Below are 56858 nucleotides of genomic sequence, written 5' to 3' on the forward strand. Positions count from 1 at the left end.
GCGATTTTCGGCGCGACTACTTGACGATCTTGGTGATCTGCCCGGCCCCCACTGTCCGGCCGCCCTCGCGGATGGCGAATTTCAATCCCACTTCCATGGCGATCGGCTGGATGAGCTTCACCGACATGTGGACGTTGTCGCCCGGAAGCACCATCTCGACGCTCTCGGGGAGCGTCACCACCCCGGTCACATCCGTGGTCCGGAAGTAGAACTGCGGGCGATAGTTGTTGAAGAACGGGGTGTGCCTGCCGCCCTCCTCCTTGGAGAGGATGTACGCCTGGCCCTCGAACTCGGTGTGCGGAGTGACCGACCCGGGCTTGATGACGCACTGGCCGCGTTCCACATCCTCGCGACGGATACCGCGCAGCAGGAGGCCCACGTTCTCGCCGGCCTGGCCCTCGTCGAGCAGTTTGCGGAACATTTCGATGCCGGTGACCGTGGTCTTGGTGGTCTTCGGGCGGATACCTACTATCTCCACCTCCGCATTGACCTTGAGGATGCCGCGTTCGATGCGCCCGGTCACCACGGTGCCGCGGCCGGTGATGGTGAAGACGTCCTCGATCGGCATGAGGAAGGGCTTCTCCACCTCGCGGGCGGGGGTGTCGATCCAGGAGTCGACGGCGTCGAGGAGTTCGACGATGCCGGAACCCCAGTCGCCGGAGGGGTTCTCCAGGGCCTTGAAGGCGGAGATGCGGACCACCGGGCTGTTGTCACCGTCGAACTCGTACTCGGTGAGGAGTTCCTGCACCTCGAGTTCGACCAGTTCGAGGATCTCCTCGTCGTCGACCATGTCGCACTTGTTCAGGGCCACCACGATTTTGGGGACGCCCACCTGCCGCGCCAGGATCACGTGCTCCTTGGTCTGGGGCATGGGGCCGTCGGTGGCGGCCACGACCAGGATCGCGCCGTCCATCTGGGCGGCACCGGTGATCATGTTCTTGATGTAGTCGGCGTGGCCGGGGCAGTCGACGTGGGCGTAGTGGCGGTTCTCGGTCTGGTACTCGACATGCGCGATGGAGATGGTGATGCCGCGTTGGCGTTCCTCGGGGGCCTTGTCGATGGCCTCGAACGGCGTGAACGGATTCAGGTCCGGATGCTGTTCGTGTAGTACCCGGGTAATCGCCGCGGTGAGAGTGGTTTTGCCGTGGTCGATATGACCGATGGTGCCGACATTCACGTGCGGCTTCGTCCGCTGGAACTTCGCCTTCGCCACTGCGATCCTCCTGTGCGCCCGTGGGATCCGAAGTGGGCACCGGAGGGTGGGGACACCGCTGGACAATGCCCGACTACGGTGTCGTTTCCAGCGTATGGGCCGGATCGGGCGAAAGGTCGGGAATGGGCTGATCGGACGTCGAGCGGGATTGACGTGCGGTTTCCTACAATCCGGGGATGTCGTTGCGGTGGCCGTTCAGCGGCCGGGGTGCGGAACTGACGCGGATCCGGCGGGTGCTGGCGGGCGGCGGGAGCGTAGTGCTCGCGGGCGGGGCGGGTGTCGGGAAGAGCCGAATCGCGGCCGAGGCCGCACCGGGGGGCCGTGCGGGTGCGCGCCAATGCGACCGCGAAAGCATTGCCGCTCGGGGCATTCGGGACATTGCTGCCCGCCGAGGCGGTGACCGACAATCTGCTCGGCTGGGCGGGGCAGGCCGTGCGGGAGGCCGTGCGCGGGGTGCTGATCGTCGATGACGCGCATCAGCTGGATGCGGTGTCCGCGGCGCTGGTTCGGCAATTGGTGGACGGCGGGCAGCAGGTGCTGGTGACGGTTCGGACCGGGGAGAGCTGTCCCGACCCGATCACCTCACTGTGGCGAGACGGGCCGGGCGAGCGGATCGAACTCGGCGCACTGCCCGATGACGAGGTGGCCGCGGTGCTCGCGGGGGTGCTGGGCGGGCCGGTCGAGAATGCGGGGCGGTTGACGGCGCTCAGTCGCGGGAATGTGCTGTATCTGCGGGAATTGGTGAACGAGGCGGTCGAGCGCGGCACGCTGACCGAGCACGGCGGGGTGTGGCGGTGGCATGGGGCGGTGCCGCTGTCCCGGCAGTTGAGCGAGCTGATCTCCGGGCGAATCGGCGAGCTGACAGCGGCGTAGTCCGAGGTGCTGGAGTTGGTCGCGCTGGGCGAACCGCTCGAACTCGGGAAATTGCTGACAGTGTCGGCGGTGGACGCGGTCGAGCAGATCGAGGAACGCGGGCTGGTCGTGATCGCGGATGAAGAGGCTCGACCACAATCGGGACGTCGCACCATGATTCGACTGGCCCATCCGCTCTACGGTGAGACCGTGCGTGCGGAGCTACCCCGCCTGCGGGGTACGCGACGCTATCGACAGCTCGCCGAAATGCACGAGACCGGGAGCCACGCTCGGGCGGATGAGCTTCGAATCGCTTTGTGGCGGTTGGAGAGTGGATCGTACTCCGCGCCCGAGCCGCTGCTGGCGGCGTTGCGGCTGGCGTGGGCGGGGCACGACTATCCGCTGGCCGAACGGTTCGGGTGGGCCGCCGTGGAAGCCGGGGCGGGGCCGGAGGCGGCGGTGCTGCTCGCGCCGGTGCTCGGGTACGGCGGGAAGATGCGGCAGGCCGAAGCGCTGCTCGAAAAGGTGTGGGAGCAGCCGTGTGATGAGCGGACGCGGACGCTGCTCATCTCGACGCGGTTGAACATCATGGCGACGCTGGGCGGGCGGAGGAGGCCATCGCGCTGGTCGAAGCGGCCGAGCTGCTGCTGACCGCACCGGAGAACCGGCAGGAACTCATGTTCTGGCAGTCGTCGATCCACTTCGCGCTGGGGCATTTCGACAAGGCGCTCACCGTGCTGGACGCGATCACCGCTGCCCCGGTGAGCATTCCGATCCTGGCGCAGGCACTCGGGCAGCGGGCGTGGACGCTCACCTTCATGGGGCGGGCGGTGGAGGCGCTCGCCGATGTGGAGGTGGCGTTGGATTGCCGGGAGCAGTGGCAGGACGCGGTGCCGGTGTTCGTGCGGGCCTTGCAGGGCATCAAACAGATCGCCGCAATCTTCGCCGGTGAGCTCGGAATCGCGGGTGACGCAGTGGAATTGGGCGAGACCACCACGGGCGACGGCAGCGACTGGGCGGTGTCGGAGGCCGAGAACGCGCATGCGCGCGGCGGGCTGGAACGGCAGCGCGGGCGGATGCGGACGGCGGCGCGACTACTCGCAACCCCCTCCCCCGGCGTCGCATTGAGCGATATGCAGGCGCATCGGTGGGCGGAGCTGGCCACCGCGGCGGCGCTGGCCGGGGATGTGGCGACGGCCGAGGAGGCGCTCGCGAAAGGTGCGGAGACCGGGCTCGAGGTCGCACTGCTCTTCGGGGTGGATCTGGCGCGACCGTGGGTTGCTGTGGCGCGGGGGGAATTCGCGCGGGCGGCCGAACTGGCGCTCGCCAACATGGACCGAATGCGGTTGGCGGGGGCCATATCCCAAGCGGTGGTGGCCGGGCACGACGCGGTGCGACTGGGCTGCGCGACCGCGGTCGCCGACGGGCTCGTCGAGCTGGCCGCCGAATGCCAGGGCGAGTTCGCTTCCGTCGCAGCGGATCACGCGCGGGCGGCGAGCGCCGTGGACGGTCCGGGACTGAATGCGGTGTCGGAACGGTTCGAGCGACTCGGGTATCTGCTGCTCGCCGCCGATGCCGCCGCCAGGCCGCGAACGCGTTCGAGAGTGCGGGGCGCTCGGCGTCGGCACGCTCGGCCGCAGCACGGGCCGAGCTGCTGGCCGAGGCGTGTGAAGGCGTGACGACACCGGCACTGGCCCGCCTCGACGCACCACAGCTCACGCCGCGTGAACTCGAGATCGCGCGGCTCGCGGGCGACGGGCTGGCCAACCGGGAGATCGCGGAACGACTGGTGCTGTCGGTCCGCACGGTCGAGAACACCCTGCATACCGTCTATCAGAAGCTGGGCGTCTCGAACCGCGCCGAGCTCGGCACGCTACTGCGCTCCGGCACCTCGGCTCCGGGTGGCGGAACCTCGCGGTAGCGATGTCCGGGCGCGACGCGGTGCACCCGCTCGGTGCCGACGGCGAGACTCAGGATGTGCGGCTGCCCGGTGGGTCAGTGGCCGTGATTGTCGGCGACGACGCCGCTGAGTTCGTTCGGGGCCGCGTCCAGGGTCACCGAGTTCGTCACCTTGCCGGCGGCCAGGTCGACACGGTGGATCTGTTTGGTGACGGGGTCGCTGACGTAGACCTCCGCGCCGCGGACGAAGATCGCCGGACGTGCTTCCTGCCACTTCAGGGGTTCTTCCCAGGCGGCGGTGACGGGGAAGCTGCGGGTTACCGTGCCCGCCACGGGGTCGATGACGTGGATTTTGCCGTCGGTGCCGAGGACGAGGGCTTCGCCCTGGGGGCCGCGAGCCAGCGAGCGGAAGGTGTAGCTGGTGCCGAGCTGGACCAGGCGCAGGCTGCCGTCTCGGGTGTCGATGAGCGAAACCTGGGTGGGGCGTTCGAGTTCGGCGTTCTTGTCCTGCTTGTAGTCGCCGAGCGCGATCGGGGACAGGGGGCTGCCTGCCTGGTTTCCGATGCGGCCGTACGGGGTCGGGCTGGTGACCTTGGTGATGACGCCGTTGCGGTAGATGAGAGCGCCGGTCTGGCAGCCGATGACGACGGCCTCACCGGCGGTGGTGGATTCGCCGTGGACGCCGGGGCAGTCCTCGTTGCGGGCGATCTCCTTGCGGTCCTTGTCGAGGACGGCCATGCCGACCCGCTTCTCCTCGGTGCCGAGGGTGACGACCAGTTCGCCCGTCGAAAGCTGCACCGCCACACCGTGATGCGGGGCGGCAGCCTGGTACACCTCGGCCTTCGGCTTGCCGTTCGCCAGATCGTGCGGGTCGAAGATGGTGACCTCGCCGGTGCCGTCGGTGAACAGGACGGTGCGGTCGGCGTGGCGGACCACGTGACCGGGCTTGGCGCCGGGGAATTCGATGTCGGTCAGGGTCGCGCCGGTGGCGTCGAGGACGCGGAACCCGTCCTTGGTGGAGACCATGACGTGGCTGTCGTCGCCTGCCGGGTTGACGCGGTTGTAGCCGTCGAGCTTCAGATCGCTTGCGACCTTCAGGGTTTCGCCGTCGAGCAGGTAGATGCCCCCGTCGTAGGTGACGGCGAGCGGGTCGTTGATCTTCGGGGCCGGATCGGACTTCTCCGAACCGCAGCCGCTCAGGGCGACCGCCGAGGCCAGCAGACCGGTCAGGGCCGCCGCGGTGGCGGGACGAAAACGCATGGGGTTACTCCTCATCGGGCAGGGTGGGGTGGATCAAGGCTTGGTCAGGCCGGAGACGATGGCGTCGGTGTTGGCGCGCATCATTTCCAGGTAGGTGGCCGCTCCCCCGCCGGGCGCGGTGAGGGATTCGGTGTGCAGGGCGACGACTTGGACGTTCACGCCCGCTTGCGTGGCGAGGACCCGGGCGAGGCGGTCGGGCTGGGACGAGTCGGCGAAGATCGCGCGGACACCCGCGGTGCGCACGGCGGTGGCGAGATCCGCGAGATCGGAGGCGCTCGGCGAGGCGAGGGCCGTACCGCTGGGGATCACCGCGCCGATGACCTCGAAGCCGAAACGCTGGGCTAGATAGCCGAATACGTGATGGTTGGTGACCAGGCGGCGGCTCTCGGCGGGGAGGGCGGCGAAGCGATCGGTCATCCATGCGTCGAGGGTGGCGACCTCGGCGAGATAGCGGTCGGTGTTGGCGCGCACCGCATTCGCGTCGATTCCATCGAGTTCGAGCAGCCGGGCGCTGAGCACCTCGACCGCGCGGCGGACCCGGGCCGGGTCGGTCCAGAAGTGCGGGTCGGGACGGTCGGTGGCCCGGTAGTTCAGCGGGTCGACCCGCTCACCGACGGAAAGTGTTGCGACGCCGGACTGTTCGGCGGCGGAGACGTGGCGCTGGACGCCCTCCTCCAGGCCCAGGCCGTTGTGGACCAGCAGGGCCGCGTGTTCGATACGGGCGGCCTGCTGCGCCGAGATGGCGAACTGGTGCGGGTCCGCACCGGCGGGCATGAGCACCATGACCGAGGCGGCGTCGCCGACCAGGGACTGGGTGATGTCGCCGAGAATATTGGTGGTCACGACGATTTCGAGACGGTCGGAGTCGGCGTTCGAACAGGCCGGGAGCAGCGCCAGTACGGCGAGGGCGCAGCCGGCGACGACGGCCGTCAATAGTTTTGTGCGGTGCGGCTCCCGGCGTAGGACAGCGGCGCGGCGTCGGAACAGTCTCATCGGCCGGTCTCCACCATGTAGTCGGGTGCGATGTCGAGTGGGAAGGTGCGGGCGCGGCGGAGGTTGTCGCGGTAGTCGATCTCGTACACGGATTTCGCCTGCGGGTCGTTGAGGTAGGCACGGCTCGAATCGATGTCGATGACCGGACGGGACGCACCGGAGACCGGAGCGGAAAGCAGTTGGGCGCGAGCGGTTTCGGCTCCCGTGCCGGGGTCGTAGGCGTGCATGATGCCGTCGGCGGTGAGGGTCAGCACGGAACTGCCCTCGCCCGCGGTATTCGCCGCGACCACCGGGCCGACCTCGAACAGACGCCACATACCCGAGCGGATGTCGAGCAGCCAGACACCGCGGTCACCGGCGTGGGCGACCAGGGTGGTGCTACCGGGGCGGTGGGTGAAGGCGGTCGGGCGGTCGGCGGCGGAAACCTGGCCGGGGTAGGCGATTTTCGTGGCGGCGAAGGCGCCCTCGTCGGCGGAGACGACCAGAACGCCGTCCGCGCAGCCGAATACGATGCCGCGCCGGGTGACCGCTGATCCGCGTGGTTCGGCGCAGGGCTCGGTGAGTGGTGTCACCGTCGCGCCGTCCCGTGACCGCACCTCCGCTCGGCCGGAGGGATGCACGGCGACCAGGTGTTCGGCGAACGGAACAGCCAGACCTTCAACTATGCGCTGCTGGGCAACCGATCCCGTGTCCAGCGCTTTCCGATCCAGGAGTGTGGTGCCGGAGTCGGAGATGATCGCCGCCACCGCCGGATCGCTGTGCACCGCCCGGATTTCGCCGCGGTCTAGCGCGCCGATCTCCCTGATGGCGGTCGTGTAGTAGTGCATGTGGTCGCCGTGATCGACGGTCCAGGCGCCGCCGTCGACGATGCGGGCGGCGTTCGGGGTGGAGAGAAACGCGAAGCGATCATCGGCTGCCACGCCGGTTACTCCGGCCGCCCGGCCCGCTTCGGTGATCTGCTCGGTGGTCAGATCGATCACGCGGGTCGCACCGGAGACGTCTGCCACCACCAAACGTGTTTGCGGGGAGTCGGTTTCCTCCGCGCCCGCCACGTAGCCGTGCGGGACGTCGGCGGGGGCCGTGTCGTCGACGGGCCTGGTGCATCCGAGCAGGGAGCCGAACGAGATCAGCAGGGCCAGCGCCGCAACGGTATTCGGCGTTCCCGGGGCGCGACGGCGCAGCGAGCCGAGGAGACCGGGGCGACGCAGCGCCGAACGCAGTGCCGCCGCGAGCGCGGAGACGAAGAACAGGCCGACCGCGACCGCCGCGATGGTCGCACCCGCCGCCGTTCCGGCATGCCAGGAGATGAGCAGGCCGGTGACGGTGGCGATTCCGCCGAACAGCGCGGCCAGGGCCATGATCACCGGGATCCGGTCGGCCCAGTAGGTGGCGGCGGCGGGCGGGGCGATGAGTAGCCCGAAGACCAGCAGTGTGCCCACCACGTGGAAGGACGCCACGATCGCGAGTGTCAGCAGTGCGAGCAGTGCGGCGTGTGCCAGGCGTGGGCGCAGGCCCAAGGTGTGGGCGGTGCGCGGGTCGAAGGCCAGGGCCACGAACGACCGATGGCCGAGGACGGCGACCACCAGTGAAATGCCCAGCGCGACGGCCAGATAGACCAGGTCCTGGTGACGAATGGCCAGAACGTCACCGAAGAGCATGCCGGTGACATCGACTGCGAAGGATTGCGAGCGGGACACGATGATCACGCCCAGCGCGAGCATGCCCGCGAACAGCAGGCCGATGGCGGTGTCGGCGGCGAAGCGGGAGCTGCGGCCCATAGCGGTGACGCCCGCTGCCATGGCTCCGGCGCTGAAAGCCGCTCCCAGCAGCAGGTTTCCGCCGAGCAGCGAGGCGATGGCGACGCCGGGCAGCAGGCCGTGCGCCATGGCCTCGCCCAGAAATGCCATGCCGCGCACCACAACCCAGGTGCCGGCGAGGGCGCACACACCGGAGACCAGCAGGCCGCCCCAGAGCGCTCGTTGCACGAAGGACACTTCGAAGGGGGCGATCAGGAACTCCACGAGAGGGCACCCTAATATGAAAATGATTTTCAGTACAAGTTAGGTGAGATAGTGAACAACGCAGAGACAGCCGCGGTGCGGATCGAGAAGCTGTGCGCCGGATACCGCTCGCGGACCGTGCTGGACCAGGTGACGGCCGATATTCCGGCCGGGCGGGTGACCGCGGTGGTCGGGCCGAACGGATCCGGGAAATCCACCCTGCTGGGAGTGTTGGCGGGGGTGATCACGCCGCTGGCCGGTGCGGTCATCCATGCGAGCAGCAGTCGCCCGGCGCTGGTGGTGCAGCAGAGCGCGGTGCCCGCGACGCTGCCGATCACCGTCCGCGAGACCGTGGCCATGGGACGGTGGGCGCATCGCGGACCGTGGCGGCGGCTCACTCGCCGCGATCATGACCTCGTCGGCGAATGCCTCGACCGCATGGGGATCGGCGATCTCGCCGCACGACGACTGACCGATCTCTCCGGCGGCCAACGTCAGCGTGCGCTGCTCGCCCGCGCGCTGGCGCAGGAGGCGGAGTTGCTCCTGCTGGACGAGCCCACGACCGGTCTGGATATCGATGCGCAGCAACAGATCTCGCGCACCCTGCGGGACGTCGCGGCCGGCGGGGTCGCGGTCGTGCATTCGACCCACGACCGGGCCGAAGCGCTGCGCGCCGATCACTGCCTGCTACTCGGCGATGGACGGCTCGCCGACGCCGGGGTGCCGCGTGAGGTGCTGCCGGTCGCGGCGTAGCCGGGTCAGCGGCTCCAGGCCAGTTTGATTCTGGTGGTGGCCAGGAAGTCCGCCGTCAATTCGCGCAGGGCGAGGAATTGGCCTCCGGTGCCGTACTTTTGGCGCAGGCCGCCGAAGTCGGCGTATTCGGCCGCCGCCGCGATCTGGTTCGATTCGGGGATGCGGGTGGGGAAGAGCCTGGGCAGGGAGTGGTTGCGGGAGAGGGCTTCCAGGACCTGGCGGTGCACCGCGGAGGAGCGGCGGTATTTGGTGACCACCACGCCGAGTTCCTCGATGGGGGCTCCCCAGTCGGCGGCGAGGTGGCGGATGTGGTGCTGGACGGACGGAATGCCGTAGGTGGACATGAAATCCGGGATGGTGGGGATGAGATAGCCGTCGGCTATGCGCAATCCGTTCTGGGTGATGGTGCCGAGGTTGGGCGGGCAGTCGATGAGGACGAAGTCGTAGCCGCCGAGCACATCCGCCAGTGAGGCCGCGAGGACCGTGGTGGGGTCGTTGCCGCGCAGGTGCGGCAGATCATCCTGTTGCGCAATGAGCTTCGGGGAGGACGGTAAGAGGTCGACCGAGGTGACGACCGACATCGGGGAGACCTGCTGCTGCACCAGGCGGGCGGCATTGCCGGGGCGACGCCCGGCCAGGGCGTCGGCGAAGACCGCGGCCAGGGTGGCGTCGGCGGAATCCAGTTCCGCCCTGCGTTTTTCGCCGACCATCATGGTGGTGAGATTGGTTTGCGGGTCCAGGTCCACGACCAGGACGCGTTTGCCGAATTCGACGGAGAGGATCTCGGCCAGGGCGGCGGTGGTGGTCGTCTTGCCCACGCCGCCCTTGAGGTTGAAGATCGCCACCACGTAGGGCCGGGCCTGACCGCGCACCGGGTGTTTCTCCCAGATCCGTTGCGGCCGCTCGAATTGCAGGATCCGGGACGACTTCGCGGGCCAGTCCCAGCCGAATCCCCGCTCCCCCTCGTCCCCCACGGGCGTCCGAGCATCGGGCACCACGTCGCCACGCAACTCCACCAGCTCGTAACCCTCCATCGCCTCGACCGCCGTGGCGGTCCGAGTCAGCCTAGTGATCGGCGCCCGTGGCGGAGGGCTTCGACACGACGTGTCTCAGTTCTCGGGACGGAGATCACGGCATCGCCGCAGGCACTCCGGCAATCGGGACATTTCGCATTCGACGCGCCGAACCCCGACCCGATTCGACACGCCCAGTAACGTGGGGCCCATGACAGCTGTTGCAGATCGTTCGCTCGGGCCGGAACTGGTACGCACCGAGAGCATCGGCGAGGCCGATGTGCTCGTCATCGGACTCACGTCGTCCGACGACGGTCCCGTCATCGCGCCCGCGGACGCCTTCGGCGATGTGCTGGACGCCGACACCCGGGCGGCGCTGCTGACCGCCCTGCGCGCGGTCGGAGCCAAGGGCAAGCCCGAGGAGCTCACCCGGGTTCCGGCGCCGGCCGGACTGGGCGTGGACAGTGTGCTCGCGGTCGGCCTCGGCCCGGCCGAGAAAGTGGACGCCGAGCAGATCCGCAAGTCGGCCGGTGTGGCCGGGCGGGCGCTGGCCGGGACCGCGACAGCGGTCACCACGCTGTCCGGGCTCGATCTGGGCGCGGCGGCCGAGGGGTTCTACCTCGGGGCCTACCAGTTCACCGCGTTCAAGTCGGTGAAGTCCGCGCCGAAGCCGGGTGACCAGCCGGTCGCTCGCGTCGAATTCCTGGTTCCCGACGCGGGATTCGGTGAAGAAGCCCTGTTCCGCGCCCAGGCCGTGGCCGAAGCCGTCGCCACCGCACGGGATTTCGTGAACACTCCCCCGAACGCGCTGTTCCCGGCCGAATTCGCCAACCGCGCAGCCGAATTGGCCAAGGCCGCCGGACTGCACGTGGAGATCCTCGACGAAACCGAGCTGGAGGCCAAGGGCTTCGGCGGCATCCTCGGCGTCGGCAAGGGCTCCTCGCGGCCGCCGCGGCTGATCCGCATCACCTACGCGGGCGGCGACAAGAAGGTCGCGCTCATCGGCAAGGGCATCACCTTCGACACCGGCGGCATCTCCATCAAGCCGGCCGCGAACATGGAGAACATGACCTCCGATATGGGCGGCGCGGCGGCGGTCATCGCCACCACGCTGCTGGCGGCGCGGCTGAGCCTGCCCCTCACCGTGGTCGCGACCGTGCCGATGGCCGAGAACATGCCGTCCGCGACCGCGCAGCGTCCGGGCGACGTGCTGGTGCAGTACGGCGGCACCACCGTCGAGGTGATCAATACCGATGCCGAGGGCCGGCTGATCCTGGCCGACGCCATCGTGCGCGCGAGCGAGGACGAGCCGGACTACCTGATCGACGTGGCCACCCTCACCGGCGCGCAGATGGTGGCGCTGGGCACCCGCACCCCGGGCGTGATGGGCACCGACGCCTTCCGGGATCGGGTGGCGCGCATCTCCCAGGGCGTCGGCGAGAACGCCTGGGCCATGCCGCTTCCCGCGGAACTGCGCGGCGACCTCAACTCCAAGATCGCCGATCTGGCGAATGTCGCACCGCACCGCTGGGGCGGCATGCTGTCGGCCGGGCTGTTCCTCAAGGAGTTCGTGCCGGAGTCGGTCGAGTGGGCGCACCTGGATGTCGCCGGCCCCGCCTACAACACCGGCGGGCCGTTCGGCTACATCGGCAAGGGCGGCACCGGCGTCCCGGTCCGCACCCTCATCGCCACCCTCGAGGACATCGCCGCGGAGTAGGCGGCAGCACAGTTCGCGGTAATGCTCGTTCGGCATGGCCGAAAATCGCTGGCGCAGAATATATTCTGCGCCGGCATCGCTCGGCGCGGGAACTACTCCTCGGGTGCGGCGGGGAGGCCCACGACGAAGAGGATGCGGTCGTGGTATTCGACCGAATCGACCTGGAAGAGTTCGAGATCGATGTGGCGGTGCTCGCCGGAATCCGGGTCGCGGAGTTCCATGCGCGGGGTCTGGCGGCCGAATCCGGCGTCGCCGTTCGCCCAGATGCGACGGAAATCGGGATAGCGGCTCAGCTCCTCGAGTGTCTCGGACCACCATTTGGCATTGTCGGAACGGCCGATGAATCCGCGCACGAGTGAGACGGTCAGGTAGGCCTCGCGTTCCCATTCCACGAGAGCCTGTTTCGATCGTTCGTCGGCAAATATCCAGCGCAGCACGCTGCCGTTGTCGAGGATGCCGGTGAAGGTGCGACCGTAGGCGGCATTGCAGGCCAGCACATTCGAGCGCGTGTCGAGATATGCGGCGGGATTCGGCTCGTGCCGGACCAGGCTCTGGCGCATCCCCGGCGAGAGGGTGGCGCGCAGATCCTCGACGGTGGGCATGTCGATCTCGCTCAGCCCGGCCAGGTCGTAGAGGTGGCGGCGGTCCGCGTCGGAGACCAGCTCCTTCTCGTCCAGACAGCTGAGCAGCGCCTCCACCACGGTGCGGGTGGGTTTGCGGTCACGGTCGTCGAGTTCCAGGTGCGCGACGTAGCTGGCGCTCAGATGCGCGGAGCGGGCCAGCCGCTCGCGGGAAATGGCGCGCGCGTCACGCAGCCGCCGCAGCACCGATCCGAAGGTGGGTAGCGGTAGCGCGTCACCCGCGGGTGAGTCGACTTTCTTATGCAATGCAGCTACCCCTCGAGCAAAACGTAAACGCAGAGAGGACCGGGGTCCATACTCCTGCCTGTATATCAGGCAAATACAAGGCAACTCCATGTTTCCGACACGCGTTTTCCGGAAACTCCATTTTCCCCACCGCCGTCGGCTTTGCCGCGCCGAGGTCCGGCGGACGGGATTCGCGCCGGTGGCGGGCTCGCGCGGCGCAGGTGAAAGCTTCAACCAGACCGCCCGGTTCGCGACGCTCGCCACAACTGACCGGCCTCACGAAACTCGGTGACATGGGACACGGGACAAGTCGGGCGTCCGTGCAGTTCGCGGCGCTCGGCGACCACTCACAGCCCCCTCGGCGGTAGCGAGAGGTCCGCTCATCGGCCGCCCTGTGACACGCCGCACGCGCGGTAGTGCAAGGATGGGTTCCGGAACAACAACCTACGGATCTCCGGGAGCCACAGAAAGTTCGGTGGCTGTACGGGTGTTCACCGCGACCCGCGGTGCGCGCCACCCCGAGACACACTGTTTAACCCGACGAGCAGTCAGAGGAGTCAACGGACATGGCCTTCTCCGTCCAGATGCCGGCTCTTGGTGAGAGCGTCACCGAGGGCACTGTGACCAGGTGGCTGAAGCAGGAAGGAGACACGGTCGAGGTCGACGAGCCGCTGCTCGAGGTCTCCACCGACAAGGTCGACACCGAAATCCCGTCTCCCGCAGCCGGTGTCCTGGTCAAGATCGTGGCGCAGGAAGACGACGTGATCGAGGTCGGTGGCGAACTCGGCGTGATCGGTGACGCGGGTGAGGCTCCGGCCCCCGCTGCCGCGCCCGCCCCGGAAGCCGCGCCCGCACCTGCCCCCGAACCCGAGCCGGCCCCCGCGCCGCAGGCTGCCGCACCGGCCGCCGCCCCCGAACCCGCGCCCGCCGGCAATGGCGGCGCCGCCTCCGGTACCCCGGTGAAGATGCCCGAACTGGGCGAATCCGTCACCGAGGGCACCGTCACCCGCTGGCTGAAGCAGGTCGGCGATCAGGTCGAGGTCGACGAGCCGCTGCTCGAGGTCTCCACCGACAAGGTCGACACCGAGATCCCGTCGCCCGTCGCGGGCACGCTGCTGGAGATCACCGCGCAGGAAGACGACGTGGTCAACGTCGGCGGCCAGCTCGGCGTCATCGGCTCCGGATCCCCGGCCGCCGCCCCGGCTCCGGCCCCCGCGCCCGCCCCGGCTCCGGCCGCACCCGCTCCGGCCCCCGCGCCCGCCCCGGCACCGGCTCCGGCCGCCGCGGCTCCCGCTCCAGCCCCGGCGCCCGCGCCCGCTCCGGCTCCCGCGCAGAAGCCCGCCCCGGTGCCCGCCGGTGCGACCCCGGCCGATGAGCCGTCCTCCAACGGTGGTCCGTACGTGACCCCGCTGGTGCGAAAGCTGGCGCAGGAGAACGGCGTCGACCTCGCGAGCCTGACCGGCTCCGGCGTCGGTGGCCGCATCCGCAAGCAGGATGTGCTGGCCGCCGCCGAGGCGAAGAAGGCTCCGGCTCCGGCAGCACATCTTCCCCAGGAAAAGGCGTCCGAATCCGGAGCGGCAGTCTCGGTTTCTGCCAGCACTCCCGCTTCGCGTCCGAGCCTGGCGCACCTGCCCGGCACGGTCCAGAAGGCCAGCCGCATCCGGCAGATCACGGCCACCAAGACCCGCGAGTCGCTGCAGACCACCGCGCAGCTCACGCAGGTCCACGAGGTCGACATGACCCGCATCGCCGCCCTGCGCGGCAAGGCCAAGGCCGCCTTCAAGCAGCGGGAGGGCGTGAACATCACGTTCCTGCCGTTCTACGCGAAGGCCGTCATCGAGGCCCTCGCGGTGCACCCGAACGTGAACGCCTCCTACAACGAGGACACCAAGGAGATCACCTACCACTCGGTGGTCAACCTGGGTATCGCGGTCGACACCGAGAACGGTCTGCTGTCGCCGGTCATCCACAACGCCAACGACCTGTCGCTGGCGGGCCTGGCCCGCGCCATCGCCGATATCGCCAACCGGGCGCGCACCGGCGGACTGAAGCCGAACGACCTGTCGGGCGGCACGTTCACCATCACGAACATCGGTTCGCAGGGCGCACTGTTCGACACCCCGATCCTGGTCCCGCCGCAGGCCGCCATGCTGGGCACCGGCGCAATCGTCAAGCGCCCCATGGTGATCAGCGATGACGGCAGCGAGTTCATCGGCATCCGCTCGATGGCCTACCTGCCGCTGACCTACGATCACCGGCTCATCGACGGCGCCGACGCCGGCCGCTTCCTCACCACCATCAAGCACCGGCTGGAAGAGGCGGCGTTCGAGGGCGACCTCGGCCTGTAGTAGCACTGTTCGCATGAAGGTTGTGGTCGCCGGTTCGTCCGGGTTGATCGGTACGGCGCTCGTCGCGGCTCTGCGCCGCGACGGGCACCGGGTCACCCGCCTGGTCCGGCGGCCCGCCCAGGCGCGCGACGAATTCCGCTGGGATCCGGTGCGCGCCGATCTGGACGAACGCGCGCTGCGCGATGCGGACGCCGTGGTGAATCTCTGCGGCGCGAGCATCGGGCGGCGGCGCTGGAACGGCAGTTACAAGCAGGAACTGCGGGACAGCCGGGTGGTTCCGACCGATGTGCTGGCCTCCGCGGTGGCCGCCGAGGGCGTGCCGATTCTGGTGAGCGCCAGCGGCGTGCACTACTACGGCGGCGACAGCGGGAATCGCGTCGTCACCGAGAGTTCGCCCGCGGGAACGGGTTTCCTGCCGAGCCTGTGCCTGGACTGGGAGGGCGCGACCCTGCCCGCCGCCGAGGCGGGAGCACGCGTGGTGCTGCTGCGCAGTGCGGTGGTGCTGGCCAAGCACGGCGGCATGTTCAGTCAGCTGTATCCGCTGTATGCCCTCGGGCTGGGCGGGCGGCTGGGCAACGGCCGCCAGTACCTGCCGTGGATCTCGCTCGACGACGAGATCGCGGCCCTCGTTTTCGCGCTCACGCACGAAAGTCTTTCCGGCCCGGTGAATCTGGCGGGCCCGGCTCCGGTCACCAACGCCGAGTTCACCCGCGCGGTCGGCCGGGCCATGCATCGGCCCACGCCACTGGTGGTGCCCGCCTTCGCATTACGCGCGGTGCTGGGCGAATTCGCGCAGGAGGGCATTCTGCACGGGCCGCGCGCGATTCCGACGAAGCTCGAGGAAGCCGGGTTCGAGTTCCAGCATCCGACCGTCGGCGCCGCGCTGGCGGCGACCCTCGGCCGCAACTGACCCGCAACTGGCCGAAACCACGGCATTTCACACAGGCGTACCGTGGTCGTAGGTCGGTCGACTAAATCCCCTGGGTAACGCCGAAGCGCTACAGATCTGAGACCTGAATGCCGACCCGATGACGTGTAAGACGCCCATAATCAGGTAACTCGGTAGTAGCCATTGCCGATAACTCCCCATTCGACCCGTGCGGGATACGGGCCATCGAGTGACAGGGGGTCACCAATGTTCAAAACAATCGCGGCCGAACTGTTCGTCGCATTCGCGCTCCTCGCGGGCGGATACACCGTGCAGACCATCGACGATCCCTATCATTGCCTGCCGCACGTGCTTGCCCCCGGTGACCTCGTGCAATGCCTGGACGAAGACTGACGCCGGGTGAGGTCCGGCTCACAACCGCATCCTGATTACCGTTGGGGGCGTGAGTGAAACTCCCTCCCCCACCGTGCTCGCCCGCGCCGAACTCCAGCTGCGCGACGCACGGGAGAGCGATCTGCCGGAGATCCTGGCGATCCACAACCACGCCATCGCCGAGACCACGGCCATCTGGGATACCGAACCGGCCGATCTGGACGAACGCAAGGCGTGGTTCGAGACCCGCACCCGCGGCGGCTACCCCATCCTGGTCGCCGAGATCGACGGCGCGGTCGCCGGGTACGCCAGCTACGCGCAGTTCCGGCCCAAGTCGGGATACCGCTTCTCCGTGGAGAATTCGGTGTACGTGGCCGAGAAGTTCCACCGCCGCGGCGTGGCCACCACCCTCATGCGCGCACTCATCGAACGCGCGCAGCGCGGCGGCGTGCACGTCATGGTCGCGGCCGTCGAATCCGGCAACACCACCTCCATCGCCCTGCACGCGAAGTTCGGCTTCGAGATCGTCGGGCGGATGCCGGAGGTCGGGCACAAGTTCGGGCGCTGGATCGATCTGACGCTGATGCAGCTCACGATCGATGATGGCGTAACGTCGCTGTCGTGAGCGAGAGCACCACCGCCGCCTCTGGCAGACCGGCCGTCACCCCGGCCCGCGGCATCTCGGCCCGCCTCGACAGCACCGAACTGCTGGTGGAGGATCTGGGCCTCATCGACTACACCGAGGCGTGGGAGAAGCAGCGCGAGATCGCGAGCGAACGCGCCGAGGGCATCGGACAGGATCGGCTGCTGCTGCTGGAGCATCCGTTCGTATTCACCGCCGGACGGCGCACCGAGGCCCAGGACCTGCCCATGGACGGCAGCCCGGTGATCGAGGTCGACCGCGGCGGCAAGATCACCTGGCACGGCCCCGGGCAGCTGGTCGGATATCCGATCATCCGGCTCGCGGAGCCCGTCGACGTGGTCGCGTACGTGCGGCGGCTCGAAGAGGCCCTGATCGACGTGTGCGCGCAGCTGGGCGTGAATGCCGGTCGCGTGGAAGGCCGTTCGGGCGTCTGGGTGCCCGCGAACGACTTCCTGCCCGAGCGCAAAGTCGCCGCTATCGGCGTGCGCGTACAGCGCGGGGTGGCCATGCACGGCATCTCGCTGAACTGCAATTCGACCCTCGACGGCTTCAACGCCATCGTGCCGTGCGGCATCCGCGACGCCGGCGTCACCACGCTGACCCGCGAACTCCGCCGCGAGGTGACCGTCGCCGAGGTGCGGCCCCTGGTCGCCGACGCCATCACCCGAGCGCTCAACGGCGAGCTCCCGGTTACCGATCACCAGATCACCCGGCCCCCGGCTGTCACCGGCAAGGTGCCCGCCACCGCGGAATGATCACGAGCGTAAGGTGACTTGAGTGACCTCCGTCGATACCCCGACACCGAACACCAATCCGGCCGGACCCAATGGCCGGAAACTGCTCCGCATCGAGGCCCGCAACGCCGAGACCCCGATCGAGCGCAAACCCAAGTGGATTCGCACCCGCGCCACCATGGGCCCCGAGTACTCCGAACTCAAGGGCCTGGTGAAACGCGAAGGGCTGCACACGGTTTGCGAAGAGGCGGGGTGTCCCAACATCTTCGAGTGCTGGGAGGACCGCGAGGCCACCTTCCTCATCGGCGGCGAGCAGTGCACGCGGCGCTGCGACTTCTGCCAGATCGACACCGGCAAACCCGCCGCACTCGACCGGGACGAGCCGCGCCGGGTGGCCGAGAGCGTGCAGGCCATGGGGCTGCGCTACTCCACCATCACCGGCGTCGCGCGCGACGATCTGGAGGACGGCGGGGCCTGGCTGTACGCCGAGACGGTGCGCGCCATCAAGCAGCTGAACCCGCACACCGGCGTGGAGCTGCTCATCCCTGATTTCAACGCCGATCCCGAACAGCTGGCCGAGGTGTTCTCCGCGCGGCCCGAGGTGCTGGCGCACAACCTGGAGACGGTGCCGCGCATCTTCAAGCGGATCCGGCCGGCGTTCCGGTACGAGCGGTCCCTCGCGGTGATCACCGCGGCGCGGGAGGCCGGGCTGGTCACCAAGTCCAACCTCATCCTCGGCATGGGCGAGACGCCCGACGAGGTCACCGCCGCCATGAAGGATCTGCACGAGGCCGGGTGCGACATCCTGACCATCACGCAGTACCTGCGGCCGTCGCCGCGGCACCATCCGGTGGATCGCTGGGTGAAGCCGGAGGAGTTCGTCGAACACTCCGACGTCGCAACCGAACTCGGCTTCGCGGGTGTCATGGCCGGGCCGCTGGTGCGCTCGTCGTACCGGGCCGGGCGGCTCTACGCGCAGGCCATGCGGCATCACGGGCGGGAGATCGCGCCCGAGATGGCGCACCTCGCCGAGGAGGGCACCGCCTCGCAGGAGGCCACCTCGGTGCTGGCGCGCTACGGCTCCTGAACCACGGTTTTCGCCCCGGCGGCGCCACCGTGAACGGCTCAATAACTCGAATCGTGGACGCGATCGGGGTCCCGGTGGGAAGGTTGAGATACCGCATCTATCGACCCCGGAGCGAGCCATATGGTCGAGCGAACGAGTGCGTCGGCAGGCGCCAACGGCAGGGCACTGACGGCCGAAAGGCCGGAGGACATACGAAATGTGGTGCTGGTAGGGCACAGCGGGTCGGGTAAGACCACGCTGGTGGAAGCCCTGGCCGTGGCCACGGGGGCGGTGATTCGCGCCGGGAGAGTCGAGGACGGCACCTCGGTGTCGGATTACGACGACATCGAGCAACGCCAGCACCGATCCGTCCAATTGTCGGTGGTGCCCATGGGGTGGGACGGCAGGAAGATCAACCTACTCGACACCCCCGGCTACGCGGATTTCGTCGGGGAATTGAGGGCCGGTCTGCGAGCAGCGGACGCGGCCCTTTTCGTACTCTCGGCCGCCGCCGGAATCGAAGGCGTGAGCGGGCCGACCCTGGCGCTGTGGGAGGAATGCGCGAGCGTCGGCATGCCGCGCGCCATTGTGCTCACCCATTTGGATACGGCGCGCGCGGATTTCGACGACATGACCGAGACATGCCGGGAGATTCTCGGCGGCGGAGTGTCGGAAAGCATTCTGCCGCTGCATCTTCCGGTGTACGCGGAGAAGGGGTCCGATGGGCATCGGCCGGTGGTCGGGCTCATCGATCTGCTCACCCAGCACGTGTACGACTACTCCGGTGGCGAGCATGTGGAGACGCCCGCCTCCGAGGAGCAGCGAGAAGTGCTGGAGGAGGCGCGGAATCGGCTCATCGAGGGGATCATCGCCGAGAGCGAGGACGAGACCCTCATGGAGCGCTACATCGGCGGGGAGGAGATCGACCTCGACACCCTGGTCGCCGACCTCGAAAAGGCGGTGGCGCGCGGCAGTTTCCATCCGGTGCTGATCGCCGCTCCCCCACCCGAGGGAGCCAAACAGGGCCTGGGGACGGTCGAGATCCTGGATCTCATCACGCGGGGATTCCCCACGCCCGCAGAGCATCCCGTCTCGGCTACCACCGCCAAGGGCAAGACCTCGGCACTGGTGTGCGATCCGAAGGCACCGTTGGCGGCGGAGATCATCCGCACCGCCTCCGACCCGTACGTGGGCCGCATGTCGTTGGTGCGGGTGTTCTCCGGGACGCTGCGCGCGGACGAGACTGTGCACGTGTGCGGGCACGGACCCACCGAGACCGTGAATCACGACTCGGATGAACGCGTCGGCGCGGTGTCCGCGCCGTTCGGGAAACAGCAGCGGCCGCTGGGGCAGGCCATCGCCGGGGATATCGTGTGCGTCACCAAACTCGCGCACGCCGAAACCGGGGATACCCTGTCCGCCAAGGATTCTCCGCTGCTCATCGAACCGTGGTCGATGCCGGATCCGCTGCTGCCCATTGCCATCAAAGCGCACAGCAAGGCCGACGAGGACAAGCTCTCGCAGGGGTTGAACCGGCTCGTCGCCGAGGATCCGACGGTGCGGCTGGAGCAGAATCCGGACACCCGGCAGCTGGTGCTGTGGTGCCTGGGCGAGGCGCATCGTGATGTGGCGCTGGAACGGCTGCGGTCCCGCTTCGGCGTGCAGGTGGACACCGTCGAGCACAAGGTGGCGCTGCGGGAGACCTTCGCGAGTTCCGCGGCCGGGCGGGGACGGCACGTGAAGCAGTCCGGTGGGCACGGGCAGTACGCCATCTGCGAGATCGAGGTCGCGCCGCTGCCCGAGGGGTCGGGTATCGAGTTCGTGGACAAGGTGGTGGGCGGAGTCGTTCCGCGGCAGTTCATTCCGTCGGTGGAGAAGGGGGTGCGGGCGCAGGCGCTGAAGGGTGTGGCGGCCGGATATCCGCTCGTGGATGTGCGGGTCACGCTGTTCGACGGCAAGGCGCACTCGGTGGACTCCTCCGACGCCGCCTTCCAGATGGCGGGCGCGCTCGCACTGCGGGAGGCCGCGGGCACGGCGCGGATCAACCTGCTGGAGCCGATATCCGAAGTGCTGGTGGTGGTTACCGACGAATACGTGGGCGCGGTGCTCGGTGATCTGTCCGGGCGGCGCGGCCGGGTGCTGGGTACGGAGCCGCTGGGCCGAGGCGGGCGCACCGCCATTCGCGCCGAGGTGCCGGAACTCGAATTGAGCCGGTACGCAGTGGATCTGCGCTCACTGGCGCACGGCGCGGCGACGTTCGCGCGAAGCTACGCGCGCCACGAGGCCATGCCCACCCAGCTGGCCGAGAACCTGCGCAAAACCTCCGGATAAACGAGAAAAGCCTGGGACTCCCCCGAAATGGCGGGAGTCCCAGGCTGTTTCGTGCGCAGCGGCGATTACTCGCAGGCGATGCCGTCGTTGTCGCGGTCCAGGGCGGGGCGGTAGCCCGGCTCGCCGCGCAGGATCGGAGCGGCACCCGCATCACGGGCGGCGGCGCAGTTCTTGTAGTAGACCTCCTCGGCCGAGGCCGACTTCGCACCCAGTACAAGGGCGGCGAGCAGAAGGGCGATGACGCCGAGGAAGGTCAGGGTCTTCTTCACTTGTGTTCTGTGTTCTTTCTCTTCGAGCACGAATTTCCCCATGGTTGTTACGACAACCGGTTCACAGCACAACACAGAAAAGCGCGCTTCACCAAACACTTGGCCGGTTATCGCCACCCCCGGTGTGGCCGCGCAGCCACGCCGGTCACGGCACGGATGTCCCCGTCGTGAGGTATGCGGTGCCCGGCCACTATCCTGGGTGGCATGGCAGCAGGTAAGGGCGGTAACCCGTCGAAGGAAGCGAAGGCCGCGGCGAAGGCGGCCCGCAAGGCGGAATCGAAGCAGCGCCGTCAGCAGCTCTGGCAGGCGTTCCAGATGCAGCGCAAGGAAGACAAGGCGCTGCTGCCGCTGATGATCGGCGCTTTCGTCGGCGTGACCGTGCTGTTCCTGGTGATCGGGTTGATCTTCGGACTGCAGTGGTTCCTGCTGCCGATCGGCCTGCTGCTGGGTGCGCTGGCCGCGTTCATCATCTTCGGACGCCGCGTGCAGAAGAACGTGTACACCAAGGCCGAGGGCCAGGCCGGCGCGGCGGCGTGGGTGCTCGACAATCTGCAGGGCAAGTGGCGGGTCACCCCGGGTGTCGCCGCGACCACCCAGCTCGATGCCGTGCACCGGGTCGTCGGGCTGCCGGGCGTGGTCCTGGTGGCCGAGGGTTCGCCGTCGCGGGTCAAGTCGCTGCTGGCGCAGGAGAAGAAGAAGGTCGCGCGACTGGTCGGCGATACGCCGATCTATGACGTGGTCATCGGCAACGAGAAGGACCAGGTGCCGCTCAAGGAGCTGCAGAAGTTCCTGACCAAGCTGCCGCGCAATATCGACACCAAGCGGATGGATCTGATCGAGGGCCGACTGTCGGCGCTCGCGACCCGCGGCGGTCCGGCGCTGCCGAAGGGTCCGCTGCCCGCCGGGGCGAAGATGCGTGGCGTGCAGCGCGCTGTGCGCCGCCGCTGAGGCATCGACTCTCGAAGGCCCGCGTCCGATTCGGACGCGGGCCTTCGTGTGTTTCGGGGTGTTTCGGCTGGTCGGTGCGGATTCGCTTGGGGGCGTGGCGATTCTGTGCAGAAAGTTCGGGCGGGCGGGAATGAACCCGGATGCTTATAACCTTCTATATGTCGATAGCCGGTTAGTCGGACCGGCGTGAACGATAGGACGAAGCAATGAGCATCACCGTGCGCCACCACACCGTGCAGATTCAGGGCCGGGACGTCTTCTACCGCGCGGCGGGCGATCCCGCGAACCCCGCACTCGTACTCCTGCACGGGTTCCCGTCCAGCTCCGCGATGTTCCGCAATCTGATCCCCGCCCTCGCCGACCGCTACCACGTGATCGCCCCCGACCACATCGGCTTCGGACAGTCGGCAATGCCCCGGGTCGGTGAATTCGAGTACACCTTCGAGAAACTCACCGAGATCACCCTGGACCTGCTCGACACCCTGGGCATCGAACGATTCGCGCTCTACATCCAGGACTACGGCGCACCCATCGGACTGCGCATCGCCTCCCGCAACCCCGCACGCGTCACCGCCCTCATCACCCAGTCCGGCAACGCGTACATGGAGGGCTTCACCCCGTTCTGGAAGCCGCTGTTCGACCACGCCGACGACCGCGCCGCCCACGAGCACGAGGTGCGCCCGCTGCTCGAGGCCGACGCCACGAAATGGCAGTACCTGCACGGTGTTCCGGCCGATCGCGTGGCGCTGATCTCCCCCGACACCTGGACCCTGGATCAGGCGTACCTGGACCGGCCCGGCAACAAGGAGATCCAGCTCGAACTGTTCGCCGACTACAAGGTCAACCTCGACGGCTACCCGGACTTCCAGAAGTACTTCGCCGAACACCAGCCGCCGACCCTGATCACCTGGGGCGAGCACGACGAGATCTTCGGGGCCGACGGAGCGCGGGCCTATCTGCGGGATCTGCCCGACGCCGAACTGCACCTACTGGACGCAGGGCACTTCGCGCTCGAATCACACGGCCACGAAATCGCCTCGTACATCCGGGATTTCCTGGAGCGCGTACTGCACTGAGCAGGGTACGCGGCGCCGGGGAGTCAGCCCCTCCCCGGCGGTCGTGTCGCGAGCACCGGGCGCAGAGCAACACCGGAGGGCGCTTGGGCAGTCTGCGCCAGGGGCGCAGGGTGGGCAAGCGCAGCACAACCCAGCACCGCGTCTCCCCCAACCCCCACCATCACACGTGCCGCCCCAGAAATCCGACCACATCCGGAGTAATAGTGCGCCAATACTCCTCGGTATGACCCCCCGGCGTAATGCGTCCGATCTCCGGCCGAGCCGAGCCGATGAACTGACGCGCACCGTCGATGAACTTGTCACGATCGCCGCACCACAGACCGATCGGCGAAGGCCCGAGTTTGTCGATATTGCGCAGCGGATCCAACCCAGCCCATTCGTCCGGATTGGAGAACGCGTTGCGTTTACTCATCTCCGGCCACGAGGTGAGCAGGCCCGGCGACACCGCGGCAATGGCATTGGCGGGGCGCCCGCGTTCGGCGCGGCGGCGTGAGTACACGAGTGCCCCGAAACCTCCCATGGATACCCCGGTACACGCGAACGGTTCACCCGCCGCGCCCCCGAGACGTCGCGCGGCCAGCCACTGCGGCACCTCGTCGAGCAGCATGCGCATCGGGTCGTCACCGCTGTAGTGCTCGTGCCAGTAGTTGTCCCCGCCGTCGACGGCGATGAATCCGAACGCGGGCACCAACCGGGTGGCGACCCCGGCCGCCAGCACGTCGGCGAGCCCGCCGACCGCGGCCTCGTGGGCATTGCCGTGCAGGCCGTGCAGCAGCAGCGACATGGGCAGGCCCTCGTGCGGGACGGTGGGCGGCAGGATGGTCACCACATTGACCTCGCGTCCGCGCGCGGCCGAGAACAGTCGTTCGGAGCGGATGGTCGAGTCGATCCCGAAGGCGGTCTTGCCGTCGAGCGGGTATCCGGCCTGCAGGGTGCGCTGCACCCCCTCGCCGCCCGCTGCGGCGTTCGCGCTCACGGCCGCGACACCGGCGGCCGCCAAGCCCAGCAGACCCGTGGACGCGAACAGCGACCGGCGGCTGAATCTCCGCGCGTCGGTTGTGTTCTCACCCATCGATCCTCCATCGGCACCACGTCAGCAATTCGCCGCGACACGGGCCGGGTGGGCGCGGGCCTGGCAGAACGCCGCCACACTACCGAGGTAAACCAACAACGGGTAACGAATTGGCTACGGATGAACTGAACCCCAGCCAAGAATCAGCGAAGAAAGACGAGGGCCGTTCCGGTGGCGCGGTCGTGCATTCCGCGGCCGTCGGCGTCGGAGAACAGCGCCGGAATCACGAACAGCAGGATGACCTGACGGCCCAGTGCGCGCACGAATCCGACGGGCGCGTCCGCGTCCACGCGACCCACACGCATGCGCAGGAAGTACTGGCCGGGCGTGAACCCGAACAGGGTCACCGAGATGACGCCGAGCGCGAACCACACCAGCAGGGTCGGCGTCGACAGCGAGCCCATTACCAGCGTGAAGCCCGACGGCGGCTGGGTGCCTTCCGGAATGGTCATCTTGGCCAGCAGCTCATCGGCATTGGGCCGCACGATCAGCGCCGCGATGCCGATGGACATGAACCAGTCGAGCATGAGCGCGATGATGCGCCGGAACATCGAGGCCAGCGCGCCCGGACCGGATTTGGGCAGGCCGAGGTCCTTGCCGGGGTAGTCACCGGGTTCGGGACTGCCGGATTCGGCGTTCGGTCCGGACAGCCAGGAGCCGGTGATGCGTGCCATGGCTTCCAGCTTAGGCGGCGCTCGCGGCCGGGTTTCGCGGCCCTCGCCGCGGGACCACTCGCCCTGCACGAGTCAGGACCACGTGATTGACTCGAGCCCCAACCGTCGGCACGCGTTGCGAACAGTTAGCGGCTCTCAGCCGGGCGCTGAAGATTCGGGGAGGCGGGACAGTCGGTGAGGATTCTCACGGCGACCGGCCCGCGACACGTAAGACCCCTATCTTTTCGGAGTCTTAGCGACCTCCCGGCGCAGGTGAATGGCAGGATATCGGTGCTGGTCGAGCGTCACTCGGTCACCGGTCAGGCCACTGGGCGAACCCGGGGGCACCGCCGAACCCCCGGCCAGCGGTACGTGTAACACTGACGAAACACAGCCTTGATTGCGGGGAAACTTCGCGTCCATACCGTCTGGTCGCGACGAACCCATGCAGTCACAACTGGCTGGGAACCGATCCGTAAGGAGTACTAAGTGGCGTTCAGCACGGCCGACGAGGTCATCAAGTACATCAAGGAGGAGGAGGTCGAATACGTCGACGTACGTTTCACCGACCTCCCCGGTGTGCAGCAGCACTTCTCGATCCCGGCGAAGGCGTTCACCGCTGATCTCGCCGAAGAGGGCCTGGCGTTCGACGGTTCGTCCGTCCGCGGCTTCCAGTCCATCGACGAGTCGGACATGCTGCTGCTGCCCGATTTCAGCACCGCTCGGATCGACCCCTTCCGTGCTGCGAAGACGCTGAACCTGAACTTCTTCGTGCACGACCCGTTCACCCGCGAGGCCTACTCCCGCGACCCGCGCAACATCGCGCGCAAGGCGGAGGAGTACCTGCGTTCGACCGGTATCGCCGACACCTGCTACTTCGGTGCCGAGGCCGAGTTCTACATCTTCGACTCGATCCGCTACGACTCGGCGATGAACGGTGCCTTCTACGAGATCGACTCGATCTCGGGCTCCTGGAACACCGGCGCCGAGTACAACGCCGACGGCACCCCGAACCGTGGCTACAAGGTGCGCAACAAGGGCGGTTACTTCCCCGTCGCGCCGTACGACCACTACGTGGATCTGCGCGACAAGATCTCGACCAACCTGCAGAACGCGGGCTTCGACCTGGAGCGCGGCCACCACGAGGTCGGCACCGCCGGTCAGGCCGAGATCAACTACCGCTTCAACACCCTGCTGGGCGCCGCTGACGACCTGCAGCTGTTCAAGTACATCGTGAAGAACACCGCGTGGCAGGAGGGTAAGACCGTTACCTTCATGCCGAAGCCGCTGTTCGGCGACAACGGCTCGGGCATGCACGCCCACCAGTCGCTGTGGAAGGACGGCAAGCCGCTGTTCCACGACGAGGCCGGTTACGCGGGCCTGTCGGATCTGGCGCGTCACTACATCGGCGGCATCCTGCACCACGCCCCGTCGCTGCTGGCGTTCACCAACCCGACCGTGAACTCCTACCACCGTCTGGTGCCGGGCTACGAGGCCCCCATCAACCTGGTGTACTCGCAGCGCAACCGCTCTGCCGCCGTGCGTATCCCGGTCACCGGTTCCAACCCGAAGGCCAAGCGCATCGAGTTCCGCGCGCCGGACTCCTCGGGCAACCCGTACCTGGCCTTCGCCGCCATGCTGATGGCCGGCATCGACGGCATCAAGAAGAAGATCGAGCCGCTGGCTCCGGTCGACAAGGACCTCTACGAGCTGCCGCCCGAGGAGGCCAAGAACATCCCGCAGGCCCCCACCTCCCTCGCGTCGGTCATCGACAAGCTCGAGGAAGACCACGACTACCTCACCGAGGGTGGCGTGTTCACCGAGGACCTGATCGAGACCTGGATCGACATCAAGCGCACCCAGGAAATCGCCCCGGTCAACCTGCGCCCGCACCCCTACGAGTTCGAGCTCTACTTCGACGTCTAAATCGTCGGAGCGGCAACGACTCCCGGAAAGCCCCCAGCCCGCACGGGCTGGGGGCTTTCCCCTTTCCTGCGGGTTTCAGTCCCGAGGTTTTTTCAGCGGGTCGCCGGATCGGCTGTGCGGTAGGGCATTCGGTAGTGGACGCCGGTGAGCTCCTCCGAGAGCTGCCACAGGCGGGTGGCGGTTTCGGTGTCCCGCTACAGGCGGCCGCGGTTCGCGTTCGCGCCGCCGGTGAGGATATTGGTGTGGGCCAGGCCGGGTGCGACGGCCATGCTGCGCAGCGGCAGGCCCCAGGCGTCGGCGCGGCGCTGTAGTTCCATCGCGAAGTAGAGGTTCGCGCGTTTGGACTGGACGTAGGCGAAAGCGGTGCGGTAGCGGCGTTCGGCATCGAGGTTGCCGACGTCGAAGCGTGCGAAGCGCTGGCCTTCGCTGCTGACGGTGACCACCCGCGGTTCCGGTGCGGCGGCGAGGTATTCGAGCAGAAGGCCGGTGAGCGCGAAGGTGCCGAGGTGATTGACGCCGAACTGGGATTCGAAACCGTCGGCGGTGCGCGCGAACGGCACCATCGCGATCCCGGCATTGTTGACCAGCAGATCGAGGCCGCCGCGATCCCACTGCCGGGCGAATTCCCGAATCGACGACAGGTCAGCCAAATCCAGTCGACGCGATTCCACCTGTGCGCCAGGGACTTCGGTGCGCAGCCGATCGAAGGCCGCTTGCGCTCGGCTGGGATTACGGCAGGCCAACACCACCTGGGCACCGGCGCGGGCGAGTTCGCGCGCGGTGATGTAGCCGATGCCGCTGTTCGCTCCGGTCACCACCGCCGTTCGGCCGTGGAGATCCATGCGGAAGTCGTGCTGGAAAGGCCGGGCATTTCGTGCCATGTCGTTCCCCTACTCGGATTCTCGGACATTCGGGTAGGCCCACCCTCGTTATCGCAACTCTGAGTAGTGCACGCGGCGACGCTGACCGGAGATCGCGGCGGCCCGGCGGCAGATCTTCGCCGATCGTTGCCGACGGGCCGAGCCGGTGGTGACGCGCGCGGTCGAGCGCGGCGAGCTGCCCGCCGGAACAGATCCTGTCCGCGTGCTGAGCACCTTGGCCGCCCCGATCCACTTCCAACTGCTCGTCACCGGCGAACCGGTCGACGAGCGGACCGCCGACCAGTCTGCGGCGGTCACGCTGGCAGCCGCCCGCGCCGGGGCGTTGACCTGACTGGAACGCATATACTGATTCGAAACACGCGAGAATTCTTGCGGTGCAGTTGAATTCGTGGAACGAAGCCAGGGTGGGTCTCGGTCAGCGGCCCGGTTGTCTCGGTCAGTAGCGGTTGTCAGGAGAAGCGGGCCTTCATTCGCGGGGTGGGCATAATGTCTCGCCCGTGAAAATTAATTCATTTGCAAGACTGAAGATTTCCCTTATTTCTGTGGCGGTGGCCGTTGTCGGGGTGCTCGGCGGCGCGGCTACCGCACCGTCGATCGCTTCGGCCGAACCCGCCGAACTCGCCGCGGGGAGCGGGGGGTTGATCACCTTCGAGGGGGCCGTCAATGTGCGGGATCTGGGTGGGTATTGGACTTATGACGGGTCCAAGACCAAGTCCGGGAAGATGATTCGGGCCGAGGCGCTGGCCAAGCTGACCGATGCGGATGTGCAGAAGCTGGCGGGGTTGAAGGTGCAGACCGTGGTGGATTTGCGGACTCAGGCCGAGGTGCAGGCGATGGGGGCGGATCGGTTGCCGAATGGGGTTCCGTTGGTGTCGCGGGCCATCGAGGACAATGGGATGTTCGGGAAGATGTATGCGGCCATTCAGTCCCGGGATCCGGTGAAGCAGCAGGAGCTGCTGGGGGACGGGAAGGCCGAGCAGATCATGCGGGATATGTACAAGAGCTTCTTCACCAGTGATTCGTTGAGCAAGTTCGGGCAGACCGTGAAGGATTTGGCGAATACCAATACGGCTACGCTCTTTCACTGCACCGCGGGGAAGGATCGGACGGGGTGGATTTCCTACATCACGCTGCGGGCGGTGGGAGTGCCGGAATCCATTGCGCGGGACGACTATTTGAAGTCGAATGATTATCGGGCGGCGGCGGACGCGGCGCTGCGGCAGCAGTTGAAGCAGGCGGGGGTGATGCAGAATCCGGATCTGCTGATTCCGCTGCAGGAGGTGCGCGATGAGTATCTGGATGTGGCGGTGCAGCTGGTGACCGAGAAGTACGGGGATTTCGGGAAGTTTCTCACGAAGGGGCTCGGTCTGGACGCGGGCACGATTCTGAAGCTGCGTAAGAATTTGGTTGGGTGACAGGTTAATTGAGGGTGTGGCGGGCTGGGTCGCGATTCGCGATCGGGCCGAGGACCGAAAGGTCCAGGGCGCGACGGAAATCGGTCCAGCCTGCCGCACGCAGATCTTCGGGGGAGGCTACGCCCAGCGCGTCGCGCAGGCCCAGGGCGGCGGAGCGGGCCAGATCGAGCAGGCCGTTCGGGGGAAGGGGCCAGGTGAGGGTGCGGCGCCAGTTCTCGATTTCATGGTGCAGTGCGGGAGCGGTCCAACCGAGATCACGCAGGCGTTGCGCGGCGGATTCCGAAATCGGTTGGGGCAGATAGTAATTGCCGGTGAGTTCGGCGGAGAGTTTGATGTCGAACTGCTGGAACTGGACGTAGCGATTACCGGTGGCGGCGATGACGAGCGTTGCGCGGGAGGGTAATTCGGCTAGACATCGGGCCAATGCCTGCACGAACGCGTCCCAGTTCATAGCTGTCTCGCTTCGACCCCGATATTCATCGCCGCCGATCATACGCCGTCCAATGTGACGGTTGCCACCGGCGCGAGATGGTGAGAGACTTCAATCGTAATCGTCTCATCCTGTCGCGACCCCGGCAGGACCGTGATCAAAGGAGATCACCATGACCGCGGCCGTCACGCAGATCGATCACACGCCCCGAGCAGCCCGCCCCGAACGCCGGCCGTTCGAACCCGGAACCCGCATGTGGGACGACACCGGCCTGATCACCTTCTCCCTCACCGCCGGCTCCGCCTTCCTGCTGCAGACCATGGAACCGAGCATCTCCGCGGTCGTCGACGAGCATTCGACCTTCCGCACCGACGCCCTCGGCCGCGCCGCCCGCAGTATCGCCTCGGTCATGATGTGGGTGTACGGCGGTGAGGAGGCCCTCGCCGAGGCCGATCGCCTGCGCACGATGCACGCCACCCTGAACACCACCGACGCGCAGGGCACCAAACATCAGGCCCTGTCGTCCGCGCCGTGGGCGTGGGTGCTGCACACCGGCGTCTTCGCCTTCGTCGAGGGCAACAAGTACTTCTCCGACAAGCCGCTCACCGAGGCCGACAAGGAGTCGTACTACCAGGAGGTCGTGCAGCTCATGCGCAATTTCCAGGTGGCGCCCAAGGAGATTCCGGCCAGCTTCGCCGAGTGGGAGCCGTGGTTCTACGACCAGGTGGACAACCATCTGCAGGTCACCGGCACCGCCTACGACTATCTGAAGGTGATCCGCAGCATCACCCCGCCCAGACAGGTTCCCGCGCCGCTGCATCCGGTGTGGCGTGCGGTGACCAGGCCGGTCGGGCGACTGCAGTACTTCTTCACCGTGGGCACGACCCCGCAGAACATTCGCGAGAAGCTGGGCCTGGAGTGGACCGCCAAGGATGAGCGCACCCTGCGCGCCCTCGGCTGGGTGATCGGCCGCACCGTGCCGATGCTGCCCGAACGCGTCCGCTATTTCCCCATCGCCTTCGAGGCCCGCCGCGTGGAACGGGACAGGCAGCGGCTGCGCAAGATCATCACCATGCGCCCGGTCTGACCCGGACGCACCCGGGAAGAGTGCCACGCGGTCACCGGATCTGCTGAACAATGCGAGGGTGACTGTCGACCTCCCGCACCGGACCGGTGACCGATGACCCGTATCGCCCCGACCCCCGCCGGCGTGGACGATGCCACCGCCGAACGCCTGGCCGCCGCACTGCGCTGCGCCACCATCTCGCGAGAGGATCCGGCGCAGCTCGACCGCACCGAATTCGACCGGCTGGCAACGCATCTGGAGCATTCCTTCCCGCTGGTGCACAAGCATCTGACCTGGGAGACGTTCGGCCACAGCAGGTTGTACCGGTGGGGCGGCACGGCCGAGGCCGGGTCGCTCCCCCACGCGGGCGCCGATCCCGGTACCCCCCTGCCGAATACCGGCGAGACCGAGGCAGTCGCCGCGATCCTGCTGGCGCATATGGATGTCGTCCCCGTCGACGACGAGACCGGGTGGACGCATCCGCCGTTCTCGGGTGCGGTGGACGGCGACTTCATCTGGGGCCGCGGCGCCATCGACGACAAGAGCCGGGTGCTGGCGATCCTGGAGGCGGTGGAATCGGCGCTGGCGGAAGGGGTTCGGCCGCGCGACACCATCTATCTGGCCTTCGGCCACGACGAGGAGGTCTTCGGCTCCGCGGGCGCGGCGCGTATGGCCGCGCGGCTGCGGGAGCGGGGTGTGCGGGCGGGGCTGCTGCTCGATGAGGGCGGGGTGATCACGTCCGGGGTGGCCGACGGTGTCGACCGCCCGGTGGCCACGATCATGGTGGGCGAGAAGGGTTTCGCCACCGTACGACTGTCGGTGGTGGACGTGGGCGGGCACTCCTCCATGCCGGGGAGGCAGACGGCGGTGGGCAGGCTGGCGCGGGCGGTGGCGCGGCTGCAGGATCATCCGTTCCCGCTGCGCCTGACGCCGGTGACGGTGGATATGGTGACCCGGCTGCGGGATGTCATGTCCGAACCGCGACGCTCCCTGCTCGGGCTGGTGAATGTGGCCGGGCCCGCCATCGCCCGGGTGCTGGCACAGCGCCCGCAGACCGAGGCGCTGGTGCGAACCACGACCGCCCCCACCATGATTCACGGCGGCGTGAAGCCGAACGTGCTGCCGCAGCGGGCCGAAGCCTTCGTGAATTTCCGTATCCTGCCCGGTGATTCGGTGGCGAGCGTGCTGGCGCACTGCCGGAAGGTGGTGCGCGACAAGCGGGTTGCCATCGAGCTGGCGGGCACGACCTCGGAGCCGACGCCGAATCCGTCGGCCGGTCCGGGCGTGGAGTTGATCTCCGAGCTGGCGCGGGAGGTGGCGCCCGGCATCGCGGTGACGGTCGGCATCGTGCCGGGCGCGACCGACTCCCGGTACTACGACGATCTGGCGGTGACCCGCTGCAATTTCGCGCCGATCACCCTGACCGGGCAGGATCTGGAGCGTATTCACGGCACCAACGAGCGCATCTCGCGGGTGAACTATGCCCGGCTGATCACCTTCAACCGCCTCCTCATCGCCCGTCTCGCCTGAATTGCACGAATAGTGCGCGACAATGGCCCGGAACCGCGACGGCCCGCACCGCGATGCCGCAGCACCCACGCGAATGGAGGACCGATGACCCGAACCGAGACCGGCGAGTTCCAGGGCGCGGGCGGCCGCATCTACTGGCAGGCCTGGCTGCCCGAGGCGGGACCGCGCGCGGTAGCGGTGATCGTGCACGGTTACGCCGAGCACTCCGGCCGCTACGCCCATGTGGCGCAGCGGCTCACCGAGGCCGGGATCGCGGCGTACGCGCTCGACCATGTCGGCCATGGCCGCTCGGCCGGGAAGAACGCGAATGTGGAGTCGCTGGACTGGGCGGCCGACAATGTGGCGGCGCTGCTGAAGCTGGCCACCGACAGGCATCCCGGACTGCCGCACTTCGTGATCGGGCACAGTATGGGCGGCCTCGTCACGGCGTATCTGGCCACGCGCGCGCCGCTGGATGTCACCGGGATCGCGCTCTCGGGTCCGGCGGTCAAGGTCGACGCCGGTAATGCGGTGCAGCGCGTCATCGCACCGTTCGTGGGCCGCTATCTGCCGACACTGCCTGTGCTGAAACTGGATTCGAGTCTGGTGAGCCGTGACCCGAAGGTGGTGCACGCCTACGACACCGATCCGCTGGTGTATCACGGCGGCGTCCCCGCCCGCACCGCCATCGAAATGCTGCGCGCGGGTGATTTCGTGCTGTCGCACCTGGAGAATCTGACCGTGCCCCTGCTGGTGCAGCACGGCAGCGCCGACGGCCTGGCCTCCCCCGTCGGCACCGATATCATCGATCAGCTCGCGGCGTCGAAGGACAAGACCGTCATCCGCTACGACGGCCTCTACCACGAGATCTACAACGAGCCCGAGCAGGACAAGACGATCACCGACCTGGTGAACTGGCTGGAGGCGCACATCCCCGCCGCCTGACCGAGGCCGCTATCGGTAGGTGCCGAAGCAGGCCGAGTCACCGTCCAGGACACCGGTTCTGAAGGCTTCGAGCCGGACGAAGCCGCTCGGCACCACCTCGCCGTTCACGTCGGCGGCCGCGAGGCCGTCGGCGAGCAGCCCGGAGACGGCCTCGTCGAGATCGTCGGAGGACAGCGAGATCTCGTTGACGCCGACACTGAGTTTGGTGCTGTACGCGCCCGCCAGGCAGGCCGCGCGCAGGCCGGCGGTGTCCGCGCCGGTCAGCGACAGCTGCCGATCCTGTTGCACCGCAAGCATGTACCGGGACACGAACAGCACGAACCCGCTGTAGTCGCCCGCCACCATGGACGACAGCAGTTCGTCCTCGTCGCCGCCGCGGGCCAGTCTGGCCAGCGACTGCACGTCGATGCCGACGGTATTGTCCGACGGGCAGTACGAAACCGGTTGTGTGGTGGTCACATTCGGGCAGCCGCGGGTGACGCCGGAGTAGTCGAAGGTGGGGTCGCGCCGCAGGGGGTAGGTGGTGACCAGCGTGGCGGCCACCTGATCGAGGGTCTGCCGGTTCACGTTCAGCTGATTGTCGTCAAGCCCGATCCGGTAGCTGGTCGGCAGCGTGCCGCGGCGTTCCTCGAGCTCGGCGCGGGTGATCCGCGCGCAGGCTTCGGTGCCGTCCTGGTAGCCGATCTGCACGGCCGTCACCCGTTCGAACGCGGTGCCGTGCTCGTCCGCCGACGCGCCCGCCACCCGGTCGCGCACGGCGATGGTCGCGCCGAGCACACTGTTCAACCCGTCGGTGGTGTTGACGGTGAAGTGCCGCGAATTCCCTTCCGCCACATGGCGCAGGAACACCCCTTCGAAGCAGTCGGCCTGCTGTTCGGCGACGACGGTGGGGGTGAGGATGCCGTTGAGCCGGGCCTGCGTCTGCAGTACGTGCCCGTACTCGTGGGCCATCACCATCACCACGGAGATGGCGCCGAACTTCTGCTCGAGTTCGGGCAGCAGCACGCCGCGGTCCCAGCCGATGGATTCGTCCAGGCTGCAGTAGGCGGCGTTGACCAGTTCGAAGGTGGTTTCCCGGCAGAACTCCACGGCCTGGCGGCGGGGTGCGGTCGCATCCCATGAGACGAAGCGGCTGGGCGGGGTGAAGCTGCCGGGAAAACTGTTGGGGTACTCGGTGGTCCAGAACTCCTGCAGGTCGGCGAGCGCGTTGACCACGAGCTGGTCGACCGCGCCGCCGTCACTGCCCTGGACCGGTAGGTCGGCGTCGGGCACGCCCGCGCGCGGACCGTTGGGTCCGGTGGCCGAGGCGGCGCCCTCGATATCGAACGGATCGTCCGCGCGATTCGAAACCGTCTCGTCGCCAGGGATTTTCACCACACCGCAGCCGGTGAGCGCCGCCCCGGCGACCAGCAGTACGGCGGCGGAGACCGCCGCCCACAGCCGCGAATTCCGCATCTCGCCCTCCCGAGTGCCGGTCCGAGACCGCCATCGGCGACGGCGAATTCACCGTGCCGCGTCTACCGAGTATCCACCTTTGCTATCGCTCAAAGGCGAAGTCGCGCAACAACGGCACGATGATCGGTTCCGGGGATGGTGAGCGCGCGTACTTCGGTCGCGTGTCCACCCGCGACCAGCACCTTGTCGATGCCGATGTACGGACCGCCCGGCTTGTCCTCGGGCCAGGTGGGCAGCGCGCCGATACCGACCAGTTCTCCCGCGTCGGCGTAGCGGCCGCGCAGCAGATCCCGGAAGTCGGCATGATCGTAGGTGGCGTTGAAATCGCCGCCCACGATCACCTTTCCGGGCTGCTGGTCGAGCAGATCGCGCACGCGCGCCATCTCCCACTTCCACTGTGCGAAGTCGGCCAGCGGCGGGACGGGATGGAACTGGAAGACGGTGAGCGCGCCCAGCTCCGGGTGAATCATGGTGGCGCGCAGGTTGAACAGGTGGAAGCCGTCGAACCTGACCCCGTCCTGCAGCGGATAGCGGCTGAAGATGCCCGAGCCCTGGCCCCCGGACGCGGGTTCCACGTAGTAGTAGGGCAGTTCCTCGGTGATGCCCGCGGCCCAGAGGCGATCGAGGGCGGGCTGGGTGAGCTCCTCCAGGGTGAGCACATCGACCCGGTCCGCGCGGACGGTGTTCAGCACGGCGGTCACATCGGCCGCACCGAACAGCAGATTCGACTGCATCACAGTCACATCCACGCCGGGCGGGGCGGTGCCGTCCGGCCACAGCATGGGCACCTGCGACCAGGCCACGACCGCACTCGCCACGAGAGCCGTTGCCGCGCTGCGCCATTGGCGGGCGATCAGGAACAGCACCAGGGCCAGGAGAGCGCCCATCATGAAGTAGGACGCGAACGACGCCGCCAGACCCAGCTCGTAGTAGGACCAGGAAATGTAGTGCAGCACAAGACCGGCCGCACCGCTGAGCAGCAGCAGCCAGCCCAGCAGCAGAGCCGTCCAGCCGAGGAATCCGCGGCGGCGCTTGCCGCCGGTGGCGGCCGGGCCGTCCGGTCGCTGTTCGACGCCGGTGCCCGGCCCGGCTGCCGAGGCGTGCGACGCGACCGCCGTCCCCGTGCCGAACTTCGCGGTGGGAGCGGCATCGCCGGGACCGCCCGCCACAGCCTGCCCGTGCTGCCCGCCCGCGCGCCCCGCCTCGCCGGAATACACCGGCGCACTGTCGAATCCCGGCGCGGCGGTGCGCACCGGCTGTCCCGCCAGTGCCCGCTGCGCCGCGACGGCGAGTTCACCGCAGGTCCGGAAACGATGCTCCGGGTGTTTGGCCAGCGCGCCCGCGATCACCGCGTCGAAACCGGCCGGGAGATTCGGGCGCAGCAGGGTGGGTTGCGGCACAGGAAGATTCAGGTGACCGTGCAGCAGCTGCCCGGCGGTCTCGCCGGGATACGGGGCCGCGCCGGTGAGCAGATGCAGCAGGGTGCCGCCGAGCGCGTAGACATCGGCGCGGCCGTCGACCCCGCCGCCGGCGTCGAACTGTTCGGGGGCGGCGTAGCGCAGGCTGGCGTAGAGCTGGCCGGTGCGGGTGGCCTCACCGACCTCGTCGAGCACCTTGGCGATGCCGAAGTCGGCCAGGAAGACCTGTTCCCCCGGCGCGCGCCCGAGCAATATGTTGGCGGGCTTCACATCTCGGTGCAGGACGCCGGAGCCGTGCGCGTGATCGAGCGCCTTGGCCACCTCGGTGACGATCTGCACCGCGCGCAGCGGCGGCATCGGCCCGCTCTGCAGCACATGCGAGAGATCGGTGCCGTCGACGTACTGCATGGCCATCCAGAGCTGGCCGTTCTCCTCGCCGCGCGCGTAGACGGCGACGATGTTCGGATGCGAGAGCCGCGCGACGGTATCGGCCTCCCGCAGAAAACGATTGCGTACGTTCTCGTCGTCGGAGACGCCGCGCCCCAATACCTTGAGGGCGATCATCCGAGGCAGATCCCGATCGTGCGCGAGATATACCTCCCCCATTCCACCCGCTCCGAGCAGCCGCTCGATTCGATAGCCGGCGAATAGCTGACCGTGCGCCAGCATACGAACCACTCCACACCTCCACAGCTCGCGGACCACCCTACTGCAACTCGGCGGCACGCCGCTGACCTGCGAACAGGCCCTCTCCCCCGGGCGCGCGCGGCAGTACGCCCGCGCGGACGGCACGCCGAAAATGAGCTGTCCCGCCGGGCCGGCGCATGGCACAGTCGGAATCCATGAGCGATTACCGACGTCTGAACCAGGCAAATTGGGATGATCGCGCGCCCGTGCACGCCGCCTCCGCCGACTACGGTTTCGACCGCTTCCGCGCCGACCCCGCACACCTCAGCGATGTGGTGCGCTTCGACCTGCCCCGGCTCGGCGATATTCGCGGGCTGCGCGGCGTCCACCTGCAATGCCATATCGGCACCGACACCCTCTCGCTGTCCCGCCTCGGCGCGCGGATGACCGGACTCGACTTCTCCCCCGCCTCGCTCACCCAGGCCCGCAAGCTCGCCGCCGACACCGGAACCGATGTCGAGTTCGTGGAATCGGATGTGTACGAGGCGGTTTCGGTGCTGGGGTCCGAACGGTTCGACCTGGTGTTCACCGGCATCGGCGCACTGTGCTGGCTGCCCGACGTGGCCCGCTGGGCGGAAACCGTTGCGGCGCTGCTGCGCCCGGGCGGGCGACTGTTCCTGCGGGAAGGGCATCCGGTGCTCTGGTCGATCGACGAATCGATCACCGATCGCCTGGTGATCGGCTACCCGTACTTCCAGACAGTCGAACCGATGGTGTGGGACGACACGCAGACCTACGTCGAGACCGACACCGCACTCACCGAAACCGTGACCCACGAATGGAATCACGGCCTCGGCGAGATCGTCGGCGCCCTGCTCGACGCGGGTCTGACCCTCACCGCACTCACCGAACACGACAGCGTGCCGTGGCAGGCCCTGCCCGGCCGCATGACCTGCGACGAGCACGGCGAATGGCGGCTCACCGACCATCCCGAACGGCTGCCCCTCACCTATACGCTGCAGGCCCGCAAGCCCTGACCACGCCATCCGGCCGCCGTCTGCGAATCACTCCCATGGGACCGAGACCGGACGGCACGGATGCGCTGCGCCGCAACGCGCACCGCATCCAGCAGGGCGCGGAGCGGGAACAGGGACGGATCTCCCACGACGGCGTGGATCCGGACTACATCCAGCGCCTGGAGCACTTCGGCGGACTGTCCCACGAGCGGATCCACGAGTGCGTGCAGGCCATGGATCCCGGAGCCATGCGGGCACTCGCCGAGCTGTGGACCGCCGTGGCCGACAACCTGTCCGGCGCGGTCACCGGACTGCACATGACCATGCAGGGCGCACTGTCGGAGAGCATGGCCGGGCGGATCGCCACCGCCGCCGAAGCCGCCACCTACGAGTTCATCCAGCAGGCGGTCGATGTCACCGAGGTGGCGCACAGTACCGGGCACCGGATCGAGGCCGCGGCGTGTGCGGCCGAGGCGCTGCGGAAAACCGTTCCGCCGCCGGTGGATTCGACCGCCGCGGAGCGGGAGGAGCAGTTCCAGCTGGCACTCGCGGCGGTGGAGGCCAACTATGTGCCGATCTACCCGGCGGCGGGGTCGCGGGTGCCCGCGTTCGCGCCGATCGAGACAGGTGGTGGCGGCGTCCCGGGGAGCGCGGGCGGGGATGCCGATCCGGCCGTGCGCTCGGCCGGATCGGGAGCTGTGTTCGTCCCGGCCGGCTCCCGCCATGAATCCCGTTCCAGTGCAGGGCAGTTGGCAGGTCTTCAGCCGGACGGCACCGGCGGCGGTAACCCGGGTGACGCCGGAACCCACGGCGACCGATCCCACAGCCGCAGCGCCGGGGACGCGGGCTACTCCGATCCGTCCGGCACCGAAACCCCCTCCCCTGCTTCGGATATCGCGACAACGGCCGCGAGCACCGATGGCGGCCGAGTCCCCGGCCTCGCTACGCCGAGCCTCTCAGGGCCACCGTCCGCCCCGGGAGTCTCCGGCCTGCCCAACTCCCCCGGCATACCTTCGCCGCACGACGCGGTCCGTGGCCTGCCCGGCTCACCGCTCACCGGCACCGCCGCCGCCCCGCCGCTCACCGGCGTGCGAGGCGGCCCCGCCACGATGGGCTGGATGCCCGGCATGTACCCGCCCGGCGCACGCGGCGGCCCCGACGAGGACTCGGCCCACCGCACCCCCGACTGGCTGCTCCGGGCCCGGGAGCGGGAGCTCCTCGGCACCCCAGCCGCCACGGTCTCCCCGGTTCTCGGGGCCGAATTCCCTTCCGCCCGACCCGAATCCGGCGGCAGACCGGCAGACGACACGCCCTCACCCGATCCGAAACGGTAAGAATGAACGGATGCGTGAAGAGGTTGTCCCGATCCTGTACGTCACCGACGCCGCCACCGCCGTCGCCTGGTACCGCCGCCTGGGTTTCACCCAGCAGTGGGAGCACCAATACGAGCCCGGCCTCCCGCTCTTCGTCGAGGTGGCCCGCGGCGACCTGCGCCTGTTCCTCTCCGAACATCAGGGCGACGCCCGCCCCGACACCCTGATCTACATGTACGTCCGCGACGTCGACGCCATAGCGGCCGAATTCGGCATCACCGTCAACGAGCAACCCTGGGCCCGCGAGGTGGAACTCGTGGACCCGTACGGGAACCGCCTGCGCATCGGCACGCCCATCGAGGAGAGCTAGCCGCCGAAGACCCGCTCCACCACGGTTTTGGCGCGGCGGGTGACGCGCATGTAGTGGTCGAGGAATTCGCTGCCGTCGTCATTGGGCCAACCGGCGACCCGGGCCACCGCGGAGAGCAGACGGCCGGGGCCGGGGAGCTGATCGGCGGGTTTGCCGCGAACCAGGACCAGAGCATTGCGGGCTTTGGTGGCGGTGAGCCAGGCGTCGCGCAGCAGTGCGGCGTCGGTGGCGTCCACGAGGCCGGATCCCTCGATGACATCGAGGGATTCGAGGGTGGAGGTGTTGTGCAGCGCCGGGATCTCGTGGGCGTGCTGGAGTTGCAGGAGCTGCACGGTCCATTCGATGTCGGCGAGCCCGCCGCGACCGAGTTTGGTGTGGGTGGCAGGGTTCGCGCCGCGCGGGAGGCGTTCGGCGTCGACGCGGGCCTTGATGCGGCGGACCTCGCGAACGCCCTCGGGAGACATGCCGCCCGACGGGTAGCGGACCGGGTCGATGGTGTGCAGGAACCGGGTGCCGAGGTCGGCGTTGCCCGCGGCGAAGCGGGCGCGCAGCAGCGCCTGCACCTCCCAGGGCTGGGCCCACTGCTGGTAGTACGCCTTGTAGGCGGCCAGGGTGCGGACCAGGGCGCCGTTGCGGCCCTCCGGGCGCAGGCCCGCGTCGACCTGCAGGGGCGGGTCGGTGCTGGGCGCGCCGAGGAGGCGCTGCACCTGTTCGGCCACGCCGATGGCCCACTTCACCGCGACCGTCTCGTCCTCGCCGGGACGCGGGTCGCAGACGAACAGGACGTCGGCGTCGGAGCCGTAGCCCAGTTCCATGCCGCCGAGGCGGCCCATGCCGATCACCGCGAAGTCGGCGGGGGCCGGTTTGCCGAGTTCCGCTTCACTGGCGCGGATCACGGCCTGCAGGGACGCCTCCAGGGTGGCCATCCACACCGAGGACAGGGCCTCGCACACCTGCGGGACGTCGAGCAGGCCGAGTACGTCGGCGGAGGCGACGCGGGCCAGTTCGTGCCGGCGCAGGGAGCGCGCGGTGGCGACCGCGCGCTTGGGTTCGTCGTAACGCCCTGCGCCGGAGAGGATTCCGCGGGCGACGTCGGCGGGCTGGGTGGCCAGCAGCAGCGGGCCGTCGGGGCCGTCGGCGTACATGCGGATGGTTTCGGGGGCGTTGATGAGCAGGTCCGGCAGATAGGCCGAGGAGCCGAGCACGATCATCAGGCGCTGGGCGATGGCGCCCTCGTCGCGGAGTTCGCGCAGGAACCAGATCTCGTTGTCCAGGCCCTCGGAGACGCGCCGGTAGGCGAGCAGGCCCGCGTCGGGATTCGGTGTCTCGCCGAGCCATTCGAGCAGGGTGGGCAGCAGCAGGGCCTGGATGCGGCCCTTGCGGCCGACCTCGCCGGTGAGCGCCTTCAGATGGCCGAGCGCGTTCTCCGGGGCGGCGTAACCGAGCGCCGCGAGCTGCCGCACGGCGGCCTCGGGACTCAGGCGCAGGGCGGCGGCGTCAAGGCGCGCAACGGATTCCAGCAGCGGACGGTAGAAGAGCTTGGCGTGCAGGCGGCGCACCCGCACGGCATTGCGTTTGATCTCACTGGTGAGCACGCCCACCGCGTCCTGCCGCCCGTCGGGGCGCATGTGGGCCGCGCGGGCCAGCCAGCGCATGCCCTCCTCGTCGTCGGCGGCGGGCAGGGTGTGGGTGCGCTTGAGCCGCTGCAACTGCAGGCGGTGCTCGAGCAGGCGCAGGAATTCGTAGGAGGCGGTGAGGTTGGCGGCGTCGTCGCGGCCGACGTAGCCGCCCGCCGCCAGCGCGGTGAGCGCTTCGACGGTGCCCTGCACGTGCAAGGACTCGTCGGCCTTGCCGTGCACCAATTGCAGGAGCTGGACGGCGAATTCGACATCGCGCAGGCTGCCGTGCCCGAGTTTGAGCTCGCGCTCGCGCAGATCGGCGGGCACCAGATCCTCGACGCGGCGGCGCATGGCCTGCACGTCGGCGACGAAGTCGGGGCGCTCGTTGGCCGCCCACACCATCGGCATGAGGGCCGAGCGGTACTGTTCGCCGAGGTCGAGATCGCCTGTGGCGGGCCGCATCTTGAGCAGCGCCTGGAATTCCCAGGTGCGCGCCCAGCGCTTGTAGTAGGCGACGTGCGAGTCCAGGGTGCGCACCAGCGCACCCGCCTTGCCCTCCGGGCGCAAGGCGGCGTCGACGTCGAAGAAGGCGCTGCTGCCGACGCTCATCATCTCGGCGGCCAGGCGGGTGGCGGTGGTGTCGGCGGGTTCGGCGACGAACACCACGTCCACGTCGGAGACGTAATTCAGTTCCCGCGCACCGCATTTGCCCATGGCGATGACGGCCAGCCGCACCGGCACCGGCCGGTCCGGGCACACCCGGGTCACGGCCACCGACAGGGCCGCGGTGAGCGCGGCATCGGCGAGATCGGTGAGATACCAGCCCACCTGCTGGTACGGCAGCACCGGTTCGTTCTCGACGGTGGCGGCGAGATCGATGGCGGCGAGCAGCATGAGCTGATCGCGATACCGCTTGCGCAGCAACGCGATCGCTTCCGGCCCGGAGATGCCCGCGCGGAACAGCATGGGTCCGGCGTTCGGACCGTTCTCCGGCCGCGCCTGCACGGCCTCCAGCATCGCCGTGCGCAGTTCGTCGCGGGTGGGCAGCTCACGCCGCAGCAGCAACCGCCACGCCTGCGGGTCCGCCACCAGATGATCGCCGAACGTGGTCGAGGATCCGATCAGCGCCAGCAACCGCCCGCGCAGTGCGGTGTTCGTCCGCAGCTCCGAATCCAGGGCGGCCCAGTCGTTTCCGAGCTGCTCCCGCAACCGGATCAGCGTCAGCAGGGCCAGATCGGCATCGGGTGACCGCGACAGCGCCCACAGCAGGGCGACACTGTCGACGTTGTCCCACGCCAACTCTCGCAGCGAATCGGCCGCCGACGGTTCGAGTAACCCGAGCCGTCCGACGCCGGGGACTGCGGAGCGAGTTGTCGGAGGCCGGACCATGACTTCAAATTACATGTGGGTCCGGACTAACACCGCAAGCAGCTCCCCCTGCAGCAAACCGTGACAAAAGCCGCGCAGCCGAAGGCCACGCGGCATCGTCACAGCGGCTCTCCTACAGGCCCAGGTATTCCTTCAGCTCGTACGGGGTCACCTGGGCGCGGTAGCCCGCCCACTCGCGGCGCTTGTTGCGCAGGAAGAAGTCGAACACGTGCTCGCCGAGGGTTTCGGCGACCAGCTCGGACTTCTCCATGTTCTTGAGCGCTTCGTCCAGCGAGGCCGGCAGCTCCCGGAAACCCATGGCGCGGCGCTCGGCCGAGGTCAGCGACCACACGTCGTCCTCCGCCTCCGGCGGCAGCGTGTAGCCCTTCTCGATACCGCGCAGACCGGCCGCCAGCAGCACCGCGAACGCCAGGTACGGGTTGCAGGCGCTGTCAGGGCTGCGGATCTCGACGCGACGCGAGGACGACTTGTTCGGCGTGTACATCGGGACACGCACGAGCGCCGAACGATTCGAGCGACCCCAGGACGCGGCCGTCGGAGCCTCGCCGCCGTGGATCAGGCGCTTGTAGGAATTCACCCACTGGTTGGTGACCGCGCTGATCTCGTGCGCGTGCTCGAGAATGCCGGCGATGAACGCCCGCGCGGTCTCCGACAGGTTGACCGGATCGTCCGGGTCGGCGAAGGCGTTCTGCTCACCCTCGAACAGCGACATGTGGGTGTGCATGGCCGAACCCGGATGATCGGCGAACGGCTTGGGCATGAAGGTCGCCCGCACGCCCTCGTCGATCGCCACCTCCTTGATGAGGTAGCGGAAGGTCATGACGTTGTCGGCCATGGACAGCGCGTCCGCGTAGCGCAGGTCGATCTCCTGCTGGCCCGGCGCGCCCTCGTGATGGCTGAATTCCACGGAGATGCCCATGGATTCGAGCGCGTCGATGGCGTGCCGGCGGAAGTTCGGGGCCTCGTCGTGCACGGCCTGGTCGAAGAAGCCGCCGTTGTCGACCGGGATCGGGCTGGAGCCGTCGTAGGGGCCCGGCTTGATCAGGAAGAACTCGATCTCCGGATGCACGTAGCAGCTGAAGCCGAGGTCGGCGGCCTTGTTCAGCTGCCGGCGCAGCACGTGCCGCGGATCCGCCCAGGACGGCGAACCGTCGGGCATGGCGATATCGCAGAACATGCGGGCGGAGTGCTGATGGCCCTTCGACGTCGACCACGGCAGCACCTGGAAGGTGGACGGGTCCGGCTTGGCCACCATGTCCGCCTCGGACACGCGGGCAAACCCCTCGATGGCCGAACCGTCGAAGCCGATGCCCTCCTCGAAAGCGCCCTCGAGCTCGGCGGGCGCGATCGCCACCGACTTGAGATAGCCCAGGACATCGGTGAACCACAGCCGCACGAAGCGGATGTCGCGCTCTTCGAGCGTGCGGAGGACGAATTCCTTCTGACGGTCCATGACCGCGAGCGTAAGCACCCGGAGTTAAATCCGTGTTACATGGATGACTCCAACTCGCGGAGAGCTCTCAGGGGCTTCGCCCCCGAACCCCCGAAACCCGGGCGCGGCGGGTCGCGGCCGACCGCGCCGAACCCGCGAAACCCGGGCGCGGCAGGTCACGACCACCCGCGTCGAACCCGCGAAACCCGGGCGCGGCGGGTCAGGACCACCCGCCTTCGGCCCCCGATCCGACCCGGAACCTCAGCACGTGAGTCCGGCGGGCGGCTCCTTCAGGTCCACGAGATAGGCGATGACGGGGTCGTCGACGCACTGGACGCCGTTCAGCGACACCGTGTGCTGGCTGCCCCGGTAGGTGATGAGCGCGCCGCCGAGCTGCTCGGCCAGATCGACGCCGGCCTGGTAGGGGGTGGCGGGATCGTCGGTGGTGGAGATCACGACCGTCTTGGGCAGGTTCGGGATCGAAATACGGTGCGGGGTGCTGGTATTCGGGACGGGCCAGGTGGCGCACACCTCCAGCGGGGCCGCGCCGGAGCCGTGGCCGTCGTCGATGAAGGGGGCGACGCGGCGGAATTCGGCGTCCTGCTGGGCGGCGACGGCGCGGTCGGTGATCGGCGGGTCGTCGGCGCAGCGGATGGCGGTGAACGCGTCGGAGGAGTTGTCGTAGGTGCCGTCCTCGGCGCGGCCGTCGTAGATGTCGGCGAGCATGAGCAGGCGGTCGCCGTTGCCGGACTTCAACTCGGTCAGGCCCTTGGTGAGCGCGGGCCAGTACCGGTCCGAGTACAGGGTCTGCTGCACGCCGGTGATGGCGTCACCGTAGGACAGGACACGGCCGTCGGAGGTGGGGACCGGCTTGTCCCACAGCGGGCCGACGAGCTCGCGGAAGCGGGTCACGGCCTGCGCCGGATCGGTGCCGAGCGGGCAGTCGGGTGCGGTCGCGCAGTCGGTGGCGTAGTTGTCGAACGCCTTCTGGAAGCTGGTGGCCTGCAGCACCGATTCCTTGATGGGATCCTGCGCGGGATCCAGCGCACCGTCGAGGACGAGCGCGCGCACCCTGTCCGGGAACTTCTCGGCATAGGTGTAGCCGAGCCGGGTGCCGTACGAGTAGCCCAGGTAGGTGAGCTTCGGATCGCCCAGCACCGCGCGGATGACGTCCATGTCCTGCACGACTTCCCGCGTGCCGACATTGGCGAGGAAGTCCTTGCCGGTGCGCTCGACGCACTTCGCGGCGTACTCGCGGTTCTCGGCCTCGGTGGCGGCGATGCCCGCGGGCGAATTGTCCTCGGGCTTCTCGGCCCGTTCGGCGTCGTTCTCCTTGTCGGTCAGGCATCGGATGGCCGGGAGCGAGTCGCCGGTCCCGCGCGGGTCGAACCCGATCCGATCGAACCGCTCGGCCAGCTGGGTGTTGTCGCCGATGGTCGCCATGGACAACCCCGGCTGCCCCGGCCCGCCCGGATTCACCAGCAGCGAGCCGATCCGGTCGCCGGTGGCCTTGATGCGTGAGATGGCGATGTGCGCGGTGTCCCCGTCCGGCTTCGAATAGTCGACCGGCACGGTCACCCGGGTGCACTGCGCGCCGGACGGTAGTGCGCCATCAGCGAATTCCGCGCAGCTGCCCCATTTGACGGTCTGGTTGTAGAACCGATCCATCCCCTGCGAGGCAGGCTCCGGGTTTCCCTCAACCGTCGAGCCGGAACACGAGGCCACCATCATCGCCAACGCCGTCGCCAGCAACGCGGCGCGGCCGGTGCGCACAAAACCCATCCCACGATCGTGCCAGTCCCGCCGCCGCGCGCCGTCAGCGCCCGGCGGCTGTGAGCAATCCCATCCCCGACCGGGGTTAATCGCGGCTGCGACCGGTGGCACACTGGGGTTGTCACATCTACCCGGGGACCCGCTACGGGCCTCGAGGACGACGAAAGAGGGACGATGATGTCCGTATCCGATGCGGCTGGAACGTTTCAGGAGACCCCTGCCTACGGTGCCGCCGAGGCTCCGAAGACGCCCGCGAAGCGCAAGACACGGGTGCAGCATCTGCAGCAGATGAAGCAGGCCGGCGAGAAGTGGTCGATGCTCACGGCGTACGACTACTCCACGGCCCGGCTGTTCGAAGAGGCCGGGATTCCGGTGCTGCTGGTCGGCGATTCCGCCGCGAATGTGGTGTACGGCTACGACACCACCGTGCCGATCACCGTGGACGAGTTGATTCCACTGGTGCGCGGTGTGGTGCGGGGCGCGCCGCACGCCCTGGTGGTGGCGGATCTGCCGTTCGGTTCCTACGAGTCCTCGCCGGAGCAGGCGCTCGCGACCGCTGTCCGGTTCATGAAGGAGACGGGCGCGCACGCGGTGAAGCTGGAGGGTGGCGAGCGGGTCGCCGACACCATTCACAAGCTGACCGCCGCGGGCATTCCGGTGATGGCGCATATCGGTTTCACGCCGCAGTCGGTCAACACCCTGGGCGGTTTCCGGGTGCAGGGTCGTGGCGACGGGGCCGAGCAGCTCATCGCCGACGCCATCGCCGTGCAGGAGGCCGGGGCGTTCTCGGTCGTCATGGAGATGGTGCCCGCGGAGCTGGCCGGTCAGGTCACCCGCAAGCTGACCATCCCGACGGTCGGCATCGGCGCGGGCGCGGAATGCGACGCGCAGGTGCTGGTCTGGCAGGACATGGCCGGTTGCACCTCCGGCAAGACCGCCAAGTTCGTGAAGAAGTTCGCCCAGGTGGGTGACGAATTGCGTTCCGCCGCAGCCACTTACGCGGACGAAGTGCGGCGCGGCGTGTTCCCCGGCCCGGAGCACAGCTTCTGATCCGAGCCTGTTCGAGGCCCGAGCCGAGCGCCCTTCGCGAACTGTCGCGGAGGGCGCTTTCGCGTTCCGGCCGCCCGGTTCATAGCCGGTAGCTATCGAATCGCCACCGGCCGCTCTCTTCACAGACCTCCGTCAGGATTTGGTGGCAGAGTGGGGGTTCACGAGCCGGAACGACCAGAGGGAAGCTATGCATCGCCGTTGGATGAGCAGTCGCCGGGTCCGGCGCGCTCCGCTCCTGATCGCCGCCGCCGGAATCGTCGCCCTGACCGCCGCGTGCGGGGGCACGAACTCCGGGTCCGCGCAGCCGAGCGGATCGACCGCGCCGAACACCAGCGCACCGGGCACCACCACGCCGGGCAAGACCACCCCGAACACGGGCAGCGGCACCGGCAACCAGGTGACGGTGTCCGACGCGGCCGCCACCCAGCTGTGCGACATGCTGCGTCCGCAGCTCTCCGACTGGCGGGTGCAGGGTCCGACGCTGGGCAAGATCGCCTACAACACCACCGTGCACGAGTGGGCCGTCCGCAACGGCGGCATCAACCTGCAGGTGCTCGGCGACAAGGATGTGATCGACCGGATCACCGTCGCCAACTGCTCGGATGTGCGTGATCAGGCGCTGTCCGCGCTGGAGATGCAGTCGATGGCCGCGGGGCTGCTCTGATGCGCACCCTGTACCCGCCGATCGAACCGTACGAGCAGGGCATGCTCGACGTCGGCGACGGCCAGCGGATGTACTGGGAGGCCAGCGGCAACCCCGAGGGCAAGCCGGTGGTGTTCCTGCACGGCGGGCCGGGTGGCGGAACCGCGCCGTTCCATCGGCAGTTCTTCGATCCGGAGGCGTATCGGATCGTGCTGCTGGATCAGCGCGGCTGCGGGCGGTCCACGCCGCACATCGCCGACGGGGCGAGCCTGGAGACCAACACCACCTGGCATCTGGTGGCCGATATCGAGGCGCTGCGCACGCATCTCGGGATCGAGCGGTGGCAGGTGTTCGGCGGTTCGTGGGGTTCCACGCTGGCGCTGGCGTACGCGCAGACGCATCCGGACCGGGTCACCGAGCTGATCCTGCGCGGGATATTCCTGTTGCGGCGCAAGGAAATCGATTGGTATTACAATGGCTCCGCGGGATACGTGTATCCCGACGAGTGGGAGAAATTCCTGGCCCCGGTGCCGGAAGCCGACCGCGGCGACGATCTCGTCGAGGTGTATCACCGTCTGCTGTCCTCCCCGGACCCGTCCACCGCCACCGACGCGGCCGTCGCGTGGTCGACCTGGGAGGGCGCCACGAGTTCGCTGCTGCCCCAACCTGATCGGGTCGCCGAATCCGCCGACCCGCGATTCGCGCTGGCCTTCGCCCGCATCGAGAACCACTACTTCCACCATCGTGGCTTCCTCGACGACGGTCAGCTGCTGCGCGATATCGGCCGCATCGCGCATATCCCCGCCGTGATCGTGCAGGGCCGCCACGACATCGTGTGCCCGGCGGTCAGCGCCTGGGATCTCCACAGGGCCTGGCCCGGTTCGGAATTGCACATCGTGCCCGATGCCGGTCATGCCGCCGCCGAACCCGGCATCACCCACCATCTGGTTTCCGCCACGGACAAGTACAGGTATTAGATGACAATCACAGCCGGTCCCGCCCTGGTCGATGCGATATCCCTCGACGTGGATCGGCTGTGTACAGCCGAACCCGATGTGCGCCAGGATCTTCCGGATTCGGTGCACAAGATGCGGGTGGCCACCCGCCGCCTGCGCAGCGTCCTCAAGTCCTACCGCCGCGTGGTGCGCCGCACCCCGGTCGGCGAGATCACCGACGAATTGCGCTGGCTCGCAGGGCTGCTCGGCGTCGCCCGCGACGCCGAGGTGCGCGCGGAACGCTTCGCGAAGCTGCTCGACGAGAGCGACGCGGCCCTCGATCAGAGCACCGCGGGCACAACTGGCACCGCGGCGAAGGCCAAAGCCGCGGGCAATGGCAAGAACAGGTCCGCGGCGAAGTCCGGGGCCGACGGCGGACCCGCCCGCGTCAAGAAGGTCCGCGTCACGGAGCCGCCCTCGCCACGAACGAGTTTCGGAGCCGAACTGGTGGCGATGGAGCGCCGCATCTACGTCGGCGCGCATCAGGCGGTGCTGGAGGCGTTCGACGGCCGCCGCTACAACGCCCTCACCGCCCGCCTGCACGACTTGATCGAGAACCCGCCCCTGCGGAACAAGGCGTCCGGCAAACCGGCCACCGACGTGTTCGAGGCCGTCCTGAAGCACGACTTCCACGAGCTGCGCCACCTGGTCCGCGTGGAACCCACCCTCTCCGAGGAAGACCGCGTCGAGCATCTGCACGACATCCGCAAGGCCGCCAAGCGCCTGCGCTACTCCGCCGAGGCCGCCGCCGACATCCTCGGCGATCCCGCAACCACGCTGTCGCGCAACGCGAAACGCCTCCAGGGCGTCCTCGGCGACCACCGCGACGCGGTCGAAGCCCTGGAAACCCTGCGCGCCCACGCCCCCGACACCCCCGAGCCCGGCTATCAGCGCATGTGCGACGCCGAGGAATCAGCCGCCGCGAAGGCGCTCGAGGAGTACCCGGCGGCCATCGAATTCCTCAGCCGGCACCCGCTGCAGGCCGCGGTGTAGGCGCCCAGGAGTTTCGGGCGCGCACACCGGCGACGGCGATCGCAAGATCGGCGAGGATCTCGAATATGGCTGCGAACCAGGAGAATCCGGTGACCCGCGCGGCGGGCGGCGCGTTGATGAAGCTGTCGCTGAGTGGCCCGAACCAATCCGGCAGCAGGTGCACGACGGTGAATCCGACCGCGCTGACGGAGCCGACGGCGAAGGCCGCCAGCGGCGCCCGGGGGTGCCCGGTGAACACGAGCGCGATGGTGGCGACGGCCAGCAGCAGCTGAATGGTGCCGAGCGCCATGACCAGCATCGAAATGGTGTCCATACCGCGCCGCAGATGATCGGCGCCGTGGACCGCCAGCGCGATGGCGAACACCACGGTCACCCAGCGCAGTGCGGTGGATGAGCTGACCTGTCGTGCTGTCGAGTCGATCATGAGCACCCCCGGACGCTGTCGATTCTACGACCGAGTGTAGTAGAGAATGGCCGCCCCGACCACCCTCGAGTCAGGGCTGATACGCGAAAGTCACTGTGCGCGTGAGGGGGTCGGCGACCGTGAGGCGGACCTTCACCCGCCGGCCTTCGAGAGGCGCGCCCTCGCACTTGGCGAGCACGGGCGGGTCGGCGACGAAGATCTCGGCGGGGCGGGTGCCGTTGGCCTCGCGCAGGACGACGGCGTCGAAGTCGGTGCCGACTCGCTGGGCCAGCAGGGTCGATTCGGTGAGGTCGATGCAGGCGCGTTCGAGTTTGCCCGCGACGGCGTCGCTGCGGCGCATGGAGTCGGCGGCGGCCGCGAGTCCGTCGTGGACCCATTGCGGGACTCGGGTTCCAGCGCAGTGGGACAGGCAGATCTCGGTGGCGAAGCGGTCGGAGAGGCGGCGCAGGGGTGCGGTGACGTGGGCGTAGGGTGCGCCGATTCCGCTGTGCTGCACGGTTTCCGGGGGTTGGCCGTTGAGCAGGGTGTAGGAGGCGCCGCGCAGCAGGCCGGTGGCCTCGGACATGAGCACCAGGGCGGCCGGGGTGTTGGGATCCAGGCCCGCGAGCATGCGTCCCACCGGTTCCCCCGCGGGCCAGTCCACGCCCACGGCGGCCGCTGTGCGGCGCATGGATGCGATGGCCGAGGCGGGTGGGGGCGGCATGGTGCGCAGCAGTCCGATCCGCGGTGCGGAGTCGCCCGCGACGGCCGCCGAATCCGCCCCGGGCCGTCCGGCGCCGGGCTGCGCAGCAACCGCCGAATCGGGGCGCTGGGCATGCGAATTCGAGGCGGGCTGGCGATAGCCGTTCAGCATGATCGCGGCCGCGCACATGCCGGTGAGAAGGGAGACCTGTTCGTTCCAGTCGTCGGCGGCGGTGCGGGGTTCGACGATCAGCTGCCAGTGGTCGACGCCGGTTTGCTCGCGGCCGTCGGGGACCACGCTCTGGGTGGGCAGGCGCAGGGAGATCGCGCCGCGTTCGAGCCCGGCTTCGATGCGCAGGCGGCCGAATTCGGGGAGGGCGGCGATGGCGGGGTGCAGGCGGCCGGCGTCCGCGTCGGCCTGTACGCCGGTGTAGTCGAGGCGGGCGCGGGAGCGGACCAGAGCGCGGGTCACCGAATACCGCAGCGGCTCGGCCTTCTCGTCGAGTTCGATGGTCCAGAGGGCGGCGGGCCGGTCCTGATCGGGCAGCAGGCTGGCGGTGCCTTCGGAGAGCACGTTCGGGTGCAGCGGCACGGTGCCGTCGGGGAGGTAGAAGGTCTGGCCGCGCGCCATGGCGGTGGCTGCGAGCGGGCCGTCGGGGCGCACCACGGCCGCCACATCCGCGATGGCGTAGTGCAGCAGGAAGCCGGTGTCCGTGCGTTCCAGGGACAGCGCCTGGTCCAGATCCATGGCGCCGGGGGGATCGATGGTGACCAGCGGAATGTCACGCCGGTCGACTCGGGAACCCGCGAACGCGTCGACCGCGTCGCGGGCCTCCGAGACGGCCTCGGACGGGTAGTCCGAGGCCAATCCGAATTCGGTTCGGACGGCGCCGAAATCGACCGGCGCCGACACGATCCGCTGATGCAGTTCCACTGCGGTGCGCTGTCCCTTACTGCAGGGCCAGCATGGTGCCGTTCAGCTGATCGAACGGACCGTAGACGGTGAAGACCACGCGGCCGTTCGGGTACTGCGACGACAGGGCCGCCGCGGAATTCAGCGCCTGGCCGAACGAGGCTGCCGACGGGTGCGGCAGACCCGCGATGGTGTTGCCGAACTGAGTGTTGGCCACCCACTGCGTGTCCGCCGGGGTGAGATCCACCTGCACCCCACCCGGCAGCGGAGTCACGGCGAACGCCGAAGCGGACCCGGATCCCAGCACAACCGAAACGGAAGCGGCAGCGGCAAGGAGCGCGCCTGCTGCCAGTTTGCGAGCAATTCGCATATAGATGAGACCTGCTTTCCGAAGTTCGAGAATGCCCTTCGCCCGTTGCGATCGCAACGGAACTTTCCAACGCGCAACACTTTATGACGCCGATCACGTCCCAGGCCAGTTCCGGGATGGTCACGGGTTGGACACGTCGTTCTCGGACTCCGGATCGCGGCTATCTGTCGCGCAATCCGCCGGGCAGCATCGCGGACAGGAACTTGAGCGCGTAGGCGATGGCGAACAGCACCAGCACCGCCAAAGGCTGGATCAGCATGGACCAGGACATGGGTTTCAGCTCCCTCATTCGGCTGTATTCGCGGCGGCTTCGGCGAGCCCGGGTTCCCGGACCGATCGCGCCCGCCCGAGCCGGAAGACCACGCCCTTCTCGTACTGGGCGACCACCCGCATCGACGAGGCCGACAGTGCCCCGAGAATCACCGCCAGGCCGATGAGCCAGGCGCCCAGCAATAACAGAACGTCCATTGTTCGCTCCGCGAATTTCGCGCTGCGCCTTGGGAATATCTGCGCGGCGTGCCTCCATCATGGCACTGTGGCGTCGGCCACGCGACGGTGGAAACCAGATGGTTCGCCGAACGGCGGGAAGTACAGGCGGACGAGTCGGTCTGTAAGCCGGATCCTGTCCCGGTGGAATCACCGGTGACGGTCATCCATCTGGGCACACCGTTGCCGGGTACCTCGAGCAGTCCACCCGCAGGCTCGGGCGAGCAGCCCTCGAACGCCTGCGCAGCCGCACTCTCGCGAGTGCGGCCTTCGACCTTGCTCCGGGCGGGGTTTACCTAGCCGCACCGGTCACCCGGCGCGCTGGTGCGCTCTTACCGCACCGTTTCACCCTTACCGGTGGTGTCCTCCGAGGAGCACACCGCCGGCGGTTTGTTTTCTGTGGCACTGTCCCGCGGGTCGCCCCGGGTTGCCGTTAGCAACCGCCCTGCTCTGTGGAGTCCGGACTTTCCTCGACGACGGGCAGCGGCATTCTCATGCCCGTTCCCTTCGCCGCGACCGCCCGACCGACTCGTCCGCGCCACCAATGTACGGTAAGGGGCCATGGAGCGTGTCGAGGTGGGGTTCTCTTCCGGTGGTGAACAGTGCGCGGGGTGGCTGTATCAGCCGGATGGACCGCCGAAGCCGCGTCCGCTCGTGCTCATGGGGCACGGGCTGGGGGCCGATCGGGAAATGGGTCTGGATCGCTACGCGCGCCGGTTCGCGTCGGCGGGAATGGCGGCGCTGGTCTTCGACTACCGGCATTTCGGGGCCAGCGGCGGTGAGCCGCGACAGGTCGTCAATATCAAGAAGCAGCGCCAGGACTGGCATGCGGCGATCGCGTTCGCACGCACCCTACGAGGTATCGACGCCACGCGAATCGCCCTGTGGGGCAGTTCCTTCGGCGGCGGGCACGTATTGAGCGTGGCGCCCGACGATCACTACATCGCGGCGGTGGTGGCGCAGTGCCCGTTCACCAGCGGCTGGTCCTCGGCCATGGCGAAGGGGCCGATCAGCCTGGTGAAGACGGGGACGGTGGCCACCACGGATCTGCTGGTGGGCCCGATCATTCGCAAGCCGATCCGGGTGCGGCTGGCGGGCGGGAAGCACTCCTCGGCGCTGATGAGCGCGGCGGATGTCCCCTTCGGATACGGGCGGCTGGCCGAGGAGAGCTCGCAGTACCGGCCGAAAGTGGCTGCGCGCGTCGGCCTGTCGACCCTGTTCGACTCACCGGCCCGGCGCACCAAGGACATCAAGGCCCCGGTGTTCTACGCGATCTGCGACAACGACACCGTCGCGCCCGCCGGACCGACGGCGAAGGCCGCCGAACGCACGAAACACGCTGTGGTGAAGCGCTATCCGATCGGCCACTTCGACATCTACTTCGACGACTGGTTCGAGAAGGCCGTCTACGATCAGACGGAGTTCCTCTCCGCCGTGCTGCGCCCCTGATCCTCGGCGGGATCGCGCACCGGCAGGAACGGTTCGTGCTCGGGCGGCAGGCCGCGTTCGATGCCGCGGGCCCGGGCCAGTTCGGCGTCGAACGCCGCGCCCAGCAGCACGGCCAGATTGCTGAGCCACAGCCAGATCAGGAAGACCACGACGCCCGCCAGGGAGCCGTAGGTCTTGTTGTAGGAGCCGAAATTCGCCGCGTAGAAGGTGAATCCGGCCGAGGCCACCAGCCAGATCACCACGGCCAGCACGCTGCCGGGGCTCAGCCAGCGGAATCCCGGCTGCCGGGCATTCGGGGCCGCCCAGTACAGCAGCGCGAACGTCAGACTCACCAGCACCGCCAGCACCGGCCATTTCGCGAGATCCCAGATCTGGACGGCGGTTTCGCCCAGACCGAGCCAGTCGCCGACGCGATCGGCGATCGCTCCGGTCAGCACCACACCGACGAGGACCGTCGCCAGCAGCACCATGAGCAGCAGCGTCAGACCTATCCGCAGGGGCAGCAGTTTCCACAGCGGACGACCCTCGGGGATCTCGTAGATCGCGTTGCAGGCCCGCATGAACGCGCCGATGTAACCCGAGGCCGTCCACAGCGCCACCACCAGACCGGCAATGGCGAGCGGACCCGCGAGTGACTGCGAGCCCTGGAGTTCGGTGATGGCGGAGACCAGCAGATCGGTGCCGCTGCCGGGGCCGATCCGGCGGATGGTGTCGATCAGCGACCGCGTGGGTTCGGGGCCGAGCAGACCGAGCAGGGCGGTGAGCACCAGCAGCGCCGGAAAGATCGACAGCACACTGTAATACGTGAGCGCGGCCGCCCAGTCGGTGAGCTTGTCGTCGATGAGCTGACGTAGTGTGCGCTTCAGCACCGACCACCAGGACCGCTTGGTCAGATCCGTGGGACCTTCCGGCGGGCCGGGATCGATCGTGACCTGCTCGGGCATGTGCCACCTCCGGTGACGCCGTGATACCCGGCGGCACCGAGCGCAAACTCACAGATACGAGGTGTCGTTCACCAGTCGGACCGACGCTCCCCCATCGGGATAGAACTCGGCGATGGACAGCGACGCCAGATCCAGGTGCAGCCGGTACAGCAGCGACGGGCCGACGCCGAGCGCCAGCTGCAGCAGCGTCTTGATCGGCGTCACATGGCTCACCACAAGCACATTCGCGCCCGGGTACAGGGCGACGAGATCACGGCGCACGCCTTCGATCCGCTCCCGCACCTGATCGAAACTCTCGCCGCCCGGCGGGGGCAGCGACGGATCACCCAGCCACCGCTCGTGCAGTTCCGGATCCTGGTCCCGCGCCTCCAGGAACGTAAGCCCTTCCCACGCACCGAAATCCGTTTCGATCAGCCCGTCGAGCACCCGCACCGGCACCCCGAGCGCCTGCCCGGCCGCCTCCGCGGTCTCCCGGGCACGGCCGAGCGGCGAGCACACGATGGCCGCGATTCCGCCTTTGGCCGCAAGCATTTTCGCCGCATGGGCCGCCTGTTCCCGGCCCAGCTCGGTCAACGGCGGATTACCGCGGCCCGAATACCGCCGCTCCACCGACAGTTCCGTCTGCCCGTGCCGCAGCAGCAGGAGCCGAGTCGGACGCCCCATGGCCCCGGTCCATCCGGGCGCGGTAGCGGTGCCGCCCGGGGCGGGCCCGGTGGTGCCCGCGGCGCTGGATGTCGTCCCTGCCTCTGCGCGTACGGAATTCGTGGATTCCGTGGGCTCCGCCGTCTCGGCCGCGGCGGGCGTATGCAGGGCCGTCCGCACCTCGTCCACGAGGTGCGCGTCGTCCATGGCCTCGTTGGCCAGTTGATCCGCGTGTGAGTTCTCCGCGCGCGGAATCCACGCGAAGCTCACCCGATCGAATCCGGCCACCAGCTGCCGGGCGCGCTCGGCCAGCGGAATCATGGCCTCGTGCTTGACCTTCCAGCGGCCCGACATCTGCTCGACCACGAGCTTGGAATCCATGCGCACCGACACCTCACGTGCGCCCAGCTCGGCCGCCGCCTCCAAACCCGCGATGAGACCGCGGTATTCGGCGACATTGTTGGTGGCGGTGCCGAGGAATTCCTTACGCTCGGCGAGCACCTGCCCGCGACTGTCGTCCCAGACGACCGCACCGTACCCGGCGGGGCCGGGGTTGCCCCGGGAGCCGCCGTCGGCCTCGACGATCACCTTGTTCATCCGCGCTGCTCACCCTTCGTGCTGCTCATCGGTCACCGGTGCGCGGCCGTGAACTCACAGCCCGGAGTGCTTGGTGCGGACCAGGATCGCGTTGCATTCGGGGCAGCGGACGACCAGGTTGGGGTCGGCCTTGGCGATGCGGGCGATCTCGCCGCGGTCGAGTTCGATGCGGCAGGCGCCGCAGCGGCGGGCCTGCAGGAGAGCGGCGCCGACGCCGTAGCCGGTGCGCTGTTTGTCGTAGGCGGCCAGGAGTTCGGCCGGGAAGACGGCGGTGAGGGCGGCGCGGTCGGAGTCGCAACGCTGTTGGGCGACAGCGAGATCGGCGAGCGCCTCGTCGCGGCGGCGTTCGGCGTCCACCAGGTCCTGGTCGGCGCGGTCGAGGTTGGCCCCGGCGTGATCGTGGTCGGCGGCGGCGGCCTCGCGGCGCTCCATGACCTCGATCAGATCGTCCTCGAGGACCTTGCGGCGGCGCTCCAGGCTGCCCAGCTCGTGCTGGAGTTCGGACAGCTGCTTGGCGTTGACCGTGCCGGCGGTGAGCAGGCCCTTGTCGCGCTGCTCGCGCTTGGCGACGGCGTCGATCTCACCCTCGAGTTTGCGGATGTCGCGGTCGAGATCGTCGATGAGGATCTCCACCTTGACCGCAGCGTCCTTGCGGGCGGTGCGCTCGGCCTCGAGAGTTCGCACCTCCTGCTCCTCGGGTAGCACCTTGCGGCGATGCTCGATCCGGGTCAGTTCGGCGTCGACGGCGGCGAGGTCGAGCAGCTTGGACTGGATCGATGGTTCGGCATTCAACGCGGAAGGTCTCCTGGACGCTATGGACGGTTCAAGACTCCCACCGTACCCGCCCGGCGGGGTCCCGATCCCCAACCCGGCCACAACCAGGCAAAACGGGCCTGGTTGGGGATGCGCGGCCGGAAATCCACTGCCGGTCAGGAGCCCGATATGCGAGGGTCGAAGCATGGCTGAACATGTGTACGAGGTCGAGGTCACTTGGGCCGGCGCGACCACCGGCTACCGCTCCTACTCCCGCAACCACGAACTCCTCGCCGCCGGCCGGCCGCCCATCCCCGCCACCTCCGACCCCAAGTTCCGCGGCGACGCCACCCGCTGGAACCCCGAA

Annotated in this window: 54 protein-coding genes and 1 other RNA gene (1 of these 55 running past the window's edge); 30 read left to right on the forward strand and 25 right to left on the reverse strand. The window is 68.5% G+C overall.

The features are described from left to right. Window positions 1-16 precede the first annotated feature (16 nt). Entirely contained in the window at window positions 17-1213 is a 1197-nt protein-coding gene (tuf, locus tag JK358_RS08140) for an elongation factor Tu (RefSeq protein ID WP_201945257.1), read from the reverse strand. A 327-nt stretch (window positions 1214-1540) separates the two neighbouring features. Between tuf and JK358_RS08145 the strand changes: the two genes are divergently transcribed. Genes JK358_RS08145 through JK358_RS08160 form a run of 4 tightly spaced genes read left to right on the forward strand, consistent with a single transcriptional unit; the run spans window position 1541 to window position 3986 of the window. Then, window positions 1541-2086 carry a hypothetical protein gene (locus tag JK358_RS08145; protein ID WP_201945258.1) on the forward strand — a complete coding sequence of 182 codons (546 nt, stop codon included), beginning with the start codon at window positions 1541-1543 and terminating at the stop codon, window positions 2084-2086. A 6-nt stretch (window positions 2087-2092) separates the two neighbouring features. Beyond that, on the forward strand, window positions 2093-2716 hold the full coding sequence (locus JK358_RS08150) for a hypothetical protein (protein ID WP_201945259.1): 624 nt from the start codon (window positions 2093-2095) through the stop codon (window positions 2714-2716). Window positions 2717-2742: 26 nt separating this feature from the next. Then, window positions 2743-3744: a hypothetical protein gene (locus JK358_RS08155; RefSeq protein ID WP_201945260.1), complete on the forward strand. Its 1002-nt coding sequence runs from the start codon at window positions 2743-2745 to the stop codon at window positions 3742-3744. After that, window positions 3741-3986, forward strand: a complete 246-nt coding sequence (locus JK358_RS08160; protein WP_201945261.1) for a helix-turn-helix domain-containing protein — start codon at window positions 3741-3743, stop codon at window positions 3984-3986. The genes JK358_RS08155 and JK358_RS08160 overlap by 4 nt, the downstream gene beginning before the upstream one ends. 74 nt (window positions 3987-4060) lie before the next feature. Here JK358_RS08160 and aztD read toward each other — a convergent pair whose 3' ends face one another. The 3 genes from aztD to aztB are packed head-to-tail and all read right to left on the reverse strand — an operon-like array spanning window position 4061 to window position 8238. Further along, window positions 4061-5224 (reverse strand): zinc metallochaperone AztD, encoded by a 1164-nt coding sequence (gene aztD, locus JK358_RS08165; RefSeq protein ID WP_201945262.1) that lies wholly within the window; start codon window positions 5222-5224, stop codon window positions 4061-4063. 33 nt (window positions 5225-5257) lie between these two features. Further along, a complete protein-coding gene (aztC, locus tag JK358_RS08170) occupies window positions 5258-6217 on the reverse strand; it encodes a zinc ABC transporter substrate-binding protein AztC (protein WP_201945263.1) in 960 nt (319 codons plus the stop codon). After that, window positions 6214-8238 (reverse strand): zinc ABC transporter permease AztB, encoded by a 2025-nt coding sequence (gene aztB, locus JK358_RS08175; protein WP_201945264.1) that lies wholly within the window; start codon window positions 8236-8238, stop codon window positions 6214-6216. The genes aztC and aztB overlap by 4 nt, the downstream gene beginning before the upstream one ends. A 51-nt stretch (window positions 8239-8289) precedes the next feature. Here aztB and aztA point away from each other — a divergent pair, with 51 nt between their 5' ends. Further along, window positions 8290-8970: a zinc ABC transporter ATP-binding protein AztA gene (gene aztA / locus JK358_RS08180; protein ID WP_201945265.1), complete on the forward strand. Its 681-nt coding sequence runs from the start codon at window positions 8290-8292 to the stop codon at window positions 8968-8970. 5 nt (window positions 8971-8975) lie between these two features. On the opposite strand, the gene JK358_RS08185 is transcribed toward aztA, so the two are convergent. Continuing rightward, on the reverse strand, window positions 8976-10004 hold the full coding sequence (locus JK358_RS08185; protein WP_201945266.1) for a ParA family protein: 1029 nt from the start codon (window positions 10002-10004) through the stop codon (window positions 8976-8978). Window positions 10005-10194: 190 nt separating this feature from the next. Between JK358_RS08185 and JK358_RS08190 the strand changes: the two genes are divergently transcribed. After that, window positions 10195-11700: a leucyl aminopeptidase gene (locus JK358_RS08190; RefSeq protein WP_201945267.1), complete on the forward strand. Its 1506-nt coding sequence runs from the start codon at window positions 10195-10197 to the stop codon at window positions 11698-11700. A 92-nt stretch (window positions 11701-11792) separates the two neighbouring features. On the opposite strand, the gene JK358_RS08195 is transcribed toward JK358_RS08190, so the two are convergent. Beyond that, a complete protein-coding gene (locus JK358_RS08195) occupies window positions 11793-12587 on the reverse strand; it encodes a helix-turn-helix transcriptional regulator (RefSeq protein WP_232851006.1) in 795 nt (264 codons plus the stop codon). A 545-nt stretch (window positions 12588-13132) separates the two neighbouring features. Here JK358_RS08195 and sucB point away from each other — a divergent pair. From sucB to JK358_RS08230, 7 genes are all read left to right on the forward strand, one after another. Continuing rightward, window positions 13133-14914: a 2-oxoglutarate dehydrogenase, E2 component, dihydrolipoamide succinyltransferase gene (gene sucB, locus JK358_RS08200; RefSeq protein ID WP_201945268.1), complete on the forward strand. Its 1782-nt coding sequence runs from the start codon at window positions 13133-13135 to the stop codon at window positions 14912-14914. A gap of 13 nt (window positions 14915-14927) precedes the next feature. Beyond that, complete coding sequence (locus tag JK358_RS08205; protein WP_201945269.1) at window positions 14928-15824, forward strand: TIGR01777 family oxidoreductase; 897 nt, start codon at window positions 14928-14930, stop codon at window positions 15822-15824. A gap of 225 nt (window positions 15825-16049) precedes the next feature. Continuing rightward, the gene (locus tag JK358_RS08210) at window positions 16050-16196 is read left to right on the forward strand and encodes a hypothetical protein (RefSeq protein ID WP_201945270.1); all 147 of its coding nucleotides are present in this window, start codon (window positions 16050-16052) and stop codon (window positions 16194-16196) included. 49 nt (window positions 16197-16245) lie between these two features. Then, the gene (locus JK358_RS08215; RefSeq protein ID WP_307817389.1) at window positions 16246-16800 is read left to right on the forward strand and encodes a GNAT family N-acetyltransferase; all 555 of its coding nucleotides are present in this window, start codon (window positions 16246-16248) and stop codon (window positions 16798-16800) included. A 53-nt stretch (window positions 16801-16853) separates the two neighbouring features. Continuing rightward, window positions 16854-17573 (forward strand): lipoyl(octanoyl) transferase LipB, encoded by a 720-nt coding sequence (lipB, locus tag JK358_RS08220; protein WP_201946187.1) that lies wholly within the window; start codon window positions 16854-16856, stop codon window positions 17571-17573. Between the two features lie 22 nt (window positions 17574-17595). Continuing rightward, window positions 17596-18639 (forward strand): lipoyl synthase, encoded by a 1044-nt coding sequence (lipA, locus tag JK358_RS08225; RefSeq protein WP_201945271.1) that lies wholly within the window; start codon window positions 17596-17598, stop codon window positions 18637-18639. 120 nt (window positions 18640-18759) lie between these two features. Then, a complete protein-coding gene (locus tag JK358_RS08230) occupies window positions 18760-20949 on the forward strand; it encodes an elongation factor G-like protein EF-G2 (RefSeq protein WP_201945272.1) in 2190 nt (729 codons plus the stop codon). 65 nt (window positions 20950-21014) lie between these two features. Here JK358_RS08230 and JK358_RS08235 read toward each other — a convergent pair whose 3' ends face one another. Then, entirely contained in the window at window positions 21015-21218 is a 204-nt protein-coding gene (locus tag JK358_RS08235) for an excalibur calcium-binding domain-containing protein (protein WP_307817390.1), read from the reverse strand. A 204-nt stretch (window positions 21219-21422) separates the two neighbouring features. On the opposite strand from JK358_RS08235, the gene JK358_RS08240 reads away from it, so the two are divergent. Next, a complete protein-coding gene (locus tag JK358_RS08240; RefSeq protein ID WP_201945274.1) occupies window positions 21423-22166 on the forward strand; it encodes a DUF4191 domain-containing protein in 744 nt (247 codons plus the stop codon). A gap of 206 nt (window positions 22167-22372) precedes the next feature. Next, on the forward strand, window positions 22373-23242 hold the full coding sequence (locus JK358_RS08245) for an alpha/beta fold hydrolase (RefSeq protein ID WP_201945275.1): 870 nt from the start codon (window positions 22373-22375) through the stop codon (window positions 23240-23242). A gap of 160 nt (window positions 23243-23402) precedes the next feature. Here the strand turns inward: JK358_RS08245 and JK358_RS08250 are convergent, their stop codons facing one another. Then, window positions 23403-24314: an alpha/beta hydrolase gene (locus tag JK358_RS08250; RefSeq protein WP_201945276.1), complete on the reverse strand. Its 912-nt coding sequence runs from the start codon at window positions 24312-24314 to the stop codon at window positions 23403-23405. A gap of 143 nt (window positions 24315-24457) precedes the next feature. After that, complete coding sequence (locus tag JK358_RS08255) at window positions 24458-24988, reverse strand: RDD family protein (RefSeq protein ID WP_201945277.1); 531 nt, start codon at window positions 24986-24988, stop codon at window positions 24458-24460. 468 nt (window positions 24989-25456) lie between these two features. Between JK358_RS08255 and glnA (JK358_RS08260) the strand changes: the two genes are divergently transcribed. Continuing rightward, window positions 25457-26893 carry a type I glutamate--ammonia ligase gene (gene glnA / locus JK358_RS08260; protein ID WP_201945278.1) on the forward strand — a complete coding sequence of 479 codons (1437 nt, stop codon included), beginning with the start codon at window positions 25457-25459 and terminating at the stop codon, window positions 26891-26893. Window positions 26894-27087: 194 nt separating this feature from the next. Here glnA (JK358_RS08260) and JK358_RS08265 read toward each other — a convergent pair whose 3' ends face one another. Then, entirely contained in the window at window positions 27088-27774 is a 687-nt protein-coding gene (locus JK358_RS08265; RefSeq protein WP_232851007.1) for an SDR family NAD(P)-dependent oxidoreductase, read from the reverse strand. 91 nt (window positions 27775-27865) lie between these two features. Between JK358_RS08265 and JK358_RS08270 the strand changes: the two genes are divergently transcribed. Both JK358_RS08270 and JK358_RS08275 read left to right on the forward strand, forming a co-directional pair. Continuing rightward, the gene (locus JK358_RS08270; protein WP_201946192.1) at window positions 27866-28105 is read left to right on the forward strand and encodes a TetR-like C-terminal domain-containing protein; all 240 of its coding nucleotides are present in this window, start codon (window positions 27866-27868) and stop codon (window positions 28103-28105) included. A gap of 115 nt (window positions 28106-28220) precedes the next feature. After that, window positions 28221-29189: a tyrosine-protein phosphatase gene (locus JK358_RS08275; protein ID WP_232851008.1), complete on the forward strand. Its 969-nt coding sequence runs from the start codon at window positions 28221-28223 to the stop codon at window positions 29187-29189. A gap of 4 nt (window positions 29190-29193) precedes the next feature. Here JK358_RS08275 and JK358_RS08280 read toward each other — a convergent pair whose 3' ends face one another. Next, window positions 29194-29640: a TY-Chap domain-containing protein gene (locus JK358_RS08280; RefSeq protein WP_201945279.1), complete on the reverse strand. Its 447-nt coding sequence runs from the start codon at window positions 29638-29640 to the stop codon at window positions 29194-29196. 151 nt (window positions 29641-29791) lie between these two features. On the opposite strand from JK358_RS08280, the gene JK358_RS08285 reads away from it, so the two are divergent. The 3 genes from JK358_RS08285 to JK358_RS08295 all read left to right on the forward strand — a co-directional run bounded on the left by JK358_RS08285 (window position 29792) and on the right by JK358_RS08295 (window position 33139). Then, complete coding sequence (locus tag JK358_RS08285; protein WP_201945280.1) at window positions 29792-30706, forward strand: oxygenase MpaB family protein; 915 nt, start codon at window positions 29792-29794, stop codon at window positions 30704-30706. 93 nt (window positions 30707-30799) lie between these two features. Beyond that, window positions 30800-32215 (forward strand): M20/M25/M40 family metallo-hydrolase, encoded by a 1416-nt coding sequence (locus JK358_RS08290; protein WP_201945281.1) that lies wholly within the window; start codon window positions 30800-30802, stop codon window positions 32213-32215. An 84-nt stretch (window positions 32216-32299) separates the two neighbouring features. Then, window positions 32300-33139, forward strand: a complete 840-nt coding sequence (locus JK358_RS08295) for an alpha/beta hydrolase (RefSeq protein WP_201945282.1) — start codon at window positions 32300-32302, stop codon at window positions 33137-33139. Between the two features lie 9 nt (window positions 33140-33148). On the opposite strand, the gene JK358_RS08300 is transcribed toward JK358_RS08295, so the two are convergent. Both JK358_RS08300 and JK358_RS39070 read right to left on the reverse strand, forming a co-directional pair. Further along, on the reverse strand, window positions 33149-34594 hold the full coding sequence (locus JK358_RS08300) for a neutral zinc metallopeptidase (protein WP_201945283.1): 1446 nt from the start codon (window positions 34592-34594) through the stop codon (window positions 33149-33151). Window positions 34595-34683: 89 nt separating this feature from the next. After that, the gene (locus JK358_RS39070; protein WP_269811778.1) at window positions 34684-36681 is read right to left on the reverse strand and encodes a protein kinase domain-containing protein; all 1998 of its coding nucleotides are present in this window, start codon (window positions 36679-36681) and stop codon (window positions 34684-34686) included. Between the two features lie 173 nt (window positions 36682-36854). Between JK358_RS39070 and JK358_RS08315 the strand changes: the two genes are divergently transcribed. The 3 genes from JK358_RS08315 to JK358_RS08325 are packed head-to-tail and all read left to right on the forward strand — an operon-like array spanning window position 36855 to window position 39338. After that, entirely contained in the window at window positions 36855-37676 is an 822-nt protein-coding gene (locus tag JK358_RS08315; RefSeq protein WP_201945284.1) for a class I SAM-dependent methyltransferase, read from the forward strand. A 35-nt stretch (window positions 37677-37711) separates the two neighbouring features. Next, on the forward strand, window positions 37712-38989 hold the full coding sequence (locus tag JK358_RS08320) for a hypothetical protein (protein WP_201945285.1): 1278 nt from the start codon (window positions 37712-37714) through the stop codon (window positions 38987-38989). A 10-nt stretch (window positions 38990-38999) separates the two neighbouring features. Then, window positions 39000-39338 carry a glyoxalase superfamily protein gene (locus tag JK358_RS08325; RefSeq protein ID WP_201945286.1) on the forward strand — a complete coding sequence of 113 codons (339 nt, stop codon included), beginning with the start codon at window positions 39000-39002 and terminating at the stop codon, window positions 39336-39338. Here JK358_RS08325 and JK358_RS08330 read toward each other — a convergent pair. From JK358_RS08330 to JK358_RS08340, 3 genes are all read right to left on the reverse strand, one after another. Beyond that, complete coding sequence (locus tag JK358_RS08330; protein ID WP_201945287.1) at window positions 39335-42346, reverse strand: bifunctional [glutamine synthetase] adenylyltransferase/[glutamine synthetase]-adenylyl-L-tyrosine phosphorylase; 3012 nt, start codon at window positions 42344-42346, stop codon at window positions 39335-39337. The two genes, JK358_RS08325 and JK358_RS08330, sit on opposite strands and share 4 nt — an antisense overlap. A gap of 112 nt (window positions 42347-42458) precedes the next feature. Then, window positions 42459-43799, reverse strand: a complete 1341-nt coding sequence (gene glnA / locus JK358_RS08335) for a type I glutamate--ammonia ligase (RefSeq protein ID WP_201945288.1) — start codon at window positions 43797-43799, stop codon at window positions 42459-42461. Between the two features lie 240 nt (window positions 43800-44039). Next, window positions 44040-45560 carry an alpha/beta hydrolase gene (locus JK358_RS08340; RefSeq protein WP_201945289.1) on the reverse strand — a complete coding sequence of 507 codons (1521 nt, stop codon included), beginning with the start codon at window positions 45558-45560 and terminating at the stop codon, window positions 44040-44042. 168 nt (window positions 45561-45728) lie between these two features. On the opposite strand from JK358_RS08340, the gene panB reads away from it, so the two are divergent. The 4 genes from panB to JK358_RS08360 all read left to right on the forward strand — a co-directional run bounded on the left by panB (window position 45729) and on the right by JK358_RS08360 (window position 49232). Beyond that, the gene (gene panB, locus JK358_RS08345; RefSeq protein ID WP_201946200.1) at window positions 45729-46601 is read left to right on the forward strand and encodes a 3-methyl-2-oxobutanoate hydroxymethyltransferase; all 873 of its coding nucleotides are present in this window, start codon (window positions 45729-45731) and stop codon (window positions 46599-46601) included. Between the two features lie 202 nt (window positions 46602-46803). Then, window positions 46804-47265: a hypothetical protein gene (locus JK358_RS08350; protein ID WP_201945290.1), complete on the forward strand. Its 462-nt coding sequence runs from the start codon at window positions 46804-46806 to the stop codon at window positions 47263-47265. After that, window positions 47265-48221 carry a prolyl aminopeptidase gene (gene pip, locus JK358_RS08355; RefSeq protein WP_201945291.1) on the forward strand — a complete coding sequence of 319 codons (957 nt, stop codon included), beginning with the start codon at window positions 47265-47267 and terminating at the stop codon, window positions 48219-48221. Before JK358_RS08350 ends, pip begins: the two co-directional genes overlap by 1 nt. Then, a complete protein-coding gene (locus tag JK358_RS08360; protein WP_201945292.1) occupies window positions 48222-49232 on the forward strand; it encodes a CHAD domain-containing protein in 1011 nt (336 codons plus the stop codon). Here the strand turns inward: JK358_RS08360 and JK358_RS08365 are convergent. From JK358_RS08365 to rnpB, 6 genes are all read right to left on the reverse strand, one after another. Then, on the reverse strand, window positions 49201-49656 hold the full coding sequence (locus JK358_RS08365; protein WP_201945293.1) for a hypothetical protein: 456 nt from the start codon (window positions 49654-49656) through the stop codon (window positions 49201-49203). The two genes, JK358_RS08360 and JK358_RS08365, sit on opposite strands and share 32 nt — an antisense overlap. Before the next feature lie 70 nt (window positions 49657-49726). Next, on the reverse strand, window positions 49727-51271 hold the full coding sequence (locus tag JK358_RS08370; RefSeq protein ID WP_201945294.1) for an RNB domain-containing ribonuclease: 1545 nt from the start codon (window positions 51269-51271) through the stop codon (window positions 49727-49729). A 16-nt stretch (window positions 51272-51287) separates the two neighbouring features. Further along, window positions 51288-51557, reverse strand: coding sequence for a hypothetical protein (locus tag JK358_RS08375; protein ID WP_307817392.1), 270 nt, complete (start codon window positions 51555-51557; stop codon window positions 51288-51290). Window positions 51558-51780: 223 nt separating this feature from the next. Continuing rightward, window positions 51781-51909: a hypothetical protein gene (locus tag JK358_RS39915; protein ID WP_269811769.1), complete on the reverse strand. Its 129-nt coding sequence runs from the start codon at window positions 51907-51909 to the stop codon at window positions 51781-51783. Continuing rightward, window positions 51906-52088, reverse strand: a complete 183-nt coding sequence (locus JK358_RS08380; protein WP_201945296.1) for a hypothetical protein — start codon at window positions 52086-52088, stop codon at window positions 51906-51908. The genes JK358_RS39915 and JK358_RS08380 overlap by 4 nt, the downstream gene beginning before the upstream one ends. A 127-nt stretch (window positions 52089-52215) precedes the next feature. After that, an RNA gene (rnpB, locus tag JK358_RS08385) (RNase P RNA component class A) lies at window positions 52216-52638 on the reverse strand. A 29-nt stretch (window positions 52639-52667) separates the two neighbouring features. Between rnpB and JK358_RS08390 the strand changes: the two genes are divergently transcribed. Then, entirely contained in the window at window positions 52668-53555 is an 888-nt protein-coding gene (locus JK358_RS08390; RefSeq protein ID WP_201945297.1) for an alpha/beta hydrolase, read from the forward strand. On the opposite strand, the gene JK358_RS08395 is transcribed toward JK358_RS08390, so the two are convergent. Genes JK358_RS08395 through JK358_RS08405 form a run of 3 tightly spaced genes read right to left on the reverse strand, consistent with a single transcriptional unit; the run spans window position 53519 to window position 56530 of the window. Further along, window positions 53519-54499, reverse strand: a complete 981-nt coding sequence (locus tag JK358_RS08395; protein ID WP_201945298.1) for a YihY/virulence factor BrkB family protein — start codon at window positions 54497-54499, stop codon at window positions 53519-53521. The genes JK358_RS08390 and JK358_RS08395 overlap by 37 nt on opposite strands. A 48-nt stretch (window positions 54500-54547) precedes the next feature. Next, the gene (locus tag JK358_RS08400) at window positions 54548-55738 is read right to left on the reverse strand and encodes a bifunctional RNase H/acid phosphatase (RefSeq protein WP_201945299.1); all 1191 of its coding nucleotides are present in this window, start codon (window positions 55736-55738) and stop codon (window positions 54548-54550) included. A 54-nt stretch (window positions 55739-55792) separates the two neighbouring features. Then, entirely contained in the window at window positions 55793-56530 is a 738-nt protein-coding gene (locus JK358_RS08405; protein WP_201945300.1) for a zinc ribbon domain-containing protein, read from the reverse strand. A gap of 166 nt (window positions 56531-56696) precedes the next feature. Here JK358_RS08405 and JK358_RS08410 point away from each other — a divergent pair, with 166 nt between their 5' ends. Beyond that, on the forward strand, window positions 56697-56858 hold the start of the coding sequence (locus JK358_RS08410; protein WP_201945301.1) for an OsmC family protein. The gene runs 279 nt beyond the window's last position; only the first 162 of its 441 coding nucleotides appear in the window; it begins with the start codon at window positions 56697-56699; the stop codon falls past the right edge of the window.

Origin of the sequence: Nocardia acididurans, assembly GCF_016741815.1 — a bacterium.
Taxonomy (GTDB): Bacteria; Actinomycetota; Actinomycetes; order Mycobacteriales; family Mycobacteriaceae; genus Nocardia; species Nocardia acididurans.

What these genes read in the sequence shown, in the direction of transcription:
- JK358_RS08155 (WP_201945260.1), top strand. Translation starts at nt 2,743, where the DNA reads ATGTTCTGGCAGTCGTCGATCCACTTCGCGCTGGGGCATTTCGACAAG.
- aztD (WP_201945262.1), bottom strand. Translation starts at nt 5,224, where the DNA reads ATGCGTTTTCGTCCCGCCACCGCGGCGGCCCTGACCGGTCTGCTGGCC.
- aztC (WP_201945263.1), bottom strand. Translation starts at nt 6,217, where the DNA reads ATGAGACTGTTCCGACGCCGCGCCGCTGTCCTACGCCGGGAGCCGCAC.
- JK358_RS08185 (WP_201945266.1), bottom strand. Translation starts at nt 10,004, where the DNA reads ATGGAGGGTTACGAGCTGGTGGAGTTGCGTGGCGACGTGGTGCCCGAT.
- JK358_RS08190 (WP_201945267.1), top strand. Translation starts at nt 10,195, where the DNA reads ATGACAGCTGTTGCAGATCGTTCGCTCGGGCCGGAACTGGTACGCACC.
- sucB (WP_201945268.1), top strand. Translation starts at nt 13,133, where the DNA reads ATGGCCTTCTCCGTCCAGATGCCGGCTCTTGGTGAGAGCGTCACCGAG.
- JK358_RS08205 (WP_201945269.1), top strand. Translation starts at nt 14,928, where the DNA reads ATGAAGGTTGTGGTCGCCGGTTCGTCCGGGTTGATCGGTACGGCGCTC.
- JK358_RS08210 (WP_201945270.1), top strand. Translation starts at nt 16,050, where the DNA reads ATGTTCAAAACAATCGCGGCCGAACTGTTCGTCGCATTCGCGCTCCTC.
- JK358_RS08230 (WP_201945272.1), top strand. Translation starts at nt 18,760, where the DNA reads ATGGTCGAGCGAACGAGTGCGTCGGCAGGCGCCAACGGCAGGGCACTG.
- JK358_RS08240 (WP_201945274.1), top strand. Translation starts at nt 21,423, where the DNA reads ATGGCAGCAGGTAAGGGCGGTAACCCGTCGAAGGAAGCGAAGGCCGCG.
- JK358_RS08245 (WP_201945275.1), top strand. Translation starts at nt 22,373, where the DNA reads ATGAGCATCACCGTGCGCCACCACACCGTGCAGATTCAGGGCCGGGAC.
- JK358_RS08250 (WP_201945276.1), bottom strand. Translation starts at nt 24,314, where the DNA reads ATGGGTGAGAACACAACCGACGCGCGGAGATTCAGCCGCCGGTCGCTG.
- JK358_RS08255 (WP_201945277.1), bottom strand. Translation starts at nt 24,988, where the DNA reads ATGGCACGCATCACCGGCTCCTGGCTGTCCGGACCGAACGCCGAATCC.
- JK358_RS08265 (WP_232851007.1), bottom strand. Translation starts at nt 27,774, where the DNA reads ATGGCACGAAATGCCCGGCCTTTCCAGCACGACTTCCGCATGGATCTC.
- JK358_RS08280 (WP_201945279.1), bottom strand. Translation starts at nt 29,640, where the DNA reads ATGAACTGGGACGCGTTCGTGCAGGCATTGGCCCGATGTCTAGCCGAA.
- JK358_RS08285 (WP_201945280.1), top strand. Translation starts at nt 29,792, where the DNA reads ATGACCGCGGCCGTCACGCAGATCGATCACACGCCCCGAGCAGCCCGC.
- JK358_RS08290 (WP_201945281.1), top strand. Translation starts at nt 30,800, where the DNA reads ATGACCCGTATCGCCCCGACCCCCGCCGGCGTGGACGATGCCACCGCC.
- JK358_RS08295 (WP_201945282.1), top strand. Translation starts at nt 32,300, where the DNA reads ATGACCCGAACCGAGACCGGCGAGTTCCAGGGCGCGGGCGGCCGCATC.
- JK358_RS08300 (WP_201945283.1), bottom strand. Translation starts at nt 34,594, where the DNA reads ATGCGGAATTCGCGGCTGTGGGCGGCGGTCTCCGCCGCCGTACTGCTG.
- JK358_RS39070 (WP_269811778.1), bottom strand. Translation starts at nt 36,681, where the DNA reads ATGCTGGCGCACGGTCAGCTATTCGCCGGCTATCGAATCGAGCGGCTG.
- JK358_RS08315 (WP_201945284.1), top strand. Translation starts at nt 36,855, where the DNA reads ATGAGCGATTACCGACGTCTGAACCAGGCAAATTGGGATGATCGCGCG.
- JK358_RS08320 (WP_201945285.1), top strand. Translation starts at nt 37,712, where the DNA reads ATGGGACCGAGACCGGACGGCACGGATGCGCTGCGCCGCAACGCGCAC.
- JK358_RS08325 (WP_201945286.1), top strand. Translation starts at nt 39,000, where the DNA reads ATGCGTGAAGAGGTTGTCCCGATCCTGTACGTCACCGACGCCGCCACC.
- JK358_RS08330 (WP_201945287.1), bottom strand. Translation starts at nt 42,346, where the DNA reads ATGGTCCGGCCTCCGACAACTCGCTCCGCAGTCCCCGGCGTCGGACGG.
- glnA (WP_201945288.1), bottom strand. Translation starts at nt 43,799, where the DNA reads ATGGACCGTCAGAAGGAATTCGTCCTCCGCACGCTCGAAGAGCGCGAC.
- JK358_RS08340 (WP_201945289.1), bottom strand. Translation starts at nt 45,560, where the DNA reads ATGGGTTTTGTGCGCACCGGCCGCGCCGCGTTGCTGGCGACGGCGTTG.
- panB (WP_201946200.1), top strand. Translation starts at nt 45,729, where the DNA reads ATGTCCGTATCCGATGCGGCTGGAACGTTTCAGGAGACCCCTGCCTAC.
- JK358_RS08350 (WP_201945290.1), top strand. Translation starts at nt 46,804, where the DNA reads ATGAGCAGTCGCCGGGTCCGGCGCGCTCCGCTCCTGATCGCCGCCGCC.
- pip (WP_201945291.1), top strand. Translation starts at nt 47,265, where the DNA reads ATGCGCACCCTGTACCCGCCGATCGAACCGTACGAGCAGGGCATGCTC.
- JK358_RS08360 (WP_201945292.1), top strand. Translation starts at nt 48,222, where the DNA reads ATGACAATCACAGCCGGTCCCGCCCTGGTCGATGCGATATCCCTCGAC.
- JK358_RS08365 (WP_201945293.1), bottom strand. Translation starts at nt 49,656, where the DNA reads ATGATCGACTCGACAGCACGACAGGTCAGCTCATCCACCGCACTGCGC.
- JK358_RS39915 (WP_269811769.1), bottom strand. Translation starts at nt 51,909, where the DNA reads ATGAGGGAGCTGAAACCCATGTCCTGGTCCATGCTGATCCAGCCTTTG.
- JK358_RS08380 (WP_201945296.1), bottom strand. Translation starts at nt 52,088, where the DNA reads ATGGACGTTCTGTTATTGCTGGGCGCCTGGCTCATCGGCCTGGCGGTG.
- JK358_RS08390 (WP_201945297.1), top strand. Translation starts at nt 52,668, where the DNA reads ATGGAGCGTGTCGAGGTGGGGTTCTCTTCCGGTGGTGAACAGTGCGCG.
- JK358_RS08395 (WP_201945298.1), bottom strand. Translation starts at nt 54,499, where the DNA reads ATGCCCGAGCAGGTCACGATCGATCCCGGCCCGCCGGAAGGTCCCACG.
- JK358_RS08400 (WP_201945299.1), bottom strand. Translation starts at nt 55,738, where the DNA reads ATGAACAAGGTGATCGTCGAGGCCGACGGCGGCTCCCGGGGCAACCCC.